Annotated in this window: 49 protein-coding genes (1 of these 49 running past the window's edge); 21 read left to right on the top strand and 28 right to left on the bottom strand. The window is 61.6% G+C overall.

The window, feature by feature from the left end; genetic code table 11:
• Nucleotides 1-1,115: 1,115 nt before the first annotated feature.
• The 6 genes from ACZ5G6_RS23515 to ACZ5G6_RS23540 all read right to left on the bottom strand — a co-directional run bounded on the left by ACZ5G6_RS23515 (nt 1,116) and on the right by ACZ5G6_RS23540 (nt 6,705).
• Complete coding sequence (locus ACZ5G6_RS23515; protein WP_498692172.1) at nt 1,116-2,804, bottom strand: ArsR/SmtB family transcription factor; 1,689 nt, start codon at nt 2,802-2,804, stop codon at nt 1,116-1,118.
• Between the two features lie 307 nt (nt 2,805-3,111).
• Complete coding sequence (locus ACZ5G6_RS23520) at nt 3,112-3,348, bottom strand: hypothetical protein (protein WP_498692174.1); 237 nt, start codon at nt 3,346-3,348, stop codon at nt 3,112-3,114.
• A gap of 56 nt (nt 3,349-3,404) precedes the next feature.
• A complete protein-coding gene (locus ACZ5G6_RS23525) occupies nt 3,405-4,817 on the bottom strand; it encodes a MinD/ParA family ATP-binding protein (RefSeq protein ID WP_498692179.1) in 1,413 nt (470 codons plus the stop codon).
• Between the two features lie 6 nt (nt 4,818-4,823).
• The gene (locus ACZ5G6_RS23530; protein ID WP_498692181.1) at nt 4,824-5,339 is read right to left on the bottom strand and encodes a hypothetical protein; all 516 of its coding nucleotides are present in this window, start codon (nt 5,337-5,339) and stop codon (nt 4,824-4,826) included.
• 12 nt (nt 5,340-5,351) lie between these two features.
• Nucleotides 5,352-6,419 (bottom strand): CHAP domain-containing protein, encoded by a 1,068-nt coding sequence (locus ACZ5G6_RS23535; protein ID WP_498692183.1) that lies wholly within the window; start codon nt 6,417-6,419, stop codon nt 5,352-5,354.
• Between the two features lie 28 nt (nt 6,420-6,447).
• Entirely contained in the window at nt 6,448-6,705 is a 258-nt protein-coding gene (locus ACZ5G6_RS23540) for a helix-turn-helix domain-containing protein (protein ID WP_498692185.1), read from the bottom strand.
• A 188-nt stretch (nt 6,706-6,893) separates the two neighbouring features.
• Here ACZ5G6_RS23540 and ACZ5G6_RS23545 point away from each other — a divergent pair, with 188 nt between their 5' ends.
• The 8 genes from ACZ5G6_RS23545 to ACZ5G6_RS23580 are packed head-to-tail and all read left to right on the top strand — an operon-like array spanning nt 6,894 to nt 15,222.
• Entirely contained in the window at nt 6,894-7,487 is a 594-nt protein-coding gene (locus ACZ5G6_RS23545) for a DUF6668 family protein (RefSeq protein WP_498692189.1), read from the top strand.
• Between the two features lie 13 nt (nt 7,488-7,500).
• Nucleotides 7,501-7,788 (top strand): hypothetical protein, encoded by a 288-nt coding sequence (locus ACZ5G6_RS23550; RefSeq protein WP_009358107.1) that lies wholly within the window; start codon nt 7,501-7,503, stop codon nt 7,786-7,788.
• 12 nt (nt 7,789-7,800) lie between these two features.
• Complete coding sequence (locus tag ACZ5G6_RS23555) at nt 7,801-8,526, top strand: DUF8175 domain-containg protein (protein ID WP_498692192.1); 726 nt, start codon at nt 7,801-7,803, stop codon at nt 8,524-8,526.
• A 1-nt stretch (nt 8,527) separates the two neighbouring features.
• Nucleotides 8,528-9,901, top strand: coding sequence for a TrbL/VirB6 family protein (locus ACZ5G6_RS23560; protein WP_498692194.1), 1,374 nt, complete (start codon nt 8,528-8,530; stop codon nt 9,899-9,901).
• 1 nt (nt 9,902) lies between these two features.
• Nucleotides 9,903-11,414, top strand: coding sequence for an SCO6880 family protein (locus ACZ5G6_RS23565; RefSeq protein WP_498692196.1), 1,512 nt, complete (start codon nt 9,903-9,905; stop codon nt 11,412-11,414).
• Entirely contained in the window at nt 11,414-13,033 is a 1,620-nt protein-coding gene (locus tag ACZ5G6_RS23570; RefSeq protein ID WP_498692198.1) for a putative type IV secretion/conjugal transfer ATPase, read from the top strand. Before ACZ5G6_RS23565 ends, ACZ5G6_RS23570 begins: the two co-directional genes overlap by 1 nt.
• On the top strand, nt 13,033-14,781 hold the full coding sequence (locus tag ACZ5G6_RS23575) for a type IV secretory system conjugative DNA transfer family protein (protein WP_498692199.1): 1,749 nt from the start codon (nt 13,033-13,035) through the stop codon (nt 14,779-14,781). The genes ACZ5G6_RS23570 and ACZ5G6_RS23575 overlap by 1 nt, the downstream gene beginning before the upstream one ends.
• Before the next feature lie 18 nt (nt 14,782-14,799).
• Nucleotides 14,800-15,222 (top strand): DUF4913 domain-containing protein, encoded by a 423-nt coding sequence (locus ACZ5G6_RS23580; RefSeq protein WP_498692201.1) that lies wholly within the window; start codon nt 14,800-14,802, stop codon nt 15,220-15,222.
• Between the two features lie 166 nt (nt 15,223-15,388).
• On the opposite strand, the gene ACZ5G6_RS23585 is transcribed toward ACZ5G6_RS23580, so the two are convergent.
• The 4 genes from ACZ5G6_RS23585 to ACZ5G6_RS23600 form a co-directional block, all read right to left on the bottom strand.
• Nucleotides 15,389-17,896 (bottom strand): helicase C-terminal domain-containing protein, encoded by a 2,508-nt coding sequence (locus ACZ5G6_RS23585; protein WP_498692203.1) that lies wholly within the window; start codon nt 17,894-17,896, stop codon nt 15,389-15,391.
• 156 nt (nt 17,897-18,052) lie between these two features.
• Nucleotides 18,053-18,931, bottom strand: a complete 879-nt coding sequence (locus ACZ5G6_RS23590) for an AbiTii domain-containing protein (RefSeq protein WP_498692206.1) — start codon at nt 18,929-18,931, stop codon at nt 18,053-18,055.
• Between the two features lie 61 nt (nt 18,932-18,992).
• Nucleotides 18,993-19,958 (bottom strand): AbiTii domain-containing protein, encoded by a 966-nt coding sequence (locus ACZ5G6_RS23595; RefSeq protein WP_498692208.1) that lies wholly within the window; start codon nt 19,956-19,958, stop codon nt 18,993-18,995.
• A gap of 208 nt (nt 19,959-20,166) precedes the next feature.
• Nucleotides 20,167-20,763 (bottom strand): hypothetical protein, encoded by a 597-nt coding sequence (locus ACZ5G6_RS23600; RefSeq protein WP_498692210.1) that lies wholly within the window; start codon nt 20,761-20,763, stop codon nt 20,167-20,169.
• Nucleotides 20,764-21,124: 361 nt separating this feature from the next.
• Here ACZ5G6_RS23600 and ACZ5G6_RS23605 point away from each other — a divergent pair, with 361 nt between their 5' ends.
• From ACZ5G6_RS23605 to ACZ5G6_RS23620, 4 genes are read left to right on the top strand one after another with little or no spacing between them, the layout of a single operon-like run.
• Nucleotides 21,125-21,784: a GntR family transcriptional regulator gene (locus ACZ5G6_RS23605; RefSeq protein WP_498692212.1), complete on the top strand. Its 660-nt coding sequence runs from the start codon at nt 21,125-21,127 to the stop codon at nt 21,782-21,784.
• A complete protein-coding gene (locus ACZ5G6_RS23610; RefSeq protein WP_498692214.1) occupies nt 21,777-23,297 on the top strand; it encodes an MmgE/PrpD family protein in 1,521 nt (506 codons plus the stop codon). The genes ACZ5G6_RS23605 and ACZ5G6_RS23610 overlap by 8 nt, the downstream gene beginning before the upstream one ends.
• On the top strand, nt 23,298-24,224 hold the full coding sequence (prpB, locus tag ACZ5G6_RS23615; RefSeq protein ID WP_498692217.1) for a methylisocitrate lyase: 927 nt from the start codon (nt 23,298-23,300) through the stop codon (nt 24,222-24,224).
• A 2-nt stretch (nt 24,225-24,226) separates the two neighbouring features.
• On the top strand, nt 24,227-25,378 hold the full coding sequence (locus ACZ5G6_RS23620; protein WP_326335808.1) for a bifunctional 2-methylcitrate synthase/citrate synthase: 1,152 nt from the start codon (nt 24,227-24,229) through the stop codon (nt 25,376-25,378).
• Nucleotides 25,379-25,563: 185 nt separating this feature from the next.
• Here ACZ5G6_RS23620 and ACZ5G6_RS23625 read toward each other — a convergent pair whose 3' ends face one another.
• The 3 genes from ACZ5G6_RS23625 to ACZ5G6_RS23635 all read right to left on the bottom strand — a co-directional run bounded on the left by ACZ5G6_RS23625 (nt 25,564) and on the right by ACZ5G6_RS23635 (nt 29,455).
• A complete protein-coding gene (locus ACZ5G6_RS23625; RefSeq protein WP_326335731.1) occupies nt 25,564-26,955 on the bottom strand; it encodes an MmgE/PrpD family protein in 1,392 nt (463 codons plus the stop codon).
• A 413-nt stretch (nt 26,956-27,368) separates the two neighbouring features.
• A complete protein-coding gene (locus tag ACZ5G6_RS23630; protein ID WP_326335730.1) occupies nt 27,369-28,742 on the bottom strand; it encodes an MFS transporter in 1,374 nt (457 codons plus the stop codon).
• Nucleotides 28,743-28,924: 182 nt separating this feature from the next.
• Entirely contained in the window at nt 28,925-29,455 is a 531-nt protein-coding gene (locus ACZ5G6_RS23635; RefSeq protein ID WP_326335729.1) for a cupin domain-containing protein, read from the bottom strand.
• Nucleotides 29,456-29,718: 263 nt separating this feature from the next.
• Here ACZ5G6_RS23635 and ACZ5G6_RS23640 point away from each other — a divergent pair, with 263 nt between their 5' ends.
• The 3 genes from ACZ5G6_RS23640 to ACZ5G6_RS23650 are packed head-to-tail and all read left to right on the top strand — an operon-like array spanning nt 29,719 to nt 33,068.
• Nucleotides 29,719-30,498 (top strand): electron transfer flavoprotein subunit beta/FixA family protein, encoded by a 780-nt coding sequence (locus ACZ5G6_RS23640; RefSeq protein WP_326335728.1) that lies wholly within the window; start codon nt 29,719-29,721, stop codon nt 30,496-30,498.
• A gap of 13 nt (nt 30,499-30,511) precedes the next feature.
• Complete coding sequence (locus tag ACZ5G6_RS23645) at nt 30,512-31,480, top strand: electron transfer flavoprotein subunit alpha/FixB family protein (RefSeq protein WP_326335727.1); 969 nt, start codon at nt 30,512-30,514, stop codon at nt 31,478-31,480.
• 1 nt (nt 31,481) lies between these two features.
• Nucleotides 31,482-33,068, top strand: coding sequence for a cytochrome b/b6 domain-containing protein (locus ACZ5G6_RS23650; protein ID WP_498692223.1), 1,587 nt, complete (start codon nt 31,482-31,484; stop codon nt 33,066-33,068).
• Between the two features lie 205 nt (nt 33,069-33,273).
• Here ACZ5G6_RS23650 and ACZ5G6_RS23655 read toward each other — a convergent pair whose 3' ends face one another.
• Nucleotides 33,274-34,101 (bottom strand): sugar phosphate isomerase/epimerase family protein, encoded by an 828-nt coding sequence (locus ACZ5G6_RS23655; protein WP_498692225.1) that lies wholly within the window; start codon nt 34,099-34,101, stop codon nt 33,274-33,276.
• Between the two features lie 197 nt (nt 34,102-34,298).
• On the opposite strand from ACZ5G6_RS23655, the gene ACZ5G6_RS23660 reads away from it, so the two are divergent.
• The 5 genes from ACZ5G6_RS23660 to ACZ5G6_RS23680 all read left to right on the top strand — a co-directional run bounded on the left by ACZ5G6_RS23660 (nt 34,299) and on the right by ACZ5G6_RS23680 (nt 38,457).
• The gene (locus ACZ5G6_RS23660) at nt 34,299-35,102 is read left to right on the top strand and encodes an SDR family NAD(P)-dependent oxidoreductase (protein WP_498692227.1); all 804 of its coding nucleotides are present in this window, start codon (nt 34,299-34,301) and stop codon (nt 35,100-35,102) included.
• Between the two features lie 44 nt (nt 35,103-35,146).
• Nucleotides 35,147-35,917 carry a carboxymuconolactone decarboxylase family protein gene (locus ACZ5G6_RS23665; RefSeq protein WP_326335720.1) on the top strand — a complete coding sequence of 257 codons (771 nt, stop codon included), beginning with the start codon at nt 35,147-35,149 and terminating at the stop codon, nt 35,915-35,917.
• Nucleotides 35,918-35,970: 53 nt separating this feature from the next.
• The gene (locus tag ACZ5G6_RS23670) at nt 35,971-37,167 is read left to right on the top strand and encodes a bifunctional 2-methylcitrate synthase/citrate synthase (protein WP_498692229.1); all 1,197 of its coding nucleotides are present in this window, start codon (nt 35,971-35,973) and stop codon (nt 37,165-37,167) included.
• A 54-nt stretch (nt 37,168-37,221) separates the two neighbouring features.
• Nucleotides 37,222-37,455 carry a hypothetical protein gene (locus ACZ5G6_RS23675; protein WP_498692231.1) on the top strand — a complete coding sequence of 78 codons (234 nt, stop codon included), beginning with the start codon at nt 37,222-37,224 and terminating at the stop codon, nt 37,453-37,455.
• Between the two features lie 261 nt (nt 37,456-37,716).
• Nucleotides 37,717-38,457 (top strand): IclR family transcriptional regulator, encoded by a 741-nt coding sequence (locus tag ACZ5G6_RS23680; RefSeq protein ID WP_498692233.1) that lies wholly within the window; start codon nt 37,717-37,719, stop codon nt 38,455-38,457.
• 83 nt (nt 38,458-38,540) lie between these two features.
• Here ACZ5G6_RS23680 and ACZ5G6_RS23685 read toward each other — a convergent pair whose 3' ends face one another.
• The 14 genes from ACZ5G6_RS23685 to ACZ5G6_RS23750 all read right to left on the bottom strand — a co-directional run bounded on the left by ACZ5G6_RS23685 (nt 38,541) and on the right by ACZ5G6_RS23750 (nt 57,186).
• Complete coding sequence (locus tag ACZ5G6_RS23685) at nt 38,541-39,359, bottom strand: enoyl-CoA hydratase-related protein (protein ID WP_498692235.1); 819 nt, start codon at nt 39,357-39,359, stop codon at nt 38,541-38,543.
• Nucleotides 39,360-39,400: 41 nt separating this feature from the next.
• Nucleotides 39,401-41,551, bottom strand: a complete 2,151-nt coding sequence (locus tag ACZ5G6_RS23690) for an acetate--CoA ligase family protein (RefSeq protein WP_498692237.1) — start codon at nt 41,549-41,551, stop codon at nt 39,401-39,403.
• On the bottom strand, nt 41,548-42,696 hold the full coding sequence (locus ACZ5G6_RS23695) for an acyl-CoA dehydrogenase family protein (protein ID WP_498692239.1): 1,149 nt from the start codon (nt 42,694-42,696) through the stop codon (nt 41,548-41,550). The genes ACZ5G6_RS23690 and ACZ5G6_RS23695 overlap by 4 nt, the downstream gene beginning before the upstream one ends.
• Before the next feature lie 53 nt (nt 42,697-42,749).
• Nucleotides 42,750-43,517 (bottom strand): SDR family NAD(P)-dependent oxidoreductase, encoded by a 768-nt coding sequence (locus ACZ5G6_RS23700; RefSeq protein WP_498692241.1) that lies wholly within the window; start codon nt 43,515-43,517, stop codon nt 42,750-42,752.
• A gap of 64 nt (nt 43,518-43,581) precedes the next feature.
• Nucleotides 43,582-44,724, bottom strand: a complete 1,143-nt coding sequence (locus ACZ5G6_RS23705; protein WP_498692243.1) for a thiolase family protein — start codon at nt 44,722-44,724, stop codon at nt 43,582-43,584.
• A 25-nt stretch (nt 44,725-44,749) separates the two neighbouring features.
• The gene (locus ACZ5G6_RS23710; RefSeq protein WP_498692246.1) at nt 44,750-46,201 is read right to left on the bottom strand and encodes an NAD-dependent succinate-semialdehyde dehydrogenase; all 1,452 of its coding nucleotides are present in this window, start codon (nt 46,199-46,201) and stop codon (nt 44,750-44,752) included.
• A gap of 10 nt (nt 46,202-46,211) precedes the next feature.
• Nucleotides 46,212-47,993 (bottom strand): thiamine pyrophosphate-binding protein, encoded by a 1,782-nt coding sequence (locus ACZ5G6_RS23715; RefSeq protein WP_498692244.1) that lies wholly within the window; start codon nt 47,991-47,993, stop codon nt 46,212-46,214.
• Nucleotides 47,994-48,036: 43 nt separating this feature from the next.
• Complete coding sequence (locus ACZ5G6_RS23720) at nt 48,037-49,425, bottom strand: MmgE/PrpD family protein (protein ID WP_326335703.1); 1,389 nt, start codon at nt 49,423-49,425, stop codon at nt 48,037-48,039.
• 204 nt (nt 49,426-49,629) lie between these two features.
• Entirely contained in the window at nt 49,630-50,880 is a 1,251-nt protein-coding gene (locus ACZ5G6_RS23725; RefSeq protein WP_498692077.1) for an MFS transporter, read from the bottom strand.
• A gap of 164 nt (nt 50,881-51,044) precedes the next feature.
• A complete protein-coding gene (locus ACZ5G6_RS23730) occupies nt 51,045-51,419 on the bottom strand; it encodes a carboxymuconolactone decarboxylase family protein (protein ID WP_326335700.1) in 375 nt (124 codons plus the stop codon).
• Nucleotides 51,420-51,482: 63 nt separating this feature from the next.
• Nucleotides 51,483-52,976, bottom strand: a complete 1,494-nt coding sequence (locus tag ACZ5G6_RS23735; RefSeq protein ID WP_498692078.1) for an aldehyde dehydrogenase — start codon at nt 52,974-52,976, stop codon at nt 51,483-51,485.
• A 36-nt stretch (nt 52,977-53,012) separates the two neighbouring features.
• Nucleotides 53,013-54,152, bottom strand: a complete 1,140-nt coding sequence (locus ACZ5G6_RS23740; protein ID WP_498692079.1) for an ABC transporter ATP-binding protein — start codon at nt 54,150-54,152, stop codon at nt 53,013-53,015.
• A gap of 35 nt (nt 54,153-54,187) precedes the next feature.
• Nucleotides 54,188-55,942 (bottom strand): ABC transporter permease, encoded by a 1,755-nt coding sequence (locus tag ACZ5G6_RS23745; RefSeq protein ID WP_498692080.1) that lies wholly within the window; start codon nt 55,940-55,942, stop codon nt 54,188-54,190.
• Nucleotides 55,943-56,151: 209 nt separating this feature from the next.
• A complete protein-coding gene (locus ACZ5G6_RS23750; protein ID WP_498692082.1) occupies nt 56,152-57,186 on the bottom strand; it encodes an ABC transporter substrate-binding protein in 1,035 nt (344 codons plus the stop codon).
• A gap of 443 nt (nt 57,187-57,629) precedes the next feature.
• Here ACZ5G6_RS23750 and ACZ5G6_RS23755 point away from each other — a divergent pair, with 443 nt between their 5' ends.
• Nucleotides 57,630-57,671 carry the start of an NAD(P)-dependent oxidoreductase gene (locus ACZ5G6_RS23755; protein WP_498692084.1) on the top strand. It continues 900 nt past the right edge of the window, so 42 of the gene's 942 nt are visible here — the first part of the coding sequence; its start codon is at nt 57,630-57,632; its stop codon lies beyond the right edge, outside the window.

The following is a 57,671-nucleotide window of genomic DNA, read 5'->3' on the forward strand; positions in this document are numbered from 1 at the left end:
TCACACGATATTTCAATCCTGACATCAATCTATCAGGCAATCTTTCAGTACGTCCATCATTCAATCTATCAGGCAATCAATATTTATGTCATGACAGAAATATTCGTTACGTCTAACAATCAGCCTGGTGGCCCGTACAGGGTGGTTGCCCACCCCCCGGCTTTCCCTGGGTACCCCTTCGCAATAAATCGTCTTTCCGTACACCTAGACCTACCGTCGAATACATCTTTCAATCAATATTTCTGTCATGACGGAAATATTGATTGAACAGAATCGCCATACAGCAGCCTTGGATGTCGGGGGTTGGGGGCATCAACACCCATGGCGACGGGTTCCGCAGTCCCCCGCCAGCCTGCCCCCGCAGCTGGCCCTGGGGGCGCGGTCGTTCGCAGCGAAGAACAGGAACTCTTTCATTACATTTATTTATTTCCGTCATGACAGAAATATCTGGTCCCCACACTCCCTAAGTAAGCTGGTATCTTGTCAAGAAATCCTGACAGAAAGTAGGCCGGCATGGCGTGGGACCTAGGGGATGGCGTTCATGTCGGGCAACTCGCAGTGGTGCTGCAAGACAGAAGAGCCGGAACTCGGCAGGAACCAGGACAGATCAGTGTAGAAGGAGTCACTGGCCAACATCCCCGAGACCCTCACCGACCTGGCTTCGAACTCGTTCCGGAGGATTTGGCGGTGGGCTGGCAACCGCACTGTGAATGTGGCTGGTCAGGCTTTCCCTGGACACGTATCGGATCGAGCTACCAAATCCGAGGAACCAGACGCTCAGCTAAAGGACTTATTGGTTCGCCAGCCATACCTCCGGTCCAGTTAGAACAGACGGCTATGGGGGAGTGGCGCCGTCATGTGCTCTCGTGGGGAGTGAAGATGGCTGCCCAAAGTCTTCAACGCGCTTCTGTACGTCTCGATCAGGCAGTCGATTCTGCCCGGGCCGCGGGCCTTACTTGGGCGGACATTGGTCGTGATGCAGGTATGACGCGCCAGGCTGCTCATCAACGATGGGCAAGTAAATAGTTCAACGGACGTAGTCAATCAACCGCTGAATCTGCCAAGAAATCGCCATGGTTGGTTCCGCCAGACCAGTAAGCCGTCGGTGCCGCCACCTACGCAGCCTCATGCCACAGTGTGTAGTCCTCATTGGGTGGTATCCAATGTTCTTCCCTTTCCTGGTCGTAGAGGTCGGCCTCTTCGACGTGAGTTTCGAGGAACCGGGCAAGGTAGGCGTGCCAGATGGCGCGTTCGCGTCGGTTGCGGCTGATCTGGTCGAGGTAGTCATCGAGGACTCCGAGCCTGGCAGCGAGCATGCGCAGGTTGACTGAGGTAGTTCGCCAGGTGCCGCCCTCGCGCTGGATCATCCCCAGTGTTTCCATTTCGGCAAGGGCGGCCGAGCATGCGTTGCGGCTGATACCGCTGGCACGGACGATCTCGGCGGTGGTGGGGGAGTGCCGGCCACGTTCGATTGACTCATAAACAAGGGCTGCAGGGTCGCCTAATGCCCGGAACACGGGGCGGATGGCGTGAATTTTTCCTTTCCGCCAGGTCAGTTCCCTGGCAAGTTGTTGATACTGCTCGGGCAGTTGGATGAGGTAGACGTCAGCTGCCTTTTGGCGCGCGTCAGCGATCTTGGTGAGGATCCCGTCAGAGGCTGCTGCAAGGATGGGCAGCAACCGGGCGATAGTGACGTGGTGCTTGCCCATGGCCGCTGCCAAAGTCCGGCATCCCACGTCGAGGATGTTCGTTTCTTTGGCCCGCATGTAGCCCAGTAGTCCACGGATCAGCAAACGAAGGCTCAGGCCTTCCCGGCCACGCTGTTGCAGTCTGTGGTCGAGGACTCCGTAGAGGACATTTTCCAGATCGTTCACAAGCTGGTGCACACCAGCGACGCTGGATTTCCCTGCCCCCCCTGTGGTTAAAGTTTGGCTTGTGTTGTTAATAAGGGCACTCTTCTCCCCGTGTTTCCGGGGAGCTGCTTTTGGACTGCTCGGGACCGTGCTGGTGAAGGCTTGGGCTTTGACCCACTCATCAGGCAGGAGCCGTGCCTGGCGTTCTGCGGATCCGTAGAGAGCAGCCAGGCCAGGGAATTGGCCGGCGAGCTCGTTCTCCACGTGCTGCTGCGACCAGCCGCAGGCGCTGAAATGGTTCAGTACAGCCATGCGGGCCTCGGACGGGCTCTTGTACCTGGCCGCGTCGTACAGGCCGGTCCGGGCGACCCGGCGCAACGGCGACTCGTTACCAGCCGCGTATGGCAGCGCCGGGAGCCCACCGGTCCGTTGCGCGGCCACCGTCTTCGCTTCCCGGGCTTTCAGTGCACGCCTGCGGGTCAGTTCCGGAGCCAACGCGGCACGCAACTTCACCAAGGTCCGTGCCGGGTTACGGCGGCGCAGGATGTCATAGGCCTGGGACAGGGGAGTGATTAGGGTTTGGTGGCCGCCGGACTTGTGAACCGAACCAGGTACACGGATACACCCATCGGTGATGTTCTGATGCGGGCTCGGGTCCAAGCTGCTCGCCATTAATGCCAACGCTTCGACGAGTTCCCGGGCCTCCGCCGCGTCTAGACGTTCGTGCAGCGGAACGTACAGGTGTCGGCCGCCACTAGGGGAGAAGTCCTCCACAAACCTCATGCCGCACGCTGAAAGCAAACGGCCCACCCGAGCCGCATCCGAGTCCACAACGCCCTTCAGCGCCTTTGAGGTATCAAAGTCGAGGCACAGCGTGGCAACGCTGCCATCCATGCCGTGGACCATCACTGCAGCAGGTCGATCCGGAAGACGCAGGGTGATCTTCGGCACGCTCCTCGGCCGAGGATACTGAAATCTTTGGCCAATCCAACGCCCCAGACGGTACGAAGGCGCACCGGCGATCAGCGGAGCGAGACGCCAAGCATGCTCAGGGGGAATTTGTGACGCGACACTCGGATTTGAGTGCATTGACGCCAAAAGGGCATCCGGTACCATAGACAGCAACAGCCTCTCTTTGAGGGGTACAGAAAATCCACCCAGCAGGGTGGGTGTTCTACAAGTTCAGATCTGATCCCGCCAAGAACTGGATCTGAACAGATACTTAGATGAAGGCCCGCACCTTGCGGGCCTTCAGGTTTTAACTAGCCTTTGCGATAGGCAAAGTCTCCTGTGTGTGCTCGGCCCGGAACTTCTCCAGATCGATGGAGTCAATGTGGGCAGCAACTAGCGGAGTGAGGTAGTCCACCGCGTTGCAGTCAAGGATCTCTAGAATGTCGCGCAGCTTTTCAGCGCGCCCTATGTCCGGTTTGACGTTGAATGTATGCCGTGGGCCCTTTGACGGGCGTCCACCCTGTGCGAGCTTTCGGAGTGCCATAGTGCTATCTAATCGGTTTTTGTTATCGAAACCCCTGATAGTTGTGGGTGTGTCGCCTAGAAACCTTTGGCTACGGCTGCTGCTGCTGCGAGCCAGGCGCGTTGAGTGGCGGGTTGGAGTGCGTCGTAGCGGATGGGTCCGTTGACCAGGGCGGGGTCGTAGGGGATCCGTACGACGGCGCGGACGTGTGGGGCGAATCCTTCGGCGATGCGGCGGGCTTCGTCTTTGGCTCGTTTGAGTGCGTCTCCGTTCATGGATCGTTTGGCGTCTGTGGATTCGGAGACGATGATGACGGCGTTGCGTGCCAGTTCGGCGTCGTGGCCGCCACGGGATTCGAGTGTTTGCAGTGTCAGGCGCGCTGCTTCGGCGCGGTCTTCGATGGCTGTGACGGGCACGACGAGTTGGTTGGTGTGGTGGATCATGCGTCGCCAGTTGGCTGCCCTGGAGGTGTTGCCGGAGTCCATGACGATCAGCCGGTAGTAGCGGGTGAGGACCTGGTGGGCGATGTCGACTTCTTCGGCGGTGACTTCGTGGTCTCCTTCGTCGTTCTCGTCCGAGCGGAGGACGTCGAATTTGTCGGAGGTTTGGTGGTGGACGAAGCGGGCGATTTCTGCGGCTTGGGCGCTGGGGGAGAGCAGTGTCTGGGATGAGTCGATGAGGTCCAGGACGCTCCTGTCGTGGCTGCCTTTTTCGGTGCGCCAGCCCAGGGTTCCTTGGGATTCGTTGTTGTCCCACGCGACGGTGGCTGCGCCGCTGTAGCGGGCGAGGATGGCGCTGAGCATGACGACGGTCGGGGTTTTGTTTGCTCCGCCTTTGCGGTTGACGACGGCGACGGTGCGGGGGCCGGGCCAGTGCTGGCTGACGGTGCGGATGTCTTCGCGTTCGGCGAGTTCGTCGGCCGAGGGGTCCATGCGGAACCCGATTCGGGTCAGGACGCCGCGCCAGCCCCGTGTGGCCGGTTCCAGGATGGGGGCGCTGACGAGGAACGAGGTGTCTTTCAGGCTGCGGCGGGTTGAGGGCTCAGCCGAGGCCGCTTCGTTGGTCTGAGTCGGCTGCTGGGCGGGGGTGGCCGCTGCGGCGAACCTTGCCGTCTCCGCCGGAGCGGCTGCTGGTGTGGCAGCTGCCTCCGCGTCCGCGGGTGCTGTTTGAACGGGCTGTGGGGCACGTTCGGGTGTCTTGTGTCTGCGTGGGTTGGTCTTGGCTGTTTTGGTTGGGGCTGCTTCGCTGACATCGCCTTCGGGGGAGACGATGATGGTGCCTTGGCCATCGGGGTCCGTGGTGCTGACTTTGACGGGTCGGCCGAGCTGGGCTGCTGTCTCGGTGATGAGGGCCAGTGCCTCTTTCAGGACGGTGGCTTCGTTGTCGGCTTCGATGGGGTGGGAGGTGCCGTTGATGGTGACTTCACCGGTTCCGTTGGAGCGCAGTATGGCGTCGATTTTGGGGAAGTCGAGTGCTTGGGTTTCCATCATCTGTCCTTACTTGGTGCCGTTCGGGGGTGTGAAGCGGTTGACCTGCCACGGTTTGTCGGCCGCGGTGCGCAGCAGTTGCACGCCGTAGTTGCCGGCATTGGTGGGGAACACGACGTGGCAGCCGAATCCGTTGGACTCGTCGATCGTGAGTCTCCCCTGACCGGTGATCTTGGTGACGGGGATGTTGGCCGGGTCGACGTACTGGTAGTCGGCTGCGGCTTGGGGTGTCAGGACCTGTCCCAGTTCCTGGATCCACACCTTGTCGTTGACGGTGGGCCGGGCGTAGAGGGTCATGGCCTGGGTCGCGGTGTCCAGGGCGGTCTTCTTGCTGGTCTCGTCCCAGGCGATGCCGAAGGTGGCCGGTGCGGTCCCGCCCGGTGCCTGCGATTTGCCGCCTGCGCTGAGCGTGGCTTCGGTGCTGGCGGTTGCGGTGGGGGAGGGGGTCGCTGGTGTGGTGTTGGCGGCCGGGGAGCAGGCCGTGCACAGGAGCACGGCTGTCAGGGCTGTCAGGGCGCGTTTCATGGTTTCCTCCGGTTAGTTGCTGCCGGGCAGGTACAGGAAGGCGCTGGGGGTGCCGTTCCGGACGGTGCGGGTGTAGTAGGTGTGGTCGTTCGGGGCGGGGTTGCCGTTGTAGCCCTCCTCGACGAAGCTGCCATCGCCCTTGACGGCTTTGACGACGGCGACGTGGCCGTAGGTGCCATCGGCGCCTCCGGTGCCGGGGGAGTACCAGACCACGGCCCCGACGCGGGGCGTGTTCCCGGTGGGCCAGCCTTTGGCGTCCCAGCCGTCTTTCCAAGTCAGCGCGGAGCCAAGGACGGCGCCGTCGGGCCGGAAGGTGCCGTTGAGGACCTTGTAGGGGGCGGTGGTGCTGCCGAGCTGCTGGTTGACGCGCCAGAGGGCGAAGTCGACGCATTCACGGTTGTACATGCCCAGCGGGGAGGGCTCGTAGATTTTGGAGGTGCGCCACGGCAGGTCATCGTCCTTGCCGGACTGGCCGGGGATCCCGCAGGAGCTTTCCCCGCCGACCTCGGTGGTCTTCACGTCTCCCAGGGCGGCGACGACGTCGACGGCGGCCGCCCAGTAGGACTGGTAGTGGAACGGGTCAGCGTTGCGCTGGACCCGGTGCGCGGCCATGGTGGGTTCGAGCTGTTCCCAGCCGCTGACCTTTTCCAGGGCGGTGAAGAAGTTGGTGGCCGAGGTCGTGGGGTTCATCCGGTCCTGGTAGGAGCCCCAGGCGCCGTTGTCACGTTGTTGGAACAGGCCCCTCGAGTCAGGGCCTGGCCCGTCGCCGTAGTCCAGGACGCGCAGCCCGGATTCACCCATGGCCGTCATGACCCCAATCGTCTGTCCGCGGGCGGACAGCCCAAGGGCCTTCCCGGCGTTGATCACCAGGGCTGCGTTCTTCAGCTGCTCACCCTGGTAGCCGGCCACGGCCACCTTGGGCAGCTTGTTCTGATCAACACTGATGCTGGACGCGGCCGGGGAGCAGACATCGGCGGCCGCTTCAGTGCCGCCGCCGAACAAGATGATGGAGAGCACCAGACCAATGGGGGCAAGGACGGCGCCGGCAACCAGCACGGGTCCGGTCTTTTGTGACTGCACGTGTCCCCCTCACATCCGCTCGGCGTCTCTAGGCTTGGTCGGCTTGTTCCTTGTTCGCTCCGGGCGTTTTGCCCTGCCGGAGCGTGTTCCGGTTCCCCCAGACCCAGTCTTTGACTTGATCTCTGGCGATCAACCATGTCTTCTCGACTTGGTAGGCCGGAATGACTCCGGTCTGGAGCCAGCGGTAGACGGTGTTCCGGGACAGCCCGAAGATCTCCTCGAGGTCCTGGGGCGTCAAGCGCTCCGGGTACTTGGCGAAGAGAGCGTCCAGGTATTTAGGGTCCACGCTCAGTCCGTCCCACCGCATAGAGCCATCGTAGACCATAAATTGGTACTGTGATGTACTAGAAGTGATTGAAAGGTACTAAAGACATTGTTGGGGGTCACCTTGGGCCTTTCGTGTCGGATGGTACAGATACGATCTTTGCGGACATTACAGGGGGATGTGAAATGCCGATCTCAAAGAATCGCTGGGTGACCTTCGACAACGAAACAATCGAAGAACCCGGTCCAATCATCGAAGAAAAACCGGCCTTTGTCGCTACCGGAGCCACCAGACCGCAGCTCAGCGTGCCACAGCCCGACCATGCCGACAGGCTGCCCCGCTGGAACGCCACGGGCAAGGAACCGGACTTTTGGTGGCTGGGCGTCCACGGTGGGGCGGGGGAGTCCTCGCTGGACCGCCTGGACAAGAACACCAAGGCCGCCGAACATCACTGGCCACTGACATCAGCGGGTTCCACGGTCGTCCTGGTTGCCCGCTCCAATATCCCGGGCCTGCGGGCAGCCCAACGCGCTGCGACCGAATGGGCCTCGGGCTCTCTTCCCGGGATCCGCGTCGCCGGGCTCCTCGTGATGGCCGACGCGCCCGGGCGGCTCCCCAAAGAGATCCGCGATTTCTCCCGCATCGTCGGCGGGGGAGTACCCCACCTCTGGCACTTCCCGTGGGTGGAGCCCTGGCGGTACGGCCACGACCTCGCCCCGGAGGAACTTCCCAAGGAAGCGCGCACCGTTCTTGAACAGGTGCGCACCGCAGTAACTGCCGCTGCCGGATCCCCGGCCAAATAGAAAGAAGACACCGATGCTGTTCTCCAAGGCCATGGAATGGTCAAGCTTCGCCATCACCGAAATACCGAACCCCGGCACCGGTGAGGCGCCTCCAGGCTCCGAAGGTCTGCTGACCATCCTCAAATGGGTCGCGTGGATCGTCTTCGGCCTGGCCGTCGCGGGCATCCTGATCACCGCCGGAACGATGATGATCAACAACCGGCGCGGTGAGGGCGGCGAGCACGCCGGCCGCCTCGCCTGGGTCCTCGGCGGCTGCATCCTGGCAGCCTCCGCCGGCGGCGTCGTGGGCGCCCTGGTCTAAGGAGCACTAGCCATGACTGAACCGACCGTGAACGAAGACCAGAACCCACTGACCAAACCTAAGTTCATCATCTCGGCCGTTGTCGTGGCCATCATTGTCGCGCTCGGGATCATCCTCGCCCTGATCCCCAAAGGAGGCGGAACCCCCACGGCCGACCCGACCACCACCGGGACAAACACCGCCAGCGCGCAACCAACCGCGACGGAAGCCGCAAGCATCTGCGGCCTTCCCCCCGGCAGCCAGGCCAAACCCGCCACCACACCCACCGACACCAAATGGGAACTGATCGGCAAGATCGCCGCGCCCACCGCGCCCAAACAATACGGCCCCGGCAAGACAGCAGCCAACGGCAGCCGCTTCTGCTTCGCGCACTCACCGACCGGAGCGCTCTATGCCGGAGCAAACATGATTGTTCTCGGAAGTTCGGGACGTCCCGACCTGCTGGCCCAGCATCTAGTGGTCGAGGGACCGGAACGAGACAAGATGCTGTCTGAGCCTTCGACCAGCGCCCCGCCGACGGCACCGTTTCAGATCGCGGGCTACAAGGTCGTGGATTACACAGGCGATCGCGCAGTTATTGAATATGGGCTCACGGCAGCAAACGGCAGCGTTGGGTCAGTCCCCGTTGCAATGCAGTGGCAAGGGGGAGATTGGAAATGGGTTCTGCCGGCCACTGGCATGGCAGAAGCACGGCAGCTCTCTGATTTGAGCGGCTTCATTAGCTGGGCGGGGGTCTAACTTGTTTCCGGCCAACGAGAACGGGCAGGCTTGCAAGCCGTGGGAAGTTGGATGCGTTGTTTCAGACTGGGCGAATGATCGTGCCAATGACGCGGTAAAGAACATGGCCCAAGCGGTCGCAGACGCTGTGGGGAATGTGGTCAAGACGCTGGGGACGTTTTGGGTGAATGTTGGCACGCCGAACGTGACGGCCGCGCCCGGGGGATCCACAGCGAGTGATCCGGTGTTGTTCCTGCAGAACAGCCTGTGGTTCTGGACGGCTGCACTTGCTGTTCTGTCCGTGCTGGTTGGTGCGGCGAAGATGATGATCGAGCGCAGGGGAGCGCCCTTGCGGGACCTGGTGCGGTCGCTGGCCACGTTGATTGTCGTGTCGGGGGCCGGTGTCGCGGCGGTGGGTTTGTTGACGGTCGCGGCGGATCAGTTTTCAGCCTGGATCATCACCAACTCGACCGATGGCACCTCGTTCAACGAGAACATCACCGCCATGCTGCAGCTCTCGGCTACCAGTCCTATCGGGTCGATCATGATCATCCTGCTGGGCCTGATCGCGATCCTGGCCTCGGTGATGCAGATCGTACTCATGATCGTCCGTGGTGGCCTGCTCGTGGTCCTGACCGGCATCTTCCCCACGGCGGCGGCTTTCACCAATACCGAGGCCGGGAAGGGCTGGTTCCAGAAGTGCACGGCCTGGCTGATCGCCTTCATTCTCTACAAACCGGCAGCGGCCATCGTCTACGCCACAGCCTTCCAGCTCAGTGGCAGCAAGATCTTCGGGAACGTCGATGACGGCAAAGACTTCGGCTCCGCGCTCTTGACCACGGTGACGGGTTTGGCCTTGATGGTCATCGCGTTGTTCGCCATGCCGGCGTTGATGCGGTTCGTCACCCCGATGGTGGGGGCTGTGGCTGGCGGCGGTGGCGCCATGGCCGCGGGAGCGGTCGGCGCGTTGGCCTCCGGCGCCATTCATATGGGCAGCGCCGGCCGCGGCGGCGGATCCTCGACCACCAGCAACAACAGTGCACCGAACCCATCACCCGGGCAGCAAGGCCCCTCGGGCACCGGCAGCCCGGGGACCGCAGGCACTGGCACGGCCGGCAAGTCCGGCAGCCAGGGCTCTGGACCCGCTGGGGCGCAGGCAGATGCTGGCGGCGCGGCCTCGGCCGGTGTCGGCAAGGCCTCGGCAGGGGCCGGTTCCGCGTCCACCGGTCCAGCAGGCAGTAGCGCTGCGGGCGGTGGCGCTGCGGCCGGCGGAGCGGCAGCAGCTGCTGGCCCCGTTGGGGTTGCGGTCCTGGCGGCGCAGAAGGGCGCCGAAGCGGGCAAGGCCGCGTCAGGGGCGATCAAAAACATGAGCGAAGATTCCACAGGGGGTGCCTGAGATGGCGGCTATCGAGAACACTTACAGGGAACCGACCTACGGCAACTGGCGTCGGCCCCGCAAGGCCGGGATCGGCACCTTGGGCGGTTTGGCAACGGCCGGGCTGTTCATCGGCCTGATCATCACGGTGATCTGCTTCTTCGTCGGCGGCTGGTTCCCCGGGCTGGTTTCCCTGCTGATTCTCGGGGCCGCTTTGTCGATTGTGTCCGTCACGGACAAGCACAACAAATCTGTGGGGGAGCGGGTCTTCGCCCGGTTGGCGTTCGGCTGGGCACGGCGCAAGAAGTCCAACATCTACCGCTCCGGGCCGTTGGGGCTGACCCCGTGGGGCGAGTTCCAGCTCCCGGGGATCTCGGCCGGGTCCCAACTGTATGAGTTCGCGGACTCCTACGGGCGCCCGTTCGCCCTGATCCACCTTCCCTCCACCGCGCACTACACCGTGGTCTTCGGCACCCAACCGGACGGGGCCTCGTTAGTTGACCCGGAACAGGTTGATGCGTGGGTGGCGAACTGGGGCGGCTGGCTGGCGTCGCTGTCGAACGAACCTGCCGTCGTGGCCGCGTCAGTCACCGTTGAAACTGCTCCCGATTCCGGGGCGCGGCTGCGTCGGGAAGTGGAATCCAACATCCACGACGACGCCCCCGACATCGCCAAGGCCATGCTCCGCGAAGCGTTGGAGACCTATCCGCAGGGTTCGGCGACGATCAGGGCCTGGGTTGCGCTGACGTTCAGCGCGGCCGCCCGAGCCGGCGGGAAGCGGCGCACGGCCGAGGAGATCGCCCGCGACCTCGCCTCACGCCTGCCCGGCCTGACCGAGCGCCTGGAATCCACCGGTGCTGGTGCCTGCGCGCCGTTGAACGCCCAGGAACTGTGCGAAGTCGTAAGGGTCGCGTACGACCCGGCAGCGGCCCGGCTCATCGACGAAGCCCACTACCAAGGCACCCCCGTCGACCTGGACTGGGCCGACGTCGGCCCTTCCGCGCATCAGGCCGGGTGGGACGGCTACCGCCACGATTCCGGACACTCAGTGTCCTGGACGATGACCGGAGCCCCGCGCGGACACATCCTCGCCTCCGCCCTGGCCCGGCTCGTCGCCCCGCACGGGGAGATCGACCGGAAACGGGTCACCCTCCTGTACCGTCCGATCGAAGCAGGGCGGGCGGCCGCGATCGTCGAATCGGACCAGACCAACGCCCTGACCCGGGCGTCCTCGACGTCCCGGCCCACCGCGCGTGCCTTGGTCGATGCCCGCGCGGCGCAGGCCACTGCGGCCGAAGAAGCCAAAGGCGCCGGGCTGGTCAACTTCGGCATGGTCGTCACCGCCACCGTGCTCTCCGCCCGTGACCTCGAGGACGCTGTCGCCGTCGTCGAAGGCAATCTCGGCCCTTCCGCACGGCTGCTGTTGCGCCGCGCGTACGGCTCCCAGGACTCGGCCTTCGCCGCGTCCCTGCCGCTGGGCCTGGTCCTGCCGAAGCACTTGAAGGTCCCCGAAGAGATCCGCGAGGCCATGTGATGTTCGGCAGTAAGACGAAGCAACAGCGCACCACCTCCCCGTCCACGAAACTCGCGGCCGCGGTCGCCCGCCGGCCCGGTCTGCGGGGCTGGCGGGGCCGTGGCCAGGGCGAAGCCGTGTATGTCACTGCCGCCGATGAATGGCGCGGCACTTCTGTTCAGGTCTGCGGGATGTGGCCGTTCGTGGGCGGCTCCGGCACCCCGATCCTCGGGGTGCCGATCGGCGTGCACACCGACACCGGGGCACCGTTCGGGGCCGATCCGATCAGCTGGTTCATGCACGGCATGATCAACAACCCCTCCATGTTCGTCCTCGGCCTGCCGCACTACGGCAAATCCACCCTGGTCCGGCACATCGTCCTCGGCCTGGCAGGGCGGGGGATCAACCCGCTGATCCTCGGTGACCTGAAACCGGACTACGTCGACCTGATCGAAGCCCTCGGCGGGCAGGTCATCAGCCTCGGCCCCGGCCGCGGCCACCTGAACGTCCTGGACCCCGGCGAAGCCACCGGCGCCGCCGCCAGGCTGCTCGCCTCGGCCGAGGAACACCGGAGCAACGCCACCCGGGTCCTGAACTATCCCGCCGGCGACCAGAACGCAGCCGCGCAGCTGCTCGCTGCGGCGGCGAAGGCGGAGAAACTGGCCGAACAGCTCATGGCCGATTCGCACAACCGGCGCCTGAACATGATCACCGCACTGATCACCATCGTGCGGAACGCCAAGCCCAGCGCGCACGAGGAATCCCTGATCGACCGGGCCCTGCACATCCTGGACGAGCGCCTGGACAGGGTCCCGCTGATCGGGGACCTGATCGAGGTCATCAAAGACGCCCCCGACGAGCTGCGGGCGATCGCCCTGGACCGCGGCGACATGTCCCGCTACCTCGACGCCACCGACCAATTACGCCAGTCGCTCTACTCCCTGGACGGGTCGGGCCGGTTCTCGGACATGTTCTCCCGGCCTACCGACCAGCCCATGGACCTGACCAAGCCCGTGGTCTTCGACCTCTCAGGAATCTCCGACACCCAACGCGACATCCAGGCAGCCTGCCTGCTGGCCTGCTGGTCCACCGGGTTCGCGACCGTCCAGGTCGCCCACACCCTGGCCGACGCCGGCCTGGAACCGCGCCGGAACTACTTCGTCGTCATGGACGAACTCTGGAGGGCGCTGCGCTCCGGCGAAGGCATGGTCGACCGCGTCGACTCCCTCACCCGGCTGAACCGTACCGAGGGCGTCGGGCAGGCCATGATCACCCACACCATGTCCGACCTCGAAGCCCTGCCCACCGAATCCGAACGGATGAAAGCCCGCGGGTTCGTCGAACGCTCCGGCATGGTCGTCTGCGGCGCCCTCCCCGGTGCGGAGATGGAAAAGCTGAACAAGGCCGTCACCCTCTCCCGGGCCGAGCAGTCACGGCTGATCTCCTGGGCCGACCCCGGGTCCTGGAGCGACGTCGGCGGATCCCGCAAACGCGTCCGCCCGGGCTTGGGGAAGTTCCTCTTCAAAGTCGGCGGCCGCCCCGGCGTGCCCGTGGCCCTGAAACTGACCAGCGTCGAGGAACGCCTGCACGATACGAACAAGCGCTGGAGAATCGGCGCCAACCCAGTGGAGGAGAACTGATGGGCGCCCCCAACAGCGGCAAACGGTCCGGGCTCGACGCGGAAACGACCCTGCTCTGGGTGTTCATCGCCGTCGTGGTCGCCGGTGTCGGGTCCATCACCGGCGCCGTGCACCTCGGCTCGATCCTGTCCCACGACGGGCAGGAACTGCCGGCCAACCCCTTCGAGCTCGTCTTCTCCCTTATCTCCCACAAAGTCACCTGGCCACCGGCCGCCACCGGAGTCCTGATCGGGCTCGGTGTCCTCGCGCTCGTGATCGCGGTGTTGGTGGTGCGTGCGGTGCTGCGCCGGAAAGCCAAACGGTCCAGGGTGGACGCAGCGGCCCAGTACATGGCCAAAGGCCGGGACCTTAAAGCCCTGAGTCTGCGCGGTGCCACGGCCACGGCCGAACGGCTCGGGGTGAAGGGCTCACCAGGTGTCCCGGTCGGCAAGACCGTCCTCGGCGGGCAGATGGTTTACGGCTCCTGGGAAGACATGCACATCGACATCTGGGGTCCCCGGACCGGCAAGACCACGTCCCGGGCGATCCCGGCGATCCTTGCTGCCCCCGGCGCGGCCCTGGTGACCTCCAACAAGCGCGACATCGTCGACGGCACCCGCGACGTCCGCGCCGCCGACGGCGCCGTCTGGGTCTTCGACCCCCAGTCCGTCGCGTTGGAGGAACCGTCCTGGTGGTGGAACCCCCTGTCCTACGTCACGGACGAAGTCCGCGCCGCCCGCCTGGCGGACCACTTCGCTGCCGGATCCCGCGGCCCGGACGCCAAAACCGACGCCTACTTCGACCCCGCCGGCCAAGACCTCCTCGCCGGACTGCTGCTCGCGGCCGCACTCGATGACCGGCCGATCACCCAGGTACACACCTGGCTAACCCGGCCCTCGGACGACGAAGCCGTGGACATCCTCAAAGCCGGCGGCTTCGTCCAGACCGCGAACGCCGTTGGCGGGGTCATCAACGCCCCCGAAAAGCAGCGCGGCGGCGTGTACGGGACAGCACTGCAAATGGCGTCCTGCCTGACCAACCGGCAAGTCGCCAGGTGGGTCACCCCGCAAGGGGAGAGCGACACCCGGGCCCAGTTCGACCCGGCAGTGTTCGTCCGGTCCAAAGGCACCCTGTACAGCCTGTCCAAAGAAGGCAAAGGCACCGCCGGGCCACTCGTCACCGCCCTCACCGTCGCCGTCGTCGAAGCCGCCGAAGAACTTGCCGTCCACTCACCCGGCGGCCGGCTCGCCGCCCCCATGATCGGGGTCCTGGACGAAGCCGCCAACGTCTGCCGCTGGCGCGAACTACCCAACCTCTACAGCCACTACGGATCCCGCGGCATCGTCCTGATGACTATCCTGCAATCCTGGTCCCAAGGAGTGGAAGTCTGGGGCCGCGACGGGATGCGCAAACTCTGGTCCGCGTCCAACATCAAGGTCTACGGCGGCGGCGTCGCCGAAGCCGAATTCCTCGGCGAACTCGCCCAACTCGTGGGGGAGTACCGGTACTCCAACACCACCCGCAGCCGCTCCAAACAAGGCACCTCCCACAGCCGCGACGACGACCGCAAAGAACGCACCCTCGACGTCTCCGAACTCGCCGCGTTCCCACGCGGCCGCGCCATCATGTTCGCCTCAGGCGCCCCCGCCGCGCTCCTGAAAACAGTGCCCTGGATGAACGGCCCCCACGCCGAAGCCGTCCGGGCCTCCATCACTGCACACGACCCAGCAAACAAACCACAACCAGCCGCAGTAGCAGGCAACCGGTGATCACAGCAGGAGCCTCCGATGACTAACAGCATGGGGGAGTGGGACGACGAAGAAGACAGCTCAGGTCGGGCCACGGAGTCGACGAGTGATGAGATCGACGCTCCGGAACTGTTCTATCCCAACGTCGCGGCTTTCGTCAGCGAGAAACTGGCAACCACCTACCGACGCCAGATCAACGTCCAAGGCGGAGTAACCTGGTGCCCGCAATGGTGGAAACACGCCGAAGCCATCAGTCGCCTCGAATCCCTCTGGCGGGCTTGGGAGTACCTCCGTTTGGACGGTACGACCGGCATGAGCGTCTGGTGGCGCGACCACGCAGATCACCACATGTCCGTCTTGTTCTCCACCGATGGGCCCTTCAAAGGCTGCAGCCCGGACGAGGGCCACCGCGCCAAACTGGCCCGCTTACCCTGCGAGGAACCGCCTTCAGGACTGTTCTAAATCCAAGAGGCACGTTGCTCAACAGACCGTCCCAGTTCGTGGCGACCGACTCCTACCTTGTTTCGATTTTTTGCAGTCTAAACAACCTGCGTCTAGTGTGCGCACTTGACTGCTTCTTCGAAGACCTTGGAGCTTCACCGGAGTTTCGGAAGGTTCTGTCGCTCAGTCACCGTTGTGTGCTGGCGCCTTCCGAACAGGGCGAGTCCGCTGCGAAGATCTGCCCAGCGGTTAATCCGTTTTCCTCCAGCAGGGTTGAAATTCTGGCTGCGTCGCCGAAGTCGTCGCCGAGAGCGAGTAGGAAGGCCCCGACGGCGCTTTTCAACGCGCTCAGGCCCTTCGTGTTAATAATTCTTGTACCTGCTGGCGGAGTACCGGTTCGCTCGACGGTTGTTTTGCGGTGAACCATGACCGGAATAATCCGGGCGTCCGCACCGTAGCTGCTCTCACACCAGTTCACGGAGCCGGCCAGCTGGTTGATGTCCTTCTTGAAGATGAAATCTCCTTGGGCGCCGGTTTTAGCCTCGATCACGGCGTATGTGTGATTGCCGAGGGCCCAGAGTACGTCGGGGCCTACACCTTGTTCCTCCTCAGGCTGCTCGCTCCGAATGCCTAGGAGCGCTGCTAGGTCGGCCAGTGCTGCCTCAGCCTCTGTAGTGCGGTTAGGGTTCCAGGACAGGTTGTCAAGAATCGCCTGGCCGCCCAGGATAAGTTCGGCTCCATTGGCGAAGTTTTCGCGGAGGTGGTCGCGGCATGCGTCGGCTTGGGCTGTGGTGGCCTCCATCGGTTCGTACGCCGCGCCAGATATTGGCCGTAGAGTAGCCAAGTTGTGCTTGCGACCATCAGACAACTCGGCCTGTGCTTTGACAGGGTCGAAGGCGTCGGTGTATCCGGCCAGGGTTTCTGAGAGCCAGCCGCCGTAGCGTGCGTCGCCGCTAGCGTGCGCCGCCATAACGGCTTCCTGAGCGTACACGGCAGCGGCGTGGGTGTCACCGCGTACTGCTGCGTTGTAGGCGCTTCTGAGGTGAGTTGCTGCCGGGTCGACGGTTGCCGCGCCATAGACGACGCCTTTGAGGGCGCCGCGGGATGCCTCGCGGAATTTTTGGTCGCCGGAGACGACCTGTTCGATGACGGAGGCGATGTCTTGGACGTAAGCATCCTTCATGCCTGCTGCGACGATACGCGACATTTTCAGTTGAGCCTTGGTGGCTGGCGAAAGTTGGCTTGCTGCGTCAGCATTTGCGAGGAGACGGGTCAGGCCGGCACCAAGGATGACGACTGCGCAGCGGTCATCGCGGCTGCGGACTCCGCGGCCCATGCCCTGCTCGACGCGCTGTACCTGACGAGAGGTCATGGCCCTGCTCTTGCGCAAGGCGGCAGCTTCGCGACGTTCAATGCCCGTGTACGCCTCCGGGATGCCATCGATAATTAGGACGCGGCAGGCATCACCAGGCAGATCTATTCCGTCGTACCGGTTCACGATGACTATCAGGCCAACGTGGCCTTCGTTGAGCGCCTGTACCTGCTCGCCGATGTCTTCCATGGTGCTGACGGTGGCTTTTGCCACAGATTCCCACTCCTGCGCTTGGGCGTGGCTGGGCACAAGGACAACAACGTTGTGTTGATCGGCGAGGCCGGATGCCATCTCCCGGATCTGCTCGTGGCTAATGCGAGGGTTGAGTGACATGGGGGCGAGGATGAGCCGGTCGCCGAGGTCGGTCGCCGACGCGGGAACGACGGGGTCAGAAACGCTGGCTGGATCAGCGTCAAAATGGGTTACTAGCACACTGTCCTCGGCCAAGGTGGCTGTCAGGTACACGCGCCGCTGGGCCTCGGAAAAGCTTGGGAATTTCTGGATGGGAGGGCATTGTGGCATGATCTCCAGCCCTGCCGAGGTAACTGCCGCCTGGCATAGTTCAAGCTGGTCAGACAACAACGGCCACACCCACTCGAATACTTTGTCCTTTCTGTGCGGGTGCAGTGCTTCAAGGACCTGACTTCGCTTTTTCCGCCAGGACCAGAACGGTATCCGTAGGACCGCCGAATGGACTCCGGACGCAATGTCCATCAGCGTTGAGCTGCTTTGGGCCTGGAGATCCTCGATGAAGAGGTTCATAACCTTCTCGTAAGCTTCGTGCGTGGAAGGGATGCGGAGGCTCGATTTGCCTTCTAGTTCCATGACGGCCGCGTGCGCATCGTCGATCACCACACTGCCCACGGTGATGGGCTGCCGTGAGGTTGTGCTTCCCTCAAGGCCGAAGCGGGTCTTCCCATTGATGAGCACGCCGACGGATACGACAAGGATCGCTTGGGAGTAGAGGAAGCTGTCATCGTCTGGCGAATCCGTGACTTCGAGTCCGAGTGCATCAGCTTCGGCCCTTACCTGCGCGGCGAGATGGGCGTCGGCGGTAATGTACATGGCTGGTCCGCGGCCCTCATTCAGGGAGCATTGGAGGATCAGCAGCCCGACGATTGTTTTCCCACCGCCGGTATTTGTCTTAATGACGAGGTCTCGGTTGTCCCGACGATCCCGCCACGCCTCCAGCACATCGCTTTGCACAGAGCGCAAGTAGCCGTAGCCCTGATCTTTGTTCGGTAGAGCGTCGAACAGAGCCACAGGATCAGTAATGGAAGATAGCTCCCCGCTCAGTGCGAGCTTCCCGAAGTCGAACGCCATTCCTATGCCCCCAATATGTCGTGAACGTGATTAGGCATAAGACTACTGGCCAGGGGAGGGACAGCAACCTGCATCGGCGGATGAGAGAGACCCGTGGAGCCGCGGGACCGCGAGTAACGGCACGTTTGACAGGTGCCGGCCGGGGTCCAAGTACGGCTACTCCATTGGATGTCCCGTGAAGCCAGCAATGGCGGCTTTTACAGGGCCTTCGTCAAGCTCGGCGGTTAAGTCTTGCATGGCTTGCTGAACTGAAGTACCAGGGCGTTGCCCATCTTCGGCGACGGCACGTAGTAGCTTGGCAATGCTCTCGGCGGGGAGGCCCAAACCCTCGAGTGTTTGACTGAAATGCTCAGCGTCTCCCTGTGTGCGGGTTACTGTTTGCGTGACCTGTTCCCCCATTGCAAAGCTGTTCGTTCCCCCAAAGACGGTTGTGTAGTAGATGTTGGTTGTTGCTTCGCCAACACCTTCGTCTTGAACCGTTGGGCCGCCCGGCTCTCCAGCGTCGGGAAATGCTTGTTGCAGTTCCAAAGCCATCATCAGTGCCCGGTTCCGGATGGCGGCCACAACGCCTTTGATCTGCATTTCCGTGAGCAGTTGCCACACCAGATAGATCTGGTGTCCATCGACCCGGGGAGCTTTTCCTTCATCAGAGAGCTGACGTAGGTATTGAACCAATGGCAACGGCCAGTATTTCTTTCCTCCGTCGAAGGCTTCCAGTTCGTCAATCGGCTCTGCGTAAGAGTGCTTCCACATGTCCCGCAGGCCTTCGGGGACAACCATGGTATCGAGTGGGAGGTCACGGTAGCTGCCACCGTATCCTGACCAGCGCACCAGGACAGGCGTGCTCAGCCGTCGCCTGTAGGGCGGGTAATCGTCGTATAGATCCGCCGCATACCCGGTAAGTTCCTTCTTGCACCAATCGATAATGGGCTGGGACTTCATTCGGGTGCCCACGACAAGGAGCTTCCTGATGGCTGAACTGGTTTCTGCTGAGCTTCCAGCTAGGTCTGCGATGGCATCGTCGAGGATGGTCATGCATCAGTTTTATACCAGCGGCCACCGCCCCAAGGCTGGGACGGTCGCCGCTCAGGACGATCTACGGGATCGGGATTCCTGTGAAGCCCGTGATAGCCGCTTTCACCAAGCCGATTGCGGGTTCCGCGGCCGCGGTTCCAGCTATCTTGATGACGCCCGTCCCCAATTTCTTCAGAAAGTCCATGACGGCGTTCCCCGGCTTGTTTCCGTCCTTCTCGAGGGCCTCGCCGAGAGCTTGCCTGTCTTCCAGTGCTAGACCAATCTTCTCCAAGGCGAGCATCAGCGCATCGGAGTCTCCCTGCTGCACAGATACGCTCTGGGTAACGGTTTCCCCTTGGCCCACGGTGATGGTTTGGGTGACCTTCTCACCCTGGGCCACGGAGTTCGTGCCGCCGTGGAATGTGTTGTTGAAGTGCAGGTTCACTACGTTTCCTAATTTCGGGTTTTGAATTGTTGGTCCGTCAATTTCGCCGGCCTGAGGAGATTGCTCCTGAAGGTCGAGGGCAAGATTCAGTGCTTTGTTCCGAACACCGTCGAGGACGCCACGGATCATGGATCTGGGAATGATCTTCTCAGCCGACTGGATGTGGTGTAGTTCCACCCGCGGAGCGCGCCCCTCTTGTGACCACTTCTCAAGGCGTGCGACAGCTTGGTTGGGCCATATCTGACGGGAGTCCTTGGCCGCTTCCGCCAGGTTTTCCAGTTCCGCTACCGGTTCGTTGAAGTAGACATCGAAGAATGCTTCCCGAAACCCTGCCTCATCAGGGACTGCTTCTTTGCTGATGAAATGCTTCACCCAGGACCCGTAGCCGAGGAAAGTGGCCTCGACGTTGGCGGGGTGCGGACCCCGGTAAGAGGGAAACTGTTCTACCGGGAGATTGCCGAAGCCGTTCAACTCGCTGTTTGCCCAGTCAACGATGGCGTCCGATTTCAGCCGCCTGCCAACCACCAACACCCGACGAAGGGCGTTCGACGTGGTCACGTTGTCATCGGTGAGCCCAGTGATTAGGGCTTCAAGGGTGCTCATCCAAGCTTTATATCAGCACATGCCTGAATTGAACGCACGGACCACAGCCCCGGGGCTGTAGCCTCGACCGGGCGCGGCTCTTGGTGGCGTTTGCCGTGAGAGCTTTCCGGCGCATCCGGTCTTTGCCTGTTCCGAATCTGTGTAGCTGGTGCCCATTCTCGGGCGTCCGTAGCCACTGAACGAGAGCACTCAGCGGGGCTCTGGGTTACTACTCGGTGATCCTCTCACCTGAAGTATCCCAGCGACTTCGGGCTCCTTGACGGGTGATGCCGAACGCCCTGCCGATTTTGTCCCACGAGAGGCCGTCGGACCGGGCAGCGGCTACGGCCTTGTCGAGTTGGGCCTCGATCTGTTTGAGTTGCTCGCCGAGGGTGCTGATGGTGTGGAGGTGCAGGTCAGGGGCGATGTGCCGGTGCCACTGCTCAAGGAATAGTGGCTCCAGGTCTGCCCGGTCGCTGACGTAGGCGGCGTCGTCGCTGGACGGATCTCCGGCATAGATGCGGTGGCGGGTGAGGTCTTCTTCGGCTGGGTCCCAGACGCGTGTCCACAATTGGTCCATGATGACGTGTTTCCGGTGCGGTTCGCAGCTGCAGGCGACTTTCCAGCCGACGACCTGGGATGGCGGCCGCCACACGACGCTGTCCGGGTCGTTGTCGTTTTCCCAGATCGTGTTGCCATCGGGTGTCATCAGGCTGATCTGCCGGTGTTTCCCGCCGGCCCCGTACATGCCGTCGGCGAAGACGCAGACGACGTAGCCTTCGTGGTCGCTGCCTTCGGTGAACCAGCCCATCATGCTTCCCTTCATCGGCGTCCGGTTGCTACAGTGACCAGTATGCCCGATGGTAAGAAATGTTGCCAAGAGTGTTAAGCATGACAAGTTTACTTGTCATAATCACGGTTATCGGCGTTCGAGCCATTCGCAATTGGGAATCGTGCACTTGATTGGTCGGATGAATGACGCGCATCTGGTTGATCACTTCATCGAGACTTAGGCAGCCTTGGACTTACTCATCCTCGGAGTCCGCACCGCCATCTTTCTTGAGGCTGTCGCCCCGTCGAGACGCCTGTAGGCACCCACAGAGACCCCTCGGTCTCGAATGTATACATATAGCTTCACTATTGGGTATCTGTAGCCCCTTTCAACCTTCTATGTATACAATTTGGGTATGCGAGCCAGTGACCGGGCCTATGCCGCCCTCCGTGAAGACATTCTTGAGTGGCGTCTGAAGCCGGGAGCGATTTTGGCCGAGGTCGAGCAGTCGGAGCGGCTGGGAGTGTCACGAACACCCCTCCGCGAGGCGCTAGGGCGTCTTAGCGCTGAAGGGTTGACGGTTGCCGCGGGAGGCCGCGGTGTAGTTGTCACTGATATCTCGCTGGACGATATTGATGAACTCTTCGAAGTGCGGGAAACACTGGAAGTCAAGGCAGCCGCCTTAGCCGCTGAACGGGGCGATCCTGCCGTTTTTGCAGATTTGCATTCCAGGTTGCTTGCTGCGCCCGAGATGCTCCACGATCATGATCCAGCACGCCACGACTACTACGAACTCGTCGCCCAGCTGGATGATGCTATCGACGTCGCCATCTCCAACTCTTATCTGGCTCAAGCGATGCGAAGCCTTCGCGTCCACCTGGTTCGGGTACGACGACTTTCATCGGACGATGCCGCCCGGCTCAACGAAGCGGCTGTCGAGCATGCTGCCATTGCCCAGGCCATAGCTGCCGGAAATCGCCGGCTTGCCGAGGCTGCCACGATCGTCCACCTTTACCGGAGTCTTTCCCACGTCAAAGCAACACATACATCAGTTTCGAAGGAGTCCCATGGTTAAGAACAACCACGTCCGCGTGTACAAGTCCGAGGAAAACCTGCCCCGCGAGGAGCAGCTGGCCCATAAGATCGCCGTGGTCGCCGCGGATCCCGTCGCCGTGTCGGCCGAGGTCACGGATATGGTGATCAACCGGATCATCGACAACGCTTCCGTGGCGATCGCTTCCCTCAACAGGGCACCGATCGTTGCGGCCCGGGCCCAGGCTCTCAGCCACGCCCCGACCACGAACGGCAAGGGCGCCTCGGTGTTCGGCATCAGCGAGCTGGTTTCCCCGGAATGGGCCGCCTGGGCGAACGGCGTGGCCGTGCGCGAACTCGACTATCACGACACGTTCCTGGCCGCGGACTACTCCCACCCCGGGGATAACATCCCGCCGATCCTGGCCGTCGCCCAGCACGTCGGTTCCAACGGCGCCGACCTGGTCCGTGCCATCGCCACCGGCTACGAGATCCAGGTAAACCTGGTCAAGGCGATCTGCCTGCACAAGCACAAGATCGACCACGTGGCCCACCTCGGCCCTTCAGCCGCGGCCGGTATCGGCACCCTCCTTGGCCTGGACGTCGAGACCATCTTCCAGTCCGTGGGCCAGGCCCTGCACACCACCACCGCCACCCGGCAGTCCCGCAAGGGTGAGATCTCCACGTGGAAGGCCCACGCCCCGGCCTTCGCGGGCAAGATGGCCGTCGAAGCCGTGGACCGCTCCATGCGCGGGCAGACCTCGCCCGTGCCGATCTACGAAGGCGAAGACGGCGTCATCGCCTGGATGCTGGATGGCCCGGACGCCTCCTACGAGGTTCCCCTGCCGGAGAAGGGCGAAGCCAAGCGGGCCATCCTGGACACCTACACCAAGGAACACTCCGCCGAATACCAGGCCCAGGCCTGGATCGACCTGGCCCGCAAGCTCAACCGCGAGCACCCGGAAACCACCGACCCCGCCAACGTGGCCTCGGTGCTGATCAAGACCAGCCACCACACGCACTACGTGATCGGCTCCGGCGCGAACGATCCCCAGAAGTACTCCCCCACCGCGTCGCGGGAGACCCTGGACCACTCCATCCCCTACATCTTCACCGTCGCATTGCAGGACGGCGCCTGGCACCACGTGGACTCCTACGCCCCCGAACGCGCCGCCCGCCCGGACACCGTGGAGCTTTGGCACAAGGTCACCACCGTGGAAGACCCGGAATGGACGCGCCGGTACCACTCCCTGGACATCGCGGAGAAAGCCTTCGGCGGCACTGTTGTCATCACACTGACTGATGGAACGGTGATCACCGATGAGATCGCTGTGGCGGACGCCCACCCCCTCGGTGCACGGCCGTTCGCCCGCGAGCAATACATCAACAAGTTCCGCACCCTCGCGGCGGGCTTGGTGGAGGAGGCCGAGATCGAAAGGTTCCTCGCCGCCGTCGAACGCGTCACCGAACTTGGCGCCGGCGAACTGGACCAGCTCAACATCACCGCCGCACCCGGCGTGATCGACCTCGCGGCAGCTCCGAAGGGACTGTTCTAAATGCTGTACTCCAAAACCACACCCGAACAGAAACGCCTAAAGCTCAGGGAGCTCCTCGACTCCGGGACCGTGCAGCAGTTCCCGGGAGCGTTCAACCCGCTCTCGGCACGACTGATCGAGGAAAAGGGCTTCGCCGGGGTCTACATCTCCGGCGCGGTCCTGGCCAACGACCTGGGCCTGCCGGACATCGGCCTCACCACGCTCACCGAAGTAGCCACCCGGGCCGGGCAGATCGCCCGCATGACCGACCTGCCCTCCCTGGTTGACGCAGACACCGGCTTCGGCGAACCCATGAACGTGGCACGCACCATCCAGGAACTCGAAAACGCCGGCCTGGCCGGATGCCACATCGAGGACCAGTTCAACCCCAAACGCTGCGGCCACCTGGACGGCAAGAACGTCGTGGACATCGACACCGCCACCAAACGCATCCGCGCCGCAGCAGACGCCCGCCGCGACCCGAACTTCCTCATCATGGCCCGCACCGACATCCGCGCCGTGGAAGGACTCCAAGCCGCCCAGGACCGCGCCAAAGCACTGGTCGATGCCGGGGCGGACGCGATCTTCCCCGAAGCCATGGCCACCCTGGACGAGTTCCAAGCCATCCGCGACGCCGTGGACGTGCCCATCCTGGCGAACATGACCGAGTTCGGCAAAAGCGATCTCTTCACCGTTGACCAGTTGCAGAGTGTCGGCGTGAACATGGTCATCTACCCGGTCACCCTGCTCCGCATTGCCATGCGTGCTGCCGAACAGACGCTTGAAACTCTCAAACGGTTGGGAACGCAGGAGGTGCGCGTGGGAGAGATGCTTACCCGTGCGCGCCTCTACGAACTCGTGGATTACGAGGCATACAACCAGTTCGACAACGGTGTCTTTAATTTTGAAGTGCCGTCGGTGTTCAGCACGGCAAAGGACCCACGATGACGATGCTGCAGGAAACTGTCCAGTCGCCGGACGTCCGGAAGGGACTAGCGGGAGTCGTTGTGGATTACACCGCGATTTCCAAGGTGAACCCCGAAACCAACTCCTTGTTGTACCGCGGATATCCCGTACAGGAGCTCGCGACCAAGTGCAGCTTTGAAGAAGTGGCTTACCTCTTGTGGAATGGCGAACTGCCAAACGCTCAGGAATTCGCTTCACTGGTTGCTGTGGAGCGTACCGGGCGTGCCCTGGATCCGACTGTTAGAGCCGTGATGGATTCGCTGCCCGTTACGGCGCACCCTATGGATGTGTGCCGAACGGCGGCATCCGTGATGGGAGCCCGGCATGAGCTTACTGAGGATTCCTCTCCGGAGGCCAACCTCAGGAAGGCTGTTGATCTCTGGGCTGCCATGCCGGCCGTGGTGGCTTACGACCAGCGTCGGCGTCTTGGGCAGGAGGTGGTCGAGCCACGGGATGACCTGGACTATTCGGCGAATTTTCTCTGGATGACCTTCGGGGAAGAGCCAGCGGAGGATGTCGTTGAAGCCTTCAACGTTTCGATGATCCTTTACGCCGAGCACTCCTTCAATGCATCCACTTTCACGGGCCGCGTCGTCACATCCTCGCTGTCTGACCTGCACTCTGCCGTGACTGCTGCCATCGGCGCTCTAAAGGGTCCCTTGCACGGCGGCGCCAACGAGGCGGTCATGCATACCTTCGACGAAATCGGCATCCGGCCCGAGGAATCACCGGAGGACGCCGCGGCCAGGGCGCGTGCCTGGATGGAAGACGCCCTGGCGCACAAGAAGAAGGTCATGGGCTTCGGGCACCGGGTCTACAAGCACGGTGACTCACGGGTGCCCACCATGAAGGCTGCCCTGGACAAGATGATTGCCCACTACGGCCGGCCTGAACTCCTGGGTCTCTACAACGGCCTGGAGCAGGCCATGGACGAGGCCAAGGCCATCAAGCCCAACCTCGACTACCCTGCCGGCCCGACGTATCACCTCATGGGATTCGACACCCAGACCTTCACGCCGATCTTCGTTGCCAGCCGCATCACGGGCTGGACAGCGCACATTATGGAGCAGCTAGCATCGAACTCGCTGATCCGTCCCCTGAGCGAATACAACGGTCACGATCAGCGCTCCCTATAACCGGTAGCTATTGCCCCAAATCCAGCGGTGGGGCGTCGGATGGTCACCCGGATCATCACACTAATCGCAACGTACTCGGCGTCCCACCGCTCTTTTCCAACAGACGAAACACGGCTCGTCGGGGTTGAACCGAGTCTGGAATCTAGCCCCCATTTCCACCTGCCTACTATCGGCTCCTGGCGCGATCAGCGACCGCCGGCTGCCGATAGGAACCGGCGAACTTCTCTCGTGCTTTCAGCGCTCTCGACGCTTTGCACCCATTCGATGAGCGCATCAATTTGTTCATCGACCATGGTTCCGCGGAGGGCCATGTGCGCTTTTCCTGTCAGCCGGTGCCACGTCATTGGCTTCTTGTGGGTTCCCCAACAGGCATCGACTTGTTCACGCAGCGTACGCCCGTCCTTCATTTCCACCACAACGGCAGCACGCCAGGTGCGGCCGTTGTCGGCAACGAACTCGTCAGTGACATCCAAACTTGGATCGGCTACGAGTCGCACTCGGTCCATGAATTCACGGATTTCCCTGGAGTTGAATCGATCGTAATCGTGTGAGTTCTGGAAAGTGATCTCCCCATCGATGAGAAGTACGCTCACGATGTACTGAAGGTTGATGTCGGGCATAGGCCGGTCATTTACTACGTAAGCAAACGCGGTTGGCATATGCACCGCAATAGACTCCACTACCTCGGCCTGGAGGCCATGTGTCTGGATCAGATGCTCGACTGCTTGGGCGGCCGGCTGGATCGGCCCGCCGACCGGGTACTGCTTAATGTCTGTTTGAGTCACGTGCCGGGTGTTGATCAAATCGCGCAGCATACGTTCATTGCTGCCCTCCCGGCCGAAGGCATCAAAAACGCTTGGCGAACCATCAAAAACATCCCGGACGCCCGTAAAGCCGAAACGAACAAGCTCAACAGCACGGACGCCCGCATGAGCTTGGACAGCAGCCGTGGCAAATGCTTTGCCGATATGCTCTGGATCGCGGTAGATCGTTGCAATCCCCGCCACTTGCTGCGCTGCGTAGGACAGGACGTGAAGGTTCTGCTCGGTCGTCAGTTTGGCAAGCGACGAGGCAGCGGCAGCCGCACCGAAGGTCTGGCCCAGACCGTGGCTTGTGCGGGGAGACCGATCCATGTCCTTGATGGACCGCCAAGCGCCAATGTTTACGGCGCCGGCAACGTCGTAACCCAAGCAAACTGCCTGAAGAAGCGCCCGCCCCGAAGAATCCAGGGCCTCGCCCATGGAGATGGCGGACGGGACAATGGAAGAACCAGGGTGGATCCTCGCCCGGTTGTTGACGTCGTCCGTCTCGTTAGCGTGTGCGCAAACGGCATTGGTGAAGGCCGCGGTCTCCGGGTTGGTTCTGTGCCCGTTGATGATTGTCGATTCTCCCGCCCCACCTCTCGAATACGCGTAACGGATGGCGAGCCTGCCGGGATGGAGCGTAGCGCCGCTAAGCATGGCTATGAGGCTGTCCAGCAAGTGCTGTTTCGCGCGGTCCGCTATGTCCGGAGCGATTGGCGAATCGGAGGCTGCTGCGATGTGGTCAGCGACAGCAGTCGTGTAATGACCATCCATTTGGTCTGCTCCCCTCGGTAGACAAAGGCCGCCACCCCGTGACCCCTCCCGCCCCGTCAGGCGCATTCATCCAGGGCGCGGCTCGGAGGTAATTGCGGTTCCTTTAGGTTGACATTCCCATGCGTACTGAGGCGGTGGGTGGAATGTGGTGCTAGTCCGTTTCAGGGCCGTTGCAGAAGAAGCAATCCGATCCCTCGCAGTAATCCTGCTGATCCTCAGAGTCACGCGGATCTACTGGGGCTTGTTTTTCTTGACTGATCATTCACGCAGCTTTCTCTGGATGGTCTCCCTTAGGACCGCAGGCGGCTCCTTAGATTCTTTTGATCTACGGAGCCGATTTTTCTTCGGGCCGAAGCGGCGACGCGCGGTTTACAGGAAGCAGAAACGGTCGGTTGCGGCAACGCTGCTCACCGCTATCGCCCAGCAAGGCTTGTGGGAGCGTTGCGCGTCCTGCTGCCGGGCTGTGAACCAGCAGCGCCTGTCAGGTCGGTCTTTGTTGTTGTCCACAACGCAAATGCAGCTGCGGTGGCGACGACGACAAATACGGAAGCGACGAGGTACATGGTTTGAGGGGAAATGACCGATAAGACAACGCCGACCAGCAGCGGCACAAGAATGGTCCCGATCCTGCTGAAGCCCATCATCAGTCCCTCTGCCTTCGCCCGTAGGAGGGTCGGGTAGAGGCGAGTACAACTGGCGACATAGGCCGCTTGGACGGTTTGCAGACTCATGCCAAGAACGGCTGCTGCGAAAACGGCGCCACCATTGGCGAGCGTCAACGCGAAGGCAAATTGGGCAACGATGGCAATGATGCCTGCAGTCCAGCAGACCCTGGTTGGGCCGGCCTTCAGCATAATCAGCGTAAACAGGACCGTGGCAACGAATCCTCCCACGCTCAAGATAGTGCCAACCAAGGTGCCTGTGGTTGTACTTCCAGTGGCGCTGGAAACCAGCTGCGGGGTCCAAGTGGTGACGAAATAGAACGCTGTCGAGCTGGCGGCGTACCCTGCCCAGATCAGCCACGTTCTCGTCCTGTACTTGGGTGAGAGGATACCTGCCGTGTTTTCAGCGGCGGGTTGTGAAGCCCCAGGTTTCTCTGCGCCGTCCTGGTGGGCTTCGGTCAGCCGCATGCGCTTCACGATTCGGGCGATACGGCGCTCCGCACCCTTTGGCTGACGACTAACCAGGAACGTCAGGCTCTCGGGAAGAGAGATGAGCGCGATGAGGAAAACCAGGAAGCTGAGCAGAGCACCAAACCCGAACAGTGGCTGCCAGGCGCCGCCGAAGGAATCGATAATTATCAGGCCGATCAACCCACCGAGCGTGCTTCCCATTGGGAAACCCAGTGCAACGATGCCCACACAGACGCTCCGCCGGCTTTCCGAAGCATATTCGTCTGCAAGGACGAAGGAAAGCGGTGTAACCGTTCCAACAGCAATGCCGGTCAGGAGCCGCGCGGCCAGGACCAGCTCGACGCCAGAGGCCATGGCCGTGATGGCCAACGCAAGGGTCGAGACGAACAGGCTGGCGACGATAAGCCTCCTGCGGCCGAAGCGGTCCGCCATTGGTCCAATGACAACGGAACCGAACGCCATGCCCATGAAACCCAGACTGATCAGCAAGCCCTTCTCTTCAGCCGAGGCAAAGCCTTGGGGCAGGTGGGGAAGAGCATATGAGGCTAGCAGCAGATCTAGGCCGTCAATGACGTTGCACAATAAGCACAGGAACACTGCATACCAGCGCCCCATATTCATAGGGCTGTATCTCAGTGACTTGATGACATCCATGCGTATTTCCTTTCAGGCCGTGAGGGCGGCACAGTGGGCACGGCACCCGGTCCGGGGATGCGGTGCTGTGGCGTGACAGAGTCAAGCGTTGGTCGGCCATCAGTGCCGAAAGAAGGGGTTGGCTCCGAATGCGTGCAGCAACTGCTGGTGGATCGCAATGACTCCGTAGAGCCCAAGCCGTTTTAGACGTCGGCTGAAATCATGATGGCCAGCACCGTAACCGGCTTATCCGTGCGATTGCACCAAGCGTGATTCACTCCGCGCATAATCAGGGAGTCGCCTGCGCGGAGGACCTTCTCTTCCGTTTCCATCACGGCGACGATCTCGCCGTCGAGCACCGTCACGATATCCACGGAGTTGGTGAAGTGGAAACCTGGTACTCCCCCGCTCTGCTCGGCAGGGATGGTGCCGTGAAGCTGTCCCTTGGAATCGGAATACCCGAGCGATTTGTCCCACTCCGAGTCAGGGGCGAAGGTTGTTTGCCGGAACACGATCCCGCCTTTGGGCGGCTCTGTGATGACACCCTCATCGATGCCGTCGCCGTCACTGAGCGCAACGGGCAAAGCCGAGGTCCGCCAAATGTCACATTTGGTGTTGCCGGGTCCAGCGAGCCGGTGCGGTGTGGGTTCGTCACTGACGAAAATCGATTTTCCCTCGGCGTTCACGCCCGTTACTACCCGCCTGGCCTGGGCCTGGAGATGTTCCCCGGTCACGTTCTCTCCTTTGAGTCTTTACTCGAATGCGGGGCAGGAACCCCTAGGAGCGCAGCTCGCAGCATTCATATATACGTATCATCGTCCATATCTGACTAACGTGGGACTCTACGTAGATCGCAGGCTGAGGTCAAGGATTCACGGTGATAGTTGCGATGGAGGGTCAATTGAATCAAGGATCTTGACGATTACCGTTCATAATATGGTACGGTCGTTCATGGTTGGGAATGGAATCCCTTCAGTTTGCCGAGGAAGGTGGGCACATGAAGATCGTCGTCCTGGTCAAAGAGGTCCCGGACACCTACGGAGATCGAAAACTTTCGCTGGAGACAGGGCTGGCCGAACGTGGCGCCTCCGATGCGGTGCTCGATGAGATCTCGGAACGGTCGGTGGAAGTGGCTTTGAAACACGCCGATCTGAACCCTGGCACCGAAGTGGTTGTCCTGTCGATGGGACCTGCGGGCGCCGCAGCGTCGCTGCGGAAGGGGTTGGCTATGGGGGCTGGCTCTGCGGTCCACATCGTTGATGACGAGTTGGCCGGGGCCGATCTCGGGACAACAGCCTCGGTCCTGTCCGCAGCCCTCCAACGCACAGGCTTCGATGTCGTTATTGCAGGGAACCAGTCCACGGACGGAGCCGGAGGGGTCATCCCGGCCATGGTCGCCGAGCATCTTGGCCTACCTCACCTGACCGCCCTCACATCGGTGGAGATCACCGACGTTGAGGTCTCTGGAACACGTGCATCAGAGGCGGGAACTGCCCAGCTGTCAGCAACCCTGCCCGTAGTCATTTCCATCACTGAGGCATTGCCCGATCCCCGGTTCCCGAACATCAAAGGTATCCGGGGTGCGAACAAGAAGCCCTTTGAGACGCTGTCATTGCAGGATCTTGGCGTAGATGCGGCCCAGGGAACGACCACGCCCCGTTCGATCATGACAGCAATTTCCGAGAAACCGGCCCGCGGGCCGGGTGAGAAGATTTTCGACGAAGGCGATGCCGGAACGAAGATCGCTGAATTCCTGTTCCAGAACCGGCTTGCCTAAGGGGCTTCACACCATGACGAACTTCCCCACCGACTCTGTCTTAGTACTTCTGGACGTCGCCCCGGACGGCGGCCTTGCCAGATCCGCCGCTGAGCTCTTGGGGGCTGCTGCGGGAATTGGGTCCGCTGTGGCGCTCATTCTTTCCGACTCCGAAGCTCATGCCGAAGCAGCCAGCTTGTTGGGTGCGGAGACGGTCCTGCTCGCTCCACCGTCAACCGGACTTACGATCCCTGTTGTCGACGCTCTTGCGGCCGCCGTCGAACTTGTTCGTCCGCAGGCAGTTCTTGTGTCCAACTCTGTTGATGGGCGGGACGCTGCGGCCCGTTTCGCGGCGCGGACGGGTTCAGCACTCTCAGTGGACGCCGTCAGTGTCGGCCGCGATGCGGAGGGCATCATCGCACGGCATTCCGTGTACGGAGGTGCGTACAACGTCGACTCCGCCGCCACCTTTGGACCTCTTGTCATCACTGTTCGTCAAGGATCGGTTGAAGGACGTGCGGAGGCAAAGCCCATGATCATTGAACGCTTGGAAGTCGAGTCTTCAGGGGTCCGCGCCGCGTCGGTAAACGCCTTTGAAGCAACCGTCTCAAATACGTCCCGCCCCGAGCTACGCGGGGCGGGAAGAGTTGTCTCGGGTGGCCGTGGGCTCGGTTCCAGGGAAGACTTCGCCCTAATCGAAGAGCTGGCGGATCTCCTGGGGGCAGCAGTCGGGGCCTCCCGGGCGGTGGTGGACGCCGGTTACGTCCCGCAGTCCTATCAGGTTGGCCAAACAGGGGTGTCCGTCTCCCCCCAGCTGTACCTCGCCGTCGGTATTTCGGGCGCAGTTCAACACTTGGCAGGCATGCAGACGGCTAAAACCATCGTGGCGATCAACAAGGATGCAGACGCCCCGATTTTCGACGTCGCCGACTTTGGAGTCGTTGGAGACCTGTTTACGGTGGTTCCGCAATTGATCGAGTCACTGCGAAGCCGGAAGGCATAGCATGCCGGCATCCCTTCAGCGGCGAGGCCTACCCAGGACGCCCGGTGGCCAGCCTTGGCCCTCCACGGGCAGTCCTTCAACGCGGCCGGAGCCAGCTGCGGAGCAGATGAAGGTCCACGTGGCGCCCGGCCAGCGGCCCGTTCAGGAGAGCGAAGAGGCGCACATCCACCAGACGGCGCTCCGTTCATCCCGGACAGTCCCGGTTGGCGGCCACGTTCGTCGAGGCCTTCCCCGCACCGTCGGCGGTGATCGATGGCCTGCCAGCAGCAGCGCAGGCACGGTGACCGATCCCGACGGCAAAAGGCTCCAGGAGCCGTCCCCCCAGAGGAAAGTAACTGCGCCGCAACCGGCCTTCGTGCCGCCGCAGGAGCATGCCGTTGGATCCATGAGCGATGAGCCCTTGCGCCGGGGGCTTCCCCGTTCCACCCAGGGCGATCCCTGGCCGTCGGAAGGCTTCGCTCCTGCTGATGTGAAAACGCGCATGGCAGCTCTCGACAAGCCGGACAATCCGCGGTCCGCCACCGCCGTAGCATCGTCCACGAAGCCGCAAACACACTCGGACGCCTCTGCTGCCGAAGTCCGTCCCGAACCCGTTCCCTCGGCTCTTGCCCCGCAGCCAGCACCTCTGACCGCAGCTGAGACGCATCGTAAAGCCAAAGAGGTCTCACCTGCCCCCGAACCGCGAAGCTTTGGGCCATACTCCAGCCTTCAGATGGCAGGATTGGTCCTCGGCGGTGGAGCTTTACTGCTCGGCGTCGGGGGAATCCTGATACTGGCTCTGCGATCGTTCCTGTCCTTGGACTTCATGAAAGATTTCCTGGCCACCTACCCTGGCGAATACCATCTCCCCGCTGCCGCCCCCGTGGGACTGCCCGCATGGTTGGCCTGGCAGCATTTTTTCAATGTGTTTCTTATGGTGATGATTATCCGCAGTGGACTGACCGTGCGGTATCAGAAGCGACCGCCGGCCATGTGGACCCCAAGAAACGGCAGAGGCCCGAAAATAAGCATTGCTTTGTGGTTCCATCAATCGCTGGACGTCCTTTGGCTGGTGAACGGCGCAGTTTTCGTCGCTCTCCTCTTCGCAACCGGACAATGGATGCGGATTGTCCCAACGAGCTGGGAGGTCTTCCCCAACGCGCTCAGCGCAGCTCTCCAATACGCTTCCCTCGACTGGCCCACCGAGAATGGATGGGTGAACTACAACTCCCTGCAGCAAATGGCTTACTTCTTAACGGTCTTCATAGCTGCCCCGCTGGCGGCGCTGTCGGGCTTCAGGATGTCGGGAGTGTGGCCCAAGAACGCCAAGAAACTGAGCCAGGCCTACCCCCTCGAGTGGGCCCGGGCAGTGCATTTTCCCGTCATGGTCTACTTTGTGATCTTCATTGTCGTGCATGTCGTTCTTGTCCTGGCAACAGGGGTGCTGCGGAACCTCAACCACATGTACGGCGCCTCCGACGATGTCCATTGGCTCGGTTTCTGGATATTTGTGGCATCGCTGGCGGTCATTACAGCAGGATGGTTCGCCGCCCGTCCCCTGGTTCTGACATCGATCGCGCGGCTTTTCGGGAAGGTCTCAAGGAACTGACCCGTCAGGCCCGCCCGGATAGAACGCGGCGTCAAGCGTGTCGGGTACCGGGCCGGGTGTTGTGCTTGCGTCCAGGTACGAGCAAGTGCCTGTGCAGGGAGTGCACACGATGTCACCAAAGGTTTCTGATGTATGGACGGGGCGATGTGCTGCTCCTGCGCCTTTCTACAGGAGCAGCACATCATACGTGGACAGCATGGTTTCACTAATTGGCTGACTTAGCGCCGCTGAGCGCGTCCTGCGCCGAGCTGGCTGCACGCCGGGCGCGTTCCAGAATCGACATTCCGCCGTGGTTCGCTGCGGGGATCTCAACGCACACAGGCAGCCCGTGCGGGAGCGCGCCCACGAAGTCGTCCAATGGAAGGCCTCCTTCGCCTGGAAACAGCCGCCCATATCGGGCTTCAAAGGGCAGGTCTGCGGGAGGGGCCGCGGGCGCATCACACAGTTGGGCACAGGCGAGCAGTGCGGGATCGGTCTGCGCTAGCTGATCAACCGCTCCGCCGGAGCGGAAGAAATGCAGAGCGTCCACGGTGACCGCCAGGCCCGGGTGACCAACGGCGTGAACAACGTCCAAGGCTTGGCCGAAGGATGCAATTCCACGGTAGGGGATGAATTCCAGCATCACTCCCACGTCGTACCGACTACCGGCAACACACAGCTCTTCCAACCGGCGCAGAACCGTGATCTGGTTCTCGGACCCGTATTCTTCAACGGTTCCTGATGTGACCGCCAGCCGTTGCGCCCCGATTGAGCCGGCGAACTCGAACACAGGCAGCAGATCCTTCACGACAGTTTCGGGAGTGGCGCGAACGACCTCTACGTCGAACACCTTCAGGCCGCTATCTGCCAGAGCCTGTTCGATGTCTCGTTGCAACACTGAGTCGGCCATCACGTCGACGTCGGTATCCATCACAGGCAGCAGTCGCAGGCTGACACCGTCAAAGCCGGCCTTCAGGGCCACTTCGATCTGTTCAATTGGCGAGCAGGGAAGCAATGTGAGAGCAGCCAGGGACAGCGGATGAGTCTTTTTCATGTCTCAAACTGTAGTATCCAAATCCGCCACCTGTACATCATTGCGAACTGACGTATCTGATGATGTACACTTCTAACAAGGCAACCGTCTGGTCGTCGCTGGAGCCAGCGAGCCCCTCCCCCTGAGAGCGGGGGCTTGGCCCCGCCCGTCCCAGCGGTTCTGAACAATGCTGTTCAACTCCATCCGAAAGGAAAGCCATGGGCAGACTTGCCAACAAAGTAGCCGTTGTAATCGGAGCCGGGCAGAGTCCTGGTGAGTCGATCGGCAACGGCCGTGCAACAGCCGTACGGTTTCTCCAGGAAGGTGCGACGGTGCTGGCTGTTGACCGGGATTTGGATTCCGCCAAGGAAACCCTGAAAGTCGCAGAGTCCGGCACCGGGGAGCCGTTCGAAGCCGATGTCCGCAGCGTCCAGTCGCTTCAGGGGGCAATTGACTTTGCCATGGCGAACTGGGGACGGATCGACATCCTCCACTACAACGTAGGCGTCAGTGTCGGCGCAGGCGACGGACCGTTGGATACCGTCACCGAGGAATCTTTCGACGTCGTCATGGAGATCAATCTCCGGGGAGCCGTTATGGCGGCCAAACTGGTCGAACCCATCATGCGTAGTCAGCGGTCTGGCGTGGTGCTCAACGTCTCGTCCATGTCAGCCATCGAGACGAGTTCCACGAACGTCGCATACCGTGCGAGCAAGGCTGGCCTTCTCGCCTTTACCCAGCAGTTCGCCATGAGAAACGCTGAGTTTGGAATTCGCGCAAATGCCATCCTTCCAGGACGCGTGGAGACGGCCATGGCTGTGGACACCCGTGCTCGGCTGACCGGCACGTCACGCGAAGAGATCATCGCACAGCGAAAGGCCCTGATTCCTTTGCATGGGCATGTCGGAACAGGCTGGGATGTCGCCAACGCCGCAGTGTTCCTCGCTTCTGACGAAGCCGGTTTCATTACCGGCGCCTCTCTGCCTGTCGACGGCGGAGCGCTAGTGAAAATCGGCTGGTAGCCGAAACGAAATCTCGACCAACAAAAAAGAATGGGAGGTTTCCCGTGACAGAACACAACGGCCGGACTCCGGCCACCCTGGATACAACATCATTTTCTGACGTCATTGCAGAGGTCGCTGATGTGGACGCCTTCCGCGACTCCGCCTGGTCCTCCCTGGATGCTGCCTCGAAGTACTGGCGGGCTCCCATGGAAAGCCCACACCTCACGCCGCGGGTCAAAGAACTGGTTTTGCTTGGAATGCATGCTTCGGCCACGAGCCTCAACGTTGAAGCGGTCGAGCGTCACATCAAACGAGCCCAGGCCGCCGGTGCTACGGCTGGGGAGATCATTGATGTCCTCATCACCATCGTGGCCCTTGCCAACCACGCACTCTACTTCTCCGTTCCGATTCTGCAGGAGGAACTGACAAAGCGGGGCCAGGACGCAGGAACGTCGGACGACATCGACCCCGCGTTTGAGGCAGCGAAGCGGGCATTCATCGAATCCCGCGGATTCTGGAACACCGACCGTGAAGCGATTGCCCGCTTGATGCCGGCCTACTACGAGGCACTCGACACGGTTGGAACCGAGTCCTGGAACAATGGACCGCTCAGCACGAAGGAGCGGGAGTTTGTCTGTATCGGCATCGACTGCACGGTGACACACAACTACGAACCGGGGCTGCGCCGCCACATCCGCAACGCCTTGGACGAAGGGGCAACGCGCGGCGAGATTCTGGAGGTTTTCCAGCTCGCTGGTCTCCTCGGGCTGGAAGGGTACGTTCTCGGTGCGAAGTTTCTCTTTGGCCGCGAACCGGGCTGGACGATTTCCTAACCGCAGGCACCCAGCGCCACGCACTTTGAACTCAGTATCACGAAGGAGTGACCATGACTGACATTAAAAAGGGGCTCGCCGGAGTTACGGTCGACTACACCGCGGTAAGCAAAGTCAACCCTGACACCAACTCTCTGCTTTACCGAGGCTATCCAGTGCAAGAACTGGCAGCCACGCAACCCTTTGAGGCCGTGGCCTATCTTCTCTGGAACGGCGAACTTCCGTCACCTGAGGAACTCTCGGCCCTCCGCAAGGAAGAGCGCCTTCACCGCGCCCTGGCCCCGGAAGTCAGGGCCGCCATCGACCTTGTGCCCCTGGACGCTCATCCCATGGATGAGGTGCGAACGGCAGTCAGCATGCTGGGCGCCGATGCCCTTCGAGGCTCAGCGTCAGTGCTGGATGCCAGCGGCAGTCCCGAAGAAAATCTCTCCCGCAGCGTCCGGCTGTTCGCCGCCCTGCCGGCCATCGTCGCCTACGGTCAGCGCCGCCGCCGCGGCGAGGAACCAGTTGCGCCGCGTGACGACCTGGACTATGCAGCCAACTTTCTCTGGATGACGTTCGGAAAAGAATCAGATCCAGTCATCGTCGACGCATTCAACCGGTCCATGATCCTGTACGCGGAGCATTCATTCAATGCCTCAACATTCACAGCCCGCGTCGTCACCAGCACCCTCAGTGATCTCTATTCGGCCGTCGTAGCAGCCATCGGCGCTCTGAAAGGTCCGCTGCACGGCGGTGCCAACGAGGCCGTCCTGCATATCTTCAATGAAATCGGGGAAGCCTCCAATGTTGGTCCCTGGCTTGATGAGGCACTGGCTGCCAAGCGCAAGATCATGGGCTTCGGACACCGCGTTTATAAACGCGGCGATTCCCGTGTCCCTACCATGAAAGCTGCCTTGGACACGTTGGTTGAGCACTTCAACCGAACCGACGTCGCAGATCTTTATAATCAGCTCGAATCCGAATTTGTTAGCCGCAAAGGCATCTACCCCAACCTTGATTTCCCGTCAGGACCGGCATACAACCTCATAGGGTTCGATACCCTGACGTTTACGCCGGTATTTATCGCCTCCCGCATCACAGGCTGGACGGCGCACATCCTCGAACAGGCATCGGCGAATGCCCTCATCAGGCCCCTTTCCGAATACAACGGACCCGCCGAACGGCACGTCGAGGGCTACCGCCCTGATAAAGCACTTGCAGCGGCCGAGGCCGCCGTCGCCGGGCGCGCGGCGGAGTCGGCAGAATGAACGACTCAGGGTTCCTTGACCAGGCCGTTCTTCTTCTGCGATGGGATTCACCTCATGATTGAGGCCCTGGGCTGGTACTGGGACCAGGGCGACCCAGAGCGGGCATTCTTCTGGGACGGGTGGGCCGTCAGCGAACTCATCCTCAAGCGCGAAGACTCCCGCTTCAAGGAAGATCCGTCGATCTCATGCAGTGGGCGTGAACAAGTGCCGACGCCTGATTCGCCGGCCAGATCCAACAACCGTCCCTCGCGGCATCACAAACGGTCGAGCTTTCCCTGGGCTTGGTGAGCACATGCCGCCACCAGTTGCTTCAATTAAATAAGACGAACTTTCGGCAGTTGCACCGTCCGGGGCCCACGCGCTGCCGGATACTAGACCTGCGGATGGCAGAGCTCCCTCCCTGCCATCCGCAGTCCATTTAAGAGCGCTTCGCGTTATGCATCTGGGTGTAGGGCGGAAAGAATAGGCCTCCAAGGTTGCGGCGTTCGTGTATCCGACCGCGTATGCTTATATATGAAAGCTAAGCTATTCAGAGAGTGAGGGGCTCCGATGCCACCTAGCAGCAACGGCGGACCCGCGTCGGCAGAACACCGCACAGTTGGCCGCGTCATGACAATCCTGGAACTCGTTGTAGCCAGTGGCATGAACGGTATCAGGCTCAGCGACCTGTCGACAGCATTGGCGGCGCCGAAGTCATCCCTGCACGCTCTGACCAAGGGCTTGGTTGCTACAGGCTACCTAAGAGAATCTGACGGAGCCTACGTCGTTGGCCCCGCCATCTCCAGCCTCATCACGACCGAGTCCTTGTCGGCACAGTTTGCCTATCGCCATATTCTTACGGACCTGGCTGGCCGGTGGAACGAAACGGCCATGCTGTCGACACTGGTCGGAGACTCGGTGGTCTACTTGGACAGTGTGGAGCCGGACACGTTGATCCGGGCTATCGCGACGCTGAACAGGCGTCTGGTTCTTTGGCCGCGTAGTTCGGGTAAAGTCTTTTTGGCCTTTATGGACCCTAAGAGATTTGACGGGTACCTCCGCCGCCACCATCAGGAGCCGTCGGAGGCCGACTATGTCAAAGCCGAAGTAGCACGGACTCGGGAGACGCTGGTCGGAGTCAATATCGGACAATCCGGGGCTGACCACATCGGGCTGGCAGTTCCCGTTTTCGTCGGCCAGTCTCCTGTGACCATGAGCATCGCCATGGCGGGACCTCGGTCCCGGATGGAAGGGCGGATGGATGAAATCGCCGCTGACATGCTGGCCGCCGCCAAGACCATCTCAGGTTGAGCCCCCGCCAGTGTCGGGCAGAATAGACCCGAAGGTATTAAACAAGAAGCGGCCGCAGCTAAGCTGCGGCCGCTTCTTTCACTCTACCGTCCCAGGTATTCGGGCGGGCGCTTCTCGAGGAAAGCCTTCATGCCTTCCTTCTGGTCGTGAGAGTCGAAAAGGATCTGGAAGGCCTTGCGTTCCAGGAGCAGTGCTGTGTCAAGCGGAACGTCGGCGCCGGCGCGGATGACTTCCTTAATGGTCGAAACTGCCAGCTGAGGCATGGATGCTACGTGCTGCGCCATTTCGATCGCCTGTTCCAGGGCCTTGCCTTCCGGTGCGATCTCCGAAATGAGTCCCATTGCCAGCGCTTCGGCGGCATATACGTACTTGCCCGTCAAAAGCAGACGCATTGCCTGGTAGCGACCCACTGCACGCAGCAGGCGTTGTGTTCCGCCGGCACCGGGGATGACGCCAAGAAGGATTTCCGGCTGGCCGAAGCGCGCCTTTTCCGAGGCGATCACCACGTCGCAGGAGAGCGCCAGTTCACAACCTCCACCGAGGGCGTAGCCCTCCACCGCGGCAATCAGCGGTTTCGGGCAATTCCTCAACACGGTGAACATGCGGTCCGTGACCTTCAGAGTGTGTTCGACAGGCGTCAAAGACTGCATCTCCGCCACATCGGTGCCGGCAACAAACGCGCCGCCGGCACCAGTGATCACGATGACCTGTACGCTCGGGTCAGCGATGAGTTGCTCTACCGCCTGGGCTACCAGCTCTTTGACCTCGATGTTGAGTGCGTTGCGGCGCTCCGGGCGATTAATGGTGAGCTGGGCTACGCCGGCGGCCGGATAGGAGACGGCCACCTTGTCGCTCTGCGTTGCTGCCGTGACTTCCTCGGTCGAGGCATTATCGATGGTCATGAATCACGTCTTTCTTTGAGTGGTCCTGTCAAATCCGGGCACTATTTCTGTGGTGAGCTGACGACCAGGCCATCCACAGCCACGACCCCGGCACCTTCCGGAAGGACAAGCAGCGGATTGATCTCGGCTTCGGTGATCTCGCTGACGGCGTCATCGGCGAGCTGGGAAAGGGAGACCACGGCCTGTGCCAAGGCTTCCGTGTCTCCAGCGGGCAGACCTCGGTAGCCTCGAACAACTGCCAGGCCCTTGACCTGTTCAATCATCGAGCGGGCTTCCTCGATACCAACGGGGGCTACTCTGACGGCGATGTCTTTGTAAACCTCCGCCAGAACACCGCCGGCGCCCAGGACGATGACAGGGCCTACTTCAGGGTCCCGACGGAAGCCAAGTATTACCTCGGCCAAACCGGATTCCATTTTCTGCACAAGCACTCCGTCAACATTTGCTGCCGGGTGGCGGGTTGAGACATTTTCGCGGATGGTCCGGATGGCCTCCGCCAAGGCTTCGGCGCTCTGGATTTTCAGCACGACGCCTCCGGCGTCGGTCTTGTGCGGAATGTCGCCGGACAAAATCTTGGCCACGACGGGGTACTCAATATCCAGGTCAGCCACTGAATCAGGAGCGGCATCATCGGGTACGACAACGGCTGGAGCGGTACGAATACCCAGGGCATCGAAGACCTCCGCGGATTCCCGTTCGTTCGGTCGACGGCCCTGCATCGCCGAGAGCGTTGAGGCAACCACGGCGATAGCCTTCCCGTCCACCTCAGGGGCTGGGGAGGGTAGCGTCCACTGGCTCCAGGCCCGGATTGCGTCGGCGCAAGATTCAGGCGTGCGGAAACCTGCGACGTCGCTCTCCCCCAATTGGGCCAAGGCCTCTGGGGCGTGCGGTGCGAAGAAGGCTGCCAACGGTTTGCCGTGGTTGCCGGCACGGACGAGCGGCCCTGCGGAGATCTCCGGTTGGAACTGGGCGGAACTGCCAGCGATCGCCAAGACGAGGTCGCAGTGATCGGAAGCAACGAGTTCATCCAGTACTGCCCCATAAACATCAGCCCGTGTTCCGGCGTGTGTCAGATCGGTCAGGGGCCCTCGAGGTATGTCAATACCCTTGCCTGCCAATGCGTCGACAACCGCATCGCTCGGCGTGACTACTTCAACGCCCATGCTGCCCAGACGGTCCACGACGGTGGCCGCTCCCCCACCGGTAGTAGACATCACCGCCACGCGGTGGTGCTGAGAAGGCCGGTGGTTCCCCAAAAGCACCGGAAGCTCGAACATGGCCTCGAGATTGTCAATCCGCAAGATGCCGTGAGCGTTGAAGAAGGCATCGGAGACTTCCGCAGACCCGGCCATCGCGCCCGTGTGGGAAGCGGCGAGACTCCGCCCGACATCGGAACGACCCAGCTTGTACGCAATGACAGGTTTGCCAGCTTCCACGGCACGTCGTGCGGCCGCGGCCAGGCGTGGAGCGTCACGAATAGTCTCTAGGAACAGCAGGATGGTCCCTGTCTCCGGGTCATCCACCAGCCAGTCGGTGATCTCACCGACGGTAATGTCGCTCTCGTTGCCGATCGACACCACTTTGGAGAAACCGACACCTCGACCAAGGCCGCGGGAGAGCAGTCCCCCGGTCATGCTGCCGGACTGGGAAATTACGGCCAGAGAACCTGGCGTGATGTCCAGTTGTTCAATGGCGGCGTTGACCGACAAGGCGCTGGAGGGCTTGGTGCTGAGGACTCCACTGCAGTTAGGCCCCAAGAGACGTACTCCGCCTTCCCGGGCGCGGTCTACAAGTTCCTCCTGCCGTTTACGTCCTTCGGGTCCTGCTTCGGCGAAACCATCGGCGTAGATGGTGGCGACCGGGATCCGCCGCTGGATGCACTGTTCGATGGCCTCCGGTACCGCCGCCGCGGGAACCATGATGAAGGCGTGGTCGATCGTCTCGGGCACCTCCAGCAGGCTGGGGTACGCCTTGTCGCCGAAGATCTCGTCCCGCTTGGGGTTGATGGGGACGATTTTTCCCTGGAAGCCGTGCCTCCGCAGGGAACGCTGCGGGCGGGACGTGTGCTTCCGCTCATCACTGGAAGCTCCGACCAGCGCGATGACCTGAGGGGCGAACAAGCCCTCGAATACCCGGCGGTCCTCCTCGGTCATGGTCTGTTCCTTCGCCTCTGCGGCGACTGCGCTGGTCACGAGGCCCTCTGGGAGAAGCGGCGGCCGAACACGGTTTCGGCGATCCTGTTCTGCAGCATCTCGATGGTGCCACCGGCGATCATCCATCCGCGGGTCCGGCGCAGACAGTATTCGACCAGCATTTCGTTGCTGTAGCCCATCCCGCCAAGGACCTGCAGCGATTCGTTGGCCACGTCGAAGCCAGTGCGGTTGCACATGATCTTGGCAATGGCCGTTTCCTCGGCCGAGGGGAAGCCGGTGTCGGCGTTGACTGCTGCACGGTATAACAGCAACTGTGCGGCATCCAGGCTGATCTTCATGTCTGCAAACTTCCATTGCAGACCTTGGAATTCGCACAGCGGACGGCCGAATTGCTTGCGTGTAAGAGCGTGCTCGCGGGCAAGCTGGTACGAGTACCGGCCCAGGGCGAGTGCGCGCGCGCTGTTTCCGATCCGCTCGACGTTGAAGCCGGCGATCTGCTTCTTGAACCCGCCCGCTCCGAGAAGCACATTCTCAGCGGGAATGTAAACGTTGTCGAAGAAGATGGGGTTCCAGTCCTCGCCACCCATGAAGGTTGCGGGTGCTCCGAAGTTCAGTCCCTCGGTGTCCCGTTCGATGAGTACGGAGCCGACGCCGTCGGCGCCCGGGCCGAAACGGACGTAGACCAGGAAGACTGACGCGTGCAGTCCATGCGTAGTGAAGATCTTCGTTCCATTGATTCGGTAACCGTCGCCGTCTGGCGTTGCCGTCGTCGTCAGCTCGGTGACCGAGGAACCGGCGTCCGGTTCGGTCATGGCGACGCAGATCAGACCGGTTCCGTCCAGCAACGGGGCAAGGAAGCGTTGCTTCTGGTCATCGCTGGCAAAGTTGGCCAGGACACGCAGGGCGCCAAAGTTGCCGGCCTGGATGACATCGGCACTGCGGGGGCACACGGCCGCGATTTGTTCGATGGCGATGACAGCGTCCATCAGGGATCCGCCGCCGCCGCCGTCTTCCTCGTCCACGGTGATGCCGATGAGGCCGTTTTCAGCCATCTTTTTGGCGACATCCCATGGGTAGTCGCTGCTGTGAGCACGTTCCACTGCGCCGGATGCGAGTTCGCGTTCTGCGAACGCGCGAACCGAATCGCGGAAGTCCTTCTGCTCGGTGGTGAGTGCGAAGTCCACGCGTTTTCTCCTTCTATCAGTTGCTTGGGTGTTCAGCGTTGTCAGGTGGCCCGTTACCGCGGAGGCATCCTGATGGAGCCATCGAGACGGACGGTTTCGCCGTTGATGTATTCGTTCTCAAGGAACGAAACGGCGAGGTGGGCGTAATCGTCAGGGTTTCCGAGCCTGGACGGATGCGGCACAGCTGCTGCAAGACCTTCACGGATGTCCGTGCGCAGCCGGGCCAGCATGGGGGTATCGAAAGTACCCGGGGCAATCGTGTTGACCCGGATCCGGCGGCTGGCCAAGTCCCGGGCGGCAACAAGTGTTAGACCGTGGACCGCGGCTTTTGATGCGGTGTAGGAAGCCTGGCCAATCTGGCCATCAAACGCGGCAACCGATGCTGTCAGGACGATGGCACCGCGGTCCCCGTCCACGACTTCATTCTCTGCCATGCGCGCTGCGCTCAGGCGCAGGATGTTGTAGGTTCCGAAAAGATTGACCTTGACAACATTCTGAAAACTGTCGAAGTCGCCAGGCTTCCCTTCTCTATCGACGATGCGCAGCCTGTCCCCTCCGCGACCGGCGCAGTGTACAACGGCCCGGAGCGGACCGTTCTGCTCGGCTGAGTCCAGGGCGGCGGCGACCTGCTCCTCATCGAGGATGTCGGCACCGACGAATGTGGCCCGGTCACCGAGCCGCTCCACTGCTTCTTCTCCTGGAGATCCTGGCAGATCAAGCAGGACGACGTTCGCTCCTTTGCCAACCAACCGCGCCGCGGTGGCAAAGCCGAGCCCCGATGCACCGCCGGTCACCAGCGTTGATGTTCCCTTGAGTTCCAAGAAAGGGTCCTTCCAGTTTGTTCGGGATGCGGCAGCGCCACACCCCTGTTTCGCGTATCGGGGCTTAGGCGAGGAGTTCGACGATTGAAGCGTTGGCCGTGCCTCCGGCCTCGCAAATGGTCTGGAGTCCGTACCGGACCCCGTTGTCGCGCATGTAGTTGATCATCCGGGTCATCAGGATCGCTCCCGAGGCCCCCAACGGGTGGCCTACAGCGATGGCACCGCCAAGCGGATTCAACTTGGCCGGGTCAGCACCGGTCTCGGCCAGCCAAGCCAACGGCACAGCAGCAAAGGCCTCATTTACTTCATACACGCCGATGTCCTCTAGGCGGACGCCGCTGCGGGACAACAACTTGGCCGTTGCCGGGATCGGGGCCGACAGAACCAGCGTGGGGTCGTCTCCTGCCACAACACCGCTGTGCAACCGCACGATGGGCTTGAGGCCGAGCTTGGCGGCGTGCTCAGGTGTAGTGACGATGACCCCGGCCGCGCCATCGGATATCTGCGAGGCGTTGCCTGCAGTGACCAATCCATCTTCTCCGAACGCAGGGGAAAGGTTGGCGAGGGCCTCCATGGAGGAGTTACGCCTGATGCCCTCATCCGAGAGAAGGTCCGGCGCTGCCGGGACGGGGACCAGCTGCCGGTCAAAGGCGCCGGAGTCCACCCCAGCGGCAGCCTTGGCGTGCGAGGCGAGTGAGTATTCATCCAGCTGTTCCCTGGATAGCCCCCAACGCTTGGCCATCATTTCGGCACCAGGGCCTTGCTCGAAGCCAACGTTGTTGTACCGCACGTTCATGCCTGGACCGTACGGCTCGCCCACAGCTCGCGTGGCCCCGAGAGGCACGCGGGTCATGGATTCGACGCCGCCCGCAACCGCGAGGTCGTAGCGCCCGGACATGACACCCATGGCCGCAAACTCGATCGCCTGGTGGCTGGACCCGCAGGCACGATTGATGGTCACGCCGGGAATGGACTCCGGCCAGCCAGCAGAAAGCAGCGCGAACCGGCCCACATTGCCGGACTGGTCTCCGAGCTGCGTGACGCAACCCCACACGACGTCGTCGACGTCTTCAGGGCTGAGCCCCGTACGTTCCAGGAGGCTGTTCAATACGTGGGCCGACAAGTCCACGGGGTGTACGTTGGCCAGCGCGCCTTTCCGCCGCCCAATTGGCGTTCGGACTGCTTCGACAATTACTGCTTCGCGCATGTCTCGTCTCCTTATCGGTAGCGGTTCAGATTCCGCCCATGCAGAGGTATTTGACTTCCAGGTAGTCCTCGAGGCCGTAGTGTGACCCTTCGCGTCCCATCCCGGATTCCTTGATCCCTCCGAAGGGGACCGCTTCGTTGGCCATGAGGCCGACATTGAATCCGACCATGCCGGTTTCAATCCCTTCGCCCATTCGCCAGATGCGTCCGATGTCCCTGGTGTAGACGTAAGCGGCCAGGCCCAGCTCAGTGTCGTTCGCGGCGTTCAAGGCATCTGATTCCTCGCTGAACCGGAAAATCGATGCCAGTGGGCCGAACGTTTCTTCGCGGGATACCCGGGCGTCGGGGCTGACATCCACCATGACGGTCGGTTCGAAGAAGGACCTGCCCAAAGCATGGCGCTTGCCGCCTGCGATCACGCGGGCACCCTTCCCGACTGCGTCCGCAATATGTGACTCAACCTTTTCAACAGCCTCGGTGTCGATCAGGGGGCCCATGTTCACGTCGGGGTCGGTGCCGTCGCCGACAACCATTTGGCTGACGCGCTCTGCCAATCGAGCGGAGAACTCGTCGTAGACGGCGTCCTGAACGTAAAAACGGTTGGCACCGACACAAGCCTGTCCGCTGTTGCGGAACTTCGAGGCCAGAGCTCCTTCGACCGCCTGATCAATGTCTGCGTCATCGAAGACGATGAACGGAGCGTTGCCGCCGAGTTCCAGAGCCAGCTTCTTGATCGTGCCTGCGCTCTGGCCCATCAGGATGCGTCCAACCTCGGTTGAACCGGTGAAGGACAGTTTCCGAATGACAGGGTTGGTGGTCAGCTCAAGGCCCATCTCCCTCGCATGGCCCGTGATGACATTGAAGACCCCGTCAGGGATCCCAGCGCGCGTGGCAAGTTCTGCCAGGGCAAGGGCCGAGAAAGGGGTCTCGCTGGCCGGACGCACGATCATCGTGCATCCGGCCGCGAGTGCGGCTGCTACTTTCCGCGTCACAATCGTGTTCGGGAAGTTCCACGGTGTGATTGCGGCGCAGACCCCGATGGGTTGTTTGATCACGACGACACGGCGGTCCTGCGCTGGCGCTGGGATCGTCTCGCCGTAAACCCGGCGGGCTTCCTCGGCGAACCATTCGATGAACTGCGCCCCGTTGACGATCTCGGAGAGGGCCTCTTTATGTGGCTTCCCCTGCTCGGCGGTCAATATCCGGGCCAAGTCCTCGCGGTTTTCAATGACGAGGTCGAACCACTGACGCAGAAGGCGTCCACGTTCCTTGGCGAGGAGTCCCCGCCACGACAGCAGGGCCTTCTCGGCGGATTCAATCGCACGTCGGGTCTCGGCCGTCCGGAAGAACGGTACTGTTCCGACCTCATCGCCCGTTGCGGGATTACGGACCGGGATCGACTCACCGGAATCGGCTGCGATCCATTCCCCGCCAACGCGGCACGCGGTGCGGAGAAGGGTTGGATCTGTGAGGCGCAGTTCGGGCACTTTACTCTCCTGTCGTGGGGGCTTCGACCGGGCCCGGCTTCCAGGTCTCGTCGAAGTTGGCCGGGTAGGGGTACCAGATGGCCCGGTACTGGGGTGTCTCAAGTTCGGTGTCGACTGTGATCAGGGTCGGCTGGCCCGAAGCGATCGCCTTCTCCAGAGCGGGCTTGTATTCGTCCGCCTGGGTAACGCGGATGGCGTTGGCACCCATGGCTTCCGCCATTGCGGCGTAGTCTGGACCCCAAAGGCCCTCTTCGCCTTCCTTGCGGTAGTCGCACATGGACTCACGGCCGTAAACCTTGATCATGGTTTCGCGCTCGATCTGGAAGGACCGGTTGTCCATGACGACCCAGACGATGGGAAGGTTGAGTTCCACAGCGGTCGGAACGACCGTAGCCCGCATCAGGAACGCGCCGTCGCCAAGAAGGGCAATGGCCGGGCCATTGTCGCTGGCAATGCTGGCACCGAGGGCAGAGGCTGCGCTCCAGCCCATCCGGTGCATGAAGCCGGAGTGGGCGACGTGCCGCGAGGACGCGGGCATGAAGGACGGCCCGAAGCTGAGCAAATTCCCGGTGTCGAAGTGGATGGATGCATCCGGGCACTGTTCGGCCACAACCGCTGCGGTGTCCCAGGTGACCCTTGCGTAGTGCAGCGGTGCGATGCCGGAGGTCCGCATTCCCTCAGTTTCGGACAACCACTCGTTGCGCTTTGAGTCCAGCAGCGAGGTCCATTCTGTCTGCTCTACGATGCCGGCTTCACGGGCGGCGATGGTCAGCGCTTCGAGGCCCAGACGTGCGTCGGAGGTCATGGACACTTCGGTGGGGTAGGCCCGGCCAAGCTCTGCCGTGTCGATGTCGATGTGGATCAACTTCGTGTTCGTGGGAATGTCGAACAGCGTCCATCCACCAGTATCAATGTCGGTGAAGTGCGTGCCGACAGCAACGACGACATCGCTGTTCTTGGCCCCGAAATTGCCGTGCCCCGTCCCGGCCCGGCCGATGCAACCCATGGACAGCCTGTGGTCTTCAGGGATGGCTGCTTTCCCGGTTGGCGTTGGAAACACGGGGATGCCGGTGGTTTCGACCAACTCCAGAAGGGCGTCGTACGCACCGGAATTGGCAATCCCGCTTCCAACGACCAGGGCGGGACGCTTTGCCGTCTTCAACAGTTCCACGGCTTTGGCGATGCCCTGGGGGTCCGCTGAAGGACGGTGGCTGACCATGTACGGGCGGGGATCCGGAAGTTCATCAGAGATGAGTGTGTTCTGGATGTCGAAAGGGATTGCCATGACAACGGGGCCCGGGCGACCAGAGTGGGCCGTCTGGTAGGCGCGAAGGAACATGTCGATCACGGTGTCCGGGCGGGTTGCCATCAGTGACTTCTTGGCGATCGGCCGCATGACGCCGGCCCAGTCCTCGGGGCTGTCGCGGTAGAACTCTTCAATGCCACCGCGGTCAAACCAGTGGGTAGCGCCGACACCGGCCAGGATCAGCATGCCGATGGACTCGTAGTAGGCGGAGGCGATCGGCGGGACGGTGTTCATGTTGCCCGGTCCCACGCTGGTGGTGACGATGGGAAGGGGCGCCGAGCGCTTGCGACGCCAGTATCCGTCCGCAAGTTCCACGGCGTGGTCCTCGCTTCGGACAGCGACACTGCGGATGTTGGACTCGTGAACGAAGGCGTCAAGTAGCGCCCAGTTGCCATGACCGTTAAGACCAAAGACGACTTCGGTGCCCATCTGCTCCAGCAGTCGGGCGATGGCCTGTGCGACAGTTATTTGTCCCATGACTTTCCTCAATCAGATTGTGAATGGATCCCGGATGGATCCGTTAGTGGACATTGCTGGCGAAGTTGCTCTCAAAGAGCCCTACGCGGGTTGGAAGCTCGTTTACCGACGACAGCGAATCGATGCGCTGGAGGGTGTCGAAGAGTTCACGGGCCTCGTTCTCGGAGTGGGTCAAAGCGGTGCACTCACGGAATTTGCCCCACATTTCTTCTGTGGTGAGGGGCTGGTCTGCCTGGCCTGGCACACTGAGAATGGGGCCGCTGTCGATGACTTCACCACTGCGAAGTGTCAGTTTCACCGACTCGTACGATGAGAAGACGGGATCCCGTTCGTCGACATCGTCGATGGGGATCAGTTTCACCTTCGGGTAGAAGGCCTGGAAGTCCGGGCGTTGGACGACTTCGTCGGCGAGTTCGGGAACGCCCATTTTCCCGAGAATAACTGCGGCGGCGATTCCGTGCTGACCACTGAATTCCGCTTCCCACCGGTTCTGCGGCTGTTCGTAAACCAGTACGGTCACCTGGCTGCGACCCATGCGGACTTCCACGGATTCGACATCTTCCGGGTTGACCTCGCGGCCGGCCAGCATCTTGACGGTTCCGTTGAAAGACCTGTGCAGGAAGTAGCAGGTGGGGTGCAGTTTGAACTGCAACTTGTGCTTGGGCAGGTACCACTCTTTCCCGAGTTTCGATTCCGAGGTCAGGTCCGGGGTCCGGTCTGTGGAGAACGCCATCAGGAAGCCCTGCTTGTTCTCGATGGCATCCACGCCGGCGCTCATTCCCGCAGCCGCCAGGCGGGCAGCTTCAAGACCGAAGCGTGCCGCCATGCCGGCGTGGTAGCCCTTCATCATGGATCCGAAGTTGGAAAACAGTCCGCCTGCATGGCTGCCGGCGATGGCCACGGCAGCGGCTGCCCGCTCGGCGGGGAGTCGATGCAGCACGGCGCCGGCAGCAGCGACGGCCATACTGCCGAACACCGACGTGGGGTGCCACCCCTTGGCGTGGTAGTTGCGGTCGCGCCGCCACAGCTCGCACCAAACCTCGTAGCCCGCGACGTAAGCGGTCACCATGTCCTTGCCCGTGGACCCAAGCACCTCCGCTTCGGCCAGGATGGCCGGAACGAGCACCGCGCTGGGATGTCCGGACATTGACTGGTCGTCGTAGTCGAGGGAATGCGCGATGGCCCCAGCCAGAAGGGCTGCGTTCGGTGCAGAGACCAGCCGGTCTGATAGGCAGGCACGGGCCTCGGCTACGCTGGCGGGTTCTACGAGGGTCCGTCGGACGATCTCCGTGACCGGCTGGTCAAGCCCAACCATGACGACAGCCACGGTGTCGGTGAAGGCGTCACGAACCATGGGCAGAACCTCGACCGGCAGGTCCTCGTATTTCACATTCTCCAGGAACTGACCGATGTCAGCCGTCAATGAGCTCACGGTTCTCCTTTGATCACGTTTTGCTTTTCCCGCCCTGGTCCTCTGATCCATAGGGTCAAAGAGAAGGAGCGGAGATTGTTTTTGTTCGGAATGCTGAACACTCATTCGTTATTAGCAACGCAACCATACTCAGCTACGGTCCCTGCGTCAAGCACAAGGGGCCCCGCCGGTCGGCGGGGCCCCTTGTGTGGATCGACTGTGATTTCAGTCCTCAGTCATGGCGTCCGAGCTACGGCGGGCCGACAACACAAGAAATACGGCAGTCGAGGCCAGGATGGTCACGACACCGGATGTGAGCAGAGCAGTCGAGGGGGACGCGTGGTCGGAGATGAAACCCAAGCTGATGCCAGCCAGAGGTCGAATACCGGTAAACGCCATGACCCAAAGGGCCATGACCCTCCCAAGAAAGGCAACGGGTGATCGCTGCTGGGCGAGGATGCTGAAGGCGGTGATGCCCATGACCATGCTTGCCCCGGCGATCACGAGCAGAGCTGTAGCCCACGCCAACGGCGGAGCTATGGCCAGAATGGCAATCGAAGCGCTCAAGAGAGCCATGGATAGGCAGCCGACTGTTTCGGTTTTGCATTTGAGGCAAGCCAGTTTGAAGCCGACGACCCCCAGGAGGCCTCCGATGCCGAAGGCCGCCGTCACCCAGCCGGCCCCCGATGCTCCTATGCCCAAGAGGTTTCCGATGGACGGCGCGAGGGTGATTGCCGCCTCTGAACCCGCACCGATCGCCGCGACGGCAGCCAGCACTGCAATGAGAGTCCAGTCTGTCCGAAGGTAGCCGAGGACATCACGAAGTCGTTGGACCGGCGCCTGGGTATCACTCGGCGTTCCAAGACGGCGGATGAAGACAAAGATGAATGAGGCGCCGATGCAGGCGGCGCCCACAATCCCGAGGGTCGCGATTGAACCGAAGATGACCGCCAACGCCGTGCCGGCGATCGGCCCGACCGTTCGGGCCAGGGCCGTGGGGAGAAAGTTCAGTGAGAGCGCCGCATTGCGTTCGTCTGGTTCCGAAAGCCGTGGCGGGACAGCTTGCATGGCCGCTGAAGCGAGGGCAATTCCCACCCCACAGATGGCCGAAGCGACCAGAAGTGGCATTTGGATTGGAACTGCCCGTACGGTGTCCGGGACGGCAAGCCAAATTGCCAGGCCGATGCATCCGAGGCCGGTGCAGATGCCGCCGACGACAATCGGGATCTGGGGACCGCGTTTGTCTGCCATTCCACCGCTGACCAGGGCCAGGCAGAGCTGGGGCAGCAGTTGGGCTGCGGTAATGGCGCCGACCCAGGCAGCTGAATGTGTTTGCTCGAAAGTCAGGACCACGAGCAGCATTGTCTGCGCCCAGAAACCGGTGACGAGAATGACTTTGCCGGCCAGGGCGGAGCCAAATTCAGGATGAAGGATGAGCTGGAGTGTGTTCCGTGGAGTGCCGGATTTCGATCTCATTGACGGCCTGGGTAGGTGTGACGCATGTTTAACCCCCGGGTTCTATGCATCGTTGGCTGCCACCGTTTTTCCAGGAGGCAACAGGAAAAGCTGTTCTGGGCAAACCCCTGGGCCGTCGCGGTGTGGCCGCAACGGCCCAGGGGTTTCCCTGTAAGGCAGGGCTGTTAGGCCGTCTCCGCTATGACTTCGCGGGCGACTTTAAAGGCTGCAAGCCCAGCGGGCATGCCCGCGTAGACGGCCACCTGCAGGAGACATTCCTGGACCTCCTCGGGCGTTAGTCCATTGACTAATCCGGAGCGGATGTGTCCAGCCAAGGCGTCGGGACGGTTCATGGCAGCCAGCATGCCGATGTTAAGAATGCTGCGACTGCGGCGGTCTAGTCCTGGACGACCCCAGATTTCTCCCCAGCAGTATTCCGTGACCAGATCCTGGATAGGCCGTGAGAACTCGTCTGTATCGTTCAGGATCCGGTCGACGACCTCGTCTCCATTAACCTCCCGCCGGATCTTCAGGCCTTCTTCGTAGCGATCTGTGCCCATGGTGGGCCTCCTTCTGTAGCCGTGGCTCGGGGCGCCACTCCGAGCAGGGAACGGGACGTTCGATCAGGCGCTGCCGACACGGGATTTACCGGCAGTTTCGAGTCCAAGGACGAAGTCGTGCGGCAGGCCGTACGACTTCGGTTCGGTGTAAGCATCGAGACCCTCGTACCCGGCTTCACGCCCAATGCCGCTGTCCTTGAAACCACCAACAGGCGCATGGAAGCCCGCCGAATTGCCGTTGATTTCCACTGTTCCGGTACGGATCCGGGAGGCAACTGCGAGGCCACGCTCAAGATCACTCGTGAAGACGGCACCGTTGAGACCATACGGAGAGTGGTTCGCCAATTGAACGGCCATGTCCTCGTCTTCATAACGGGACACTGTCAGTACGGGACCGAAGATTTCCTCCAGAACGATACTCATATCAGGGTCGGTATCAGTGAAGACGGTGGGTTCGACGAAGTACCCGCGGTCCTGGGAAGTTCGTCCGCCGCCGATGGCCACCTTTGCGCCGGCGTTCTTACCGGCGTCAATGTAATTCTGGACGACATCGCGTTGCCGTGCCGTTGCCATGGGGCCAATTTGTGTCGCCGCGTCCCGCGGATCTCCGACCGGCATGGACTCAACGAGCGCACGGAGGCGGTCAATAAACTCATCGTGGCGCCGGTTTGAGACCAGCAGGCGCGTCTTGAGACTGCAGATCTGGCCGCTGTTTCGCAGCGAGGCCAGGCGCAGGGATTCGATGGTGGCATCCAGATCGGCATCGTCAAGGACGATAGCGGCGGACTTGCCACCGAGCTCCAGGGTCACGCGCGTCAGATTCTGCCCGCAGATTGATGCCAAACGCCGGCCTACGGCCGTCGAACCAGTAAATGTCAGTTTGTCCACGCCGGGATGGCTCACCAAGTATTCACTGACTTCGCGGCTGGCCGGTAGAACGTTCAGGACTCCAGGCGGCAGGCCGGCTTCCTCAAAGAGCCTCGCCAAGGCCAACGTCGTCAGGGGGGTCTCCGAAGCAGGCTTCAGCACGACGGCGCAGCCGGTCAGCAAGGATGGTGCAACCTTCTGGATGGCCACGGTCAGGGGAACATTCCAGGGCACCACAGCAGCGACGACACCGAGCGGTTCTCGTGTCACGAGCGCGCTGCCCGACTGGGCAGTTCGGATGTCACGGAACGGGAAGGTCTCAACGAGTTCGAGGTAGGAGTCAAGCAACGCCAGCGGCGCTCCGACCTGGATGGTCCTGGACTGGGTGATGGGGCTGCCCATCTCTTCGGTAATCAAGTCCGCAAAGTCATCACGGCGCTCTGCAATTTTGTCCCGAACCCGCCGGAGGATTTCCGAACGCTCTTGCGGGGCCATGGTCGGCCAGGGTCCCTTGTCGAAGGCCGTGCGGGCTGCGCTTACGGCCCGGTCGATATCCTGGATGGATGCGGTAGGGACGGTACCGATGACTTGCTCGGTTGCCGGTGAGACCACCTGGATGGTCTCCGAGCTGGACGGCTTCATCCACTGTCCGTCGATGAAGAGCGAGTCGTATGTGCGCGTAAGTGTCATTTCTTCCTCAGACTTGGTGCCTCGTGTTGACGTGTCTTAGTGGTTGATCAGGTTTTCGCCCTCGTACAGGAGAGCGTGTGCTGCCGAGGCCCGTACACGGACGCTCTCCCCTACGGCGAGATCCGGGTCTTCCCCGTGTTGGGCGTACCAAAGGGCGCCGTCGATGTCCACGACGTACTGCCGCCGGCCACCTTCACCGAGGGCAACTTGGGTGATGACACCTTCAACCTCAATATCGCCTGGCTGTGGCTGGACCGAAGAGGAGAGCCTGCGGACGTGGGTGTCCCGGGATCTAACGAACAATTGCAAGGAGTCGTTGCCTGCCGCGGAAGCAGCAAGGGACTGGCTGCCCTCGATCATGACCCCGCCATGTCGGAGCCCACCCTCGCTCCTGGTGACCGCGAGCTTGTTGCGGACCCCCAGGAAGTTTGCCGCATACGGAGACACAGGACGGGCATAGACTTCGGCCGGAGGGCCGACCTGTTCAATTCGTCCTTCCCTCATGAGTACTACACGGTCGCCCATTTCCAAGGCTTCTTCCTGGTCATGGGTGATGTGGATGGCCGTATAGCCAAGAGCGCGATGGAGGCGGAGAAGCTCGGTGCGCAGGGAGACCCTGAGCAGCGCATCGAGTGCGCTGAGAGGTTCGTCGAGAAGGAGCACAGCCGGTTCGTAGACCAGTGCACGGGCAAGAGCCACACGCTGTTGCTGACCACCGCTCAACTCTGCTGGGAGCCGCTTGGACAGCTGTGTGCACTCGAGTGCTTCCAGGACTTTCGCGACACGTTCCTGCCGCTCCGCCTTGGCGATTTTCCTCATCTTCAGCGGATACTCAACGTTCTGCTCGACGGTCATGTGCGGCCACAGTGCGTAGCTCTGGAAGACCATGCCGACGTTGCGGGCGTTCACCTTGGTGTCGATGGACTTTGCTGCATCGTAGACAGATTTGCCGCCGATGCTGATCGTCCCCGCAGTGGGACTTTCGAGCCCGGCAATGCAGCGGATCAGTGTGGATTTTCCACACCCACTGGGCCCGACGATAACTACGTATTCGCCTTCTTCGACTTCAAGGTTGAGGTCCGAGATGGCATCAACTGTCCTGCCCTTAGCCGCGAAAGACTTCCCGACACCGGTCAGGGATGTGCTGATGGGCTTCACAGCTTTTGAGGTTTCCATGGTGGAATTCCTCTCTTCAACGTTTGCTGTACTCACTAGAAACTCTCCAAAGCTTGTTTCCCGCCACCGATTCTTACCGTCAGGGTCAGAATCGCGGCGGTTACGAATGTGATGATCAGAGACATGACGGCAACTTCGGGTGCGGCGCCCTCTTGTCCCAGTTGATAGAGGAGCGTGCCCATGACCTGTTGGCCTGGGGCCTGCACCATCACAGATACTGCGAAGTCATTGGTCAGCATGACGAAGGCCAAAGCCACGGCGGCGGCAATGCCGCGGCGGGCGATTGGCAAGGTGATCGTTGCGATCATGCGGAGCTGGCTTGCCCCGCTCACCCGGGAGGCTTCAAATAATGACTTGTCCACACCGATCAGGCTCGAATACTGAGACCGAAGGGCGAACGGCAGAGCGATGAATGCATAACCGATCACGAACAGAGCCAGTGACCCGTAGAGAGAGAACGGTGGGCGGATGAAGACAAAGACGATAACCATGCCAAGCAGTGCTCGCGGGACGGCCAGCGGAGCAATGAAGATGAAGTCCAGGGTCTTCACGACGGGACGTGGAGCTTTGATGACACCGCTCAAGGCCAATGCCGTTATGAAGCCAAGCGGAACCACAACGGCTACTGCCAGAGACGAAGCTATGAGGCTGTTGGAGATTGATTGTCCAACGTCAGGGTCCTCGAATACGGTGACGAAGTTCTGAAGGGTGAATGTGATGTTGGCGAGGTTGCCGTCCCAAAACGGGGAGAACGCCACGAGCACGATGGCGACGAGGGGAAGACCGACGACAAAGACGGCGTAGCCGATGACGAACGCAGCCGCTCCCATCGAGGGCTTTCGCGTGATGCCACGTCCGGTGCTCGATGTGATGTAACGGCGCTGGTCGCCCACGACGCGGCGTTGGACCAAAATGGCGGTGACACCGAAAATGAGCAGGGGCAGGCCGAGCGCTGCGGTGAGGGGGTAGTCGACCGGGAAGTCTTCGCGCAGCCGGAAGATTTCCGTGGAGATGACCTTGATGTTTTCTCTGGTCCCCAGGAAGAGGGGTGCGGTGAACTGCCCAATTCCAGTCAGGAAAGCGACCACGACGCCGGCAATCAAGCCCGGCCGCAGCAAAGGGAAGGAGATCGTCATGAAACTGCGCAGGGTTGATGCGCCGGCAATTCGGGCTGCGGCCTCCACGGAGCCGTTGATCTCCAACAACCGTGGGTAGACGAACGCGAAGATCATGCCGGTAACTTCGATACCTGTGAAGAGGATGATCCCGGGGATGGTGTAGATGTCGATGGGGCCGTCTTTAAGACCGTCTAGGAAGGGCAGCCCTCTCAGCAAGGTGTTTGCGTACCCCACCGTGGGATCACTGATGAAGATCCAACCGTATACAAACGCGACGGGGGGAATCACGAGCGGTATCTGCGGCATGAGGGCAGCGAATGACTTCATCCCGGCAGGAACCCGCAGAGCTGCCGCTGAAAGCGCCACCGCCAAGACGGCGCCGATGATGGTCGACCCGCCTGCCAGCAGAACCGTTGTCAGCAGAGTTGAACCAATATTGGGAATTGCGAAAAGCCGTCCAAAGGCGGAACCGCCGTTGTCGAAAATCCGCGAGAAGAACAGGCCCACCGGCCAGATAATCAGAAACGCCAGCGCTGCGGCGAGGGTGTACCAGGTTGCCGGGGTCCGCAGCTTCGCTGGCTGGCTCCGTCGCGGCGGCGTTGGGCGGCTGCGGCGACTAGCACTCTCAGCCTCTTTGTCTTGTTGCTTCGACTCCATTGTCGGACTCGTCATGAGCGATCTCTCCTTCTTCCGCCGCCGGACGGGTGTGACAACCGGTCCGCTCGACGACGCCTTCTGAAGCTCGGCGTTCTTTGTCGTTTTAGTTGCTTGAGCGCCAGAAGCTTTTATTGCGTCTCGGGCGTTGCCGGGTTCCCTCTCGGGAGAGCACCGCTGGTTGTGGGGGTGACCGACAACCAGCGGTGCTCTATACCGTCAGCCTGTTATCCGCCGAATCGGGGAGTCCAGTACTTGGCGATCCATGCATTCCACTTGTCCGTGGTCCATTCCTTCGGGTCATAGGTTTTGACCTCGCCCCACGGGATGGCTCCATCGACCTTCAAGGGCACTGTTGCCGGGGAAATGTTCTTCACAAAGGACGTGGCCCCGTCCTTGCCCATCAACCAATTAGCCAGCACCTGTGCCGCGTTCGGGTGCGGTGCGGTCTTTATCGCAGCGACGTTGTAGTAAGCGCCCGTAACGGCTTTGGTGGGAACCGTTTCTACGATCTGTGCACCCTTGGCAATGAGGGGTGCTGTGGTACTGGACTGGCCAGGAACCGCGTAGTCGAAGGAACCGGCAGCCAGGGCCTGAGCCAAAGCCGTGTTGCCAGCTGACACTGTGTGGTTGGTCGCGGCCAGTTGATCCAGGATCTTGTCGCCGAAGGTTTCCCGAAGGGTGTCGTAATAGAAAGCCGCCGCAACGGACACGTGCGGGTCATTTAGCCCGATTTTGACTTTCGGGTTGGCGTTCAGCAGGGACTGGGTGTCCGTGAAGACCTGTTGTCCGGTTTTGCTGGAAATTGTGTAGGGGAAACCGAAAATCGTCGCGTAGCTCTTACCCTCGAGCCGGTCCTGCCAACCTTCCGCGGAACGATCCGGGCTGACACTCAGTGAGGCGAATTTCTCTGCTGCGTAGCGGTCCGAGAACCACCCAGGAGAAGCATGCATCACCAGATCGGCGCCCTTGGCCTCGGCGTCCATTTCCTGGTCCAACTTCTGGATGAGGTCGGCCGTGGCGGCAAAGGTCTGCTTCACCTTGATCTTGGGGTATGCCTTCTCGAAATCGGCGATGACTTTATCTGCGCCACCGAGCGAAAGATAGAGATTGACTGAACCTTCCTGGTTTGCCGCTTCAACGACTTTGTCCCAGGCGGAGCTATCGGCAGTACTGGGCGGGCCGGCTGACACTTCAGTCGCCGGGCTGGAACCTCCACACGCTGTCAGACCGAGCGCCGTCAGCCCGATGATGCCAGCCATGGCCGCGGCTCGGGAACGACGCTTCGTTCCTCGAAAAGGTGAAAAGAACACCGTTGGTCTCTCCTTCGAGTCCGATCCGAAATGCTAGTCCGTTAGGGCGGACTCCGATCCAAATGGAACGTCATTCTGTACGCTCGTACCGTAACCCGAACGGAGTTGCAGGGTCAAGGGTGTTTGGAAGCGGCTTGGGCCGAGGTGGGTTGGTTTGCGGTGGGAGGTGCGAGATTTCGGCCCAACTAAACCCTCAGCCCCTCGATTGACGCTTACCGCTCTTCTATAATAACGTACAAGCATTCATAAATACGTACTTGGCTAGGTTGTCAGCTTCCAGTCATACGTATATGAGAACTCTTTGATCCCCTTCCATACTTCCCATGGACGTTGGAGTCTTATAGAGGGCTGCGCGACCCATCAACCGAAACGAAAGCAGAGAGAGCATCAGCATGAAAGTCGGATACATCGGATTAGGGCACATGGGCCGAGGC

The sequence above is a fragment of the Arthrobacter sp. TmtSoilC51 genome (assembly GCF_055388015.1).

Coding starts and splice junctions, on each gene's coding strand:
- ACZ5G6_RS23610 (WP_498692214.1), top strand. CDS start 21,777: ATGGTTAAGAACAACCACGTCCGCGTGTACAAGTCCGAGGAAAACCTG.
- ACZ5G6_RS23570 (WP_498692198.1), top strand. CDS start 11,414: ATGTTCGGCAGTAAGACGAAGCAACAGCGCACCACCTCCCCGTCCACG.
- ACZ5G6_RS23740 (WP_498692079.1), bottom strand. CDS start 54,152: ATGGAAACCTCAAAAGCTGTGAAGCCCATCAGCACATCCCTGACCGGT.
- ACZ5G6_RS23520 (WP_498692174.1), bottom strand. CDS start 3,348: ATGGCACTCCGAAAGCTCGCACAGGGTGGACGCCCGTCAAAGGGCCCA.
- ACZ5G6_RS23715 (WP_498692244.1), bottom strand. CDS start 47,993: ATGGGACAAATAACTGTCGCACAGGCCATCGCCCGACTGCTGGAGCAG.
- ACZ5G6_RS23705 (WP_498692243.1), bottom strand. CDS start 44,724: ATGCGCGAAGCAGTAATTGTCGAAGCAGTCCGAACGCCAATTGGGCGG.
- ACZ5G6_RS23630 (WP_326335730.1), bottom strand. CDS start 28,742: ATGGATGTCATCAAGTCACTGAGATACAGCCCTATGAATATGGGGCGC.
- ACZ5G6_RS23645 (WP_326335727.1), top strand. CDS start 30,512: ATGACGAACTTCCCCACCGACTCTGTCTTAGTACTTCTGGACGTCGCC.
- ACZ5G6_RS23575 (WP_498692199.1), top strand. CDS start 13,033: ATGGGCGCCCCCAACAGCGGCAAACGGTCCGGGCTCGACGCGGAAACG.
- ACZ5G6_RS23595 (WP_498692208.1), bottom strand. CDS start 19,958: ATGAGCACCCTTGAAGCCCTAATCACTGGGCTCACCGATGACAACGTG.
- ACZ5G6_RS23585 (WP_498692203.1), bottom strand. CDS start 17,896: ATGGCGTTCGACTTCGGGAAGCTCGCACTGAGCGGGGAGCTATCTTCC.
- ACZ5G6_RS23655 (WP_498692225.1), bottom strand. CDS start 34,101: ATGAAAAAGACTCATCCGCTGTCCCTGGCTGCTCTCACATTGCTTCCC.
- ACZ5G6_RS23640 (WP_326335728.1), top strand. CDS start 29,719: ATGAAGATCGTCGTCCTGGTCAAAGAGGTCCCGGACACCTACGGAGAT.
- ACZ5G6_RS23730 (WP_326335700.1), bottom strand. CDS start 51,419: ATGGGCACAGATCGCTACGAAGAAGGCCTGAAGATCCGGCGGGAGGTT.
- ACZ5G6_RS23650 (WP_498692223.1), top strand. CDS start 31,482: ATGCCGGCATCCCTTCAGCGGCGAGGCCTACCCAGGACGCCCGGTGGC.
- ACZ5G6_RS23605 (WP_498692212.1), top strand. CDS start 21,125: ATGCGAGCCAGTGACCGGGCCTATGCCGCCCTCCGTGAAGACATTCTT.
- ACZ5G6_RS23565 (WP_498692196.1), top strand. CDS start 9,903: ATGGCGGCTATCGAGAACACTTACAGGGAACCGACCTACGGCAACTGG.
- ACZ5G6_RS23735 (WP_498692078.1), bottom strand. CDS start 52,976: ATGACACTTACGCGCACATACGACTCGCTCTTCATCGACGGACAGTGG.
- ACZ5G6_RS23675 (WP_498692231.1), top strand. CDS start 37,222: ATGATTGAGGCCCTGGGCTGGTACTGGGACCAGGGCGACCCAGAGCGG.
- ACZ5G6_RS23555 (WP_498692192.1), top strand. CDS start 7,801: ATGACTGAACCGACCGTGAACGAAGACCAGAACCCACTGACCAAACCT.
- ACZ5G6_RS23685 (WP_498692235.1), bottom strand. CDS start 39,359: ATGACCATCGATAATGCCTCGACCGAGGAAGTCACGGCAGCAACGCAG.
- ACZ5G6_RS23600 (WP_498692210.1), bottom strand. CDS start 20,763: ATGAAGGGAAGCATGATGGGCTGGTTCACCGAAGGCAGCGACCACGAA.
- ACZ5G6_RS23745 (WP_498692080.1), bottom strand. CDS start 55,942: ATGACGAGTCCGACAATGGAGTCGAAGCAACAAGACAAAGAGGCTGAG.
- ACZ5G6_RS23620 (WP_326335808.1), top strand. CDS start 24,227: ATGCTGCAGGAAACTGTCCAGTCGCCGGACGTCCGGAAGGGACTAGCG.
- ACZ5G6_RS23750 (WP_498692082.1), bottom strand. CDS start 57,186: ATGGCTGGCATCATCGGGCTGACGGCGCTCGGTCTGACAGCGTGTGGA.
- ACZ5G6_RS23660 (WP_498692227.1), top strand. CDS start 34,299: ATGGGCAGACTTGCCAACAAAGTAGCCGTTGTAATCGGAGCCGGGCAG.
- ACZ5G6_RS23680 (WP_498692233.1), top strand. CDS start 37,717: ATGCCACCTAGCAGCAACGGCGGACCCGCGTCGGCAGAACACCGCACA.
- ACZ5G6_RS23625 (WP_326335731.1), bottom strand. CDS start 26,955: ATGGATGGTCATTACACGACTGCTGTCGCTGACCACATCGCAGCAGCC.
- ACZ5G6_RS23550 (WP_009358107.1), top strand. CDS start 7,501: ATGCTGTTCTCCAAGGCCATGGAATGGTCAAGCTTCGCCATCACCGAA.
- prpB (WP_498692217.1), top strand. CDS start 23,298: ATGCTGTACTCCAAAACCACACCCGAACAGAAACGCCTAAAGCTCAGG.
- ACZ5G6_RS23725 (WP_498692077.1), bottom strand. CDS start 50,880: ATGAGATCGAAATCCGGCACTCCACGGAACACACTCCAGCTCATCCTT.
- ACZ5G6_RS23525 (WP_498692179.1), bottom strand. CDS start 4,817: ATGATGGAAACCCAAGCACTCGACTTCCCCAAAATCGACGCCATACTG.
- ACZ5G6_RS23590 (WP_498692206.1), bottom strand. CDS start 18,931: ATGACCATCCTCGACGATGCCATCGCAGACCTAGCTGGAAGCTCAGCA.
- ACZ5G6_RS23530 (WP_498692181.1), bottom strand. CDS start 5,339: ATGAAACGCGCCCTGACAGCCCTGACAGCCGTGCTCCTGTGCACGGCC.
- ACZ5G6_RS23580 (WP_498692201.1), top strand. CDS start 14,800: ATGACTAACAGCATGGGGGAGTGGGACGACGAAGAAGACAGCTCAGGT.
- ACZ5G6_RS23670 (WP_498692229.1), top strand. CDS start 35,971: ATGACTGACATTAAAAAGGGGCTCGCCGGAGTTACGGTCGACTACACC.